The organism is Streptomyces sp. SID5464 (assembly GCF_009862985.1).
In the GTDB taxonomy this organism is placed as follows: Bacteria; Actinomycetota; Actinomycetes; order Streptomycetales; family Streptomycetaceae; genus Streptomyces; species Streptomyces chartreusis_D.
The window spans coordinates 1-56,664 of the sequence record NZ_WWIQ01000049.1; the positions used below are offsets into that span (position 1 = coordinate 1).

General features: G+C 71.5%; 49 protein-coding genes and 1 pseudogene (1 of these 50 only partly in view). 29 read left to right on the forward strand and 21 right to left on the reverse strand.

Features of this window, described 5'->3' with window-relative positions; translation table 11 throughout:
- Positions 1-26 precede the first annotated feature (26 nt).
- From GTY47_RS23100 to GTY47_RS23115, 4 genes are all read right to left on the reverse strand, one after another.
- Complete coding sequence (locus GTY47_RS23100) at positions 27-413, reverse strand: DUF6507 family protein (protein ID WP_029181637.1); 387 nt, start codon at positions 411-413, stop codon at positions 27-29.
- 65 nt (positions 414-478) lie between these two features.
- Positions 479-793 carry a pore-forming ESAT-6 family protein gene (locus GTY47_RS23105; protein WP_010046596.1) on the reverse strand — a complete coding sequence of 105 codons (315 nt, stop codon included), beginning with the start codon at positions 791-793 and terminating at the stop codon, positions 479-481.
- An 80-nt stretch (positions 794-873) separates the two neighbouring features.
- The gene (locus GTY47_RS23110; RefSeq protein ID WP_010046599.1) at positions 874-1,200 is read right to left on the reverse strand and encodes a hypothetical protein; all 327 of its coding nucleotides are present in this window, start codon (positions 1,198-1,200) and stop codon (positions 874-876) included.
- A gap of 172 nt (positions 1,201-1,372) precedes the next feature.
- Positions 1,373-2,551: a PP2C family protein-serine/threonine phosphatase gene (locus GTY47_RS23115; RefSeq protein WP_010046602.1), complete on the reverse strand. Its 1,179-nt coding sequence runs from the start codon at positions 2,549-2,551 to the stop codon at positions 1,373-1,375.
- Positions 2,552-2,713: 162 nt separating this feature from the next.
- Here GTY47_RS23115 and GTY47_RS23120 point away from each other — a divergent pair, with 162 nt between their 5' ends.
- A complete protein-coding gene (locus GTY47_RS23120) occupies positions 2,714-3,970 on the forward strand; it encodes a GNAT family N-acetyltransferase (RefSeq protein ID WP_010046606.1) in 1,257 nt (418 codons plus the stop codon).
- Positions 3,971-4,004: 34 nt separating this feature from the next.
- Here the strand turns inward: GTY47_RS23120 and GTY47_RS23125 are convergent, their stop codons facing one another.
- Together GTY47_RS23125 and GTY47_RS23130 are read right to left on the reverse strand one after the other, a co-directional pair.
- Positions 4,005-4,814, reverse strand: coding sequence for a DNA-formamidopyrimidine glycosylase family protein (locus tag GTY47_RS23125; RefSeq protein ID WP_010046608.1), 810 nt, complete (start codon positions 4,812-4,814; stop codon positions 4,005-4,007).
- A gap of 235 nt (positions 4,815-5,049) precedes the next feature.
- The gene (locus tag GTY47_RS23130) at positions 5,050-5,535 is read right to left on the reverse strand and encodes a ribose-5-phosphate isomerase (protein WP_010046610.1); all 486 of its coding nucleotides are present in this window, start codon (positions 5,533-5,535) and stop codon (positions 5,050-5,052) included.
- 276 nt (positions 5,536-5,811) lie between these two features.
- Here GTY47_RS23130 and GTY47_RS23135 point away from each other — a divergent pair, with 276 nt between their 5' ends.
- Positions 5,812-7,320 (forward strand): amino acid permease, encoded by a 1,509-nt coding sequence (locus GTY47_RS23135; RefSeq protein ID WP_010046612.1) that lies wholly within the window; start codon positions 5,812-5,814, stop codon positions 7,318-7,320.
- Between the two features lie 57 nt (positions 7,321-7,377).
- On the opposite strand, the gene GTY47_RS23140 is transcribed toward GTY47_RS23135, so the two are convergent.
- Positions 7,378-9,387, reverse strand: coding sequence for a protein kinase (locus GTY47_RS23140; protein WP_078602960.1), 2,010 nt, complete (start codon positions 9,385-9,387; stop codon positions 7,378-7,380).
- A 204-nt stretch (positions 9,388-9,591) separates the two neighbouring features.
- Between GTY47_RS23140 and GTY47_RS23145 the strand changes: the two genes are divergently transcribed.
- Positions 9,592-10,317 (forward strand): LPXTG cell wall anchor domain-containing protein, encoded by a 726-nt coding sequence (locus GTY47_RS23145; RefSeq protein WP_029181639.1) that lies wholly within the window; start codon positions 9,592-9,594, stop codon positions 10,315-10,317.
- Between the two features lie 108 nt (positions 10,318-10,425).
- Here the strand turns inward: GTY47_RS23145 and GTY47_RS23150 are convergent, their stop codons facing one another.
- Positions 10,426-11,007, reverse strand: coding sequence for a biotin transporter BioY (locus GTY47_RS23150; protein WP_010046620.1), 582 nt, complete (start codon positions 11,005-11,007; stop codon positions 10,426-10,428).
- A 451-nt stretch (positions 11,008-11,458) separates the two neighbouring features.
- On the opposite strand from GTY47_RS23150, the gene GTY47_RS23155 reads away from it, so the two are divergent.
- The 8 genes and pseudogenes from GTY47_RS23155 to GTY47_RS23190 all read left to right on the forward strand — a co-directional run bounded on the left by GTY47_RS23155 (position 11,459) and on the right by GTY47_RS23190 (position 20,068).
- Positions 11,459-12,658: an ROK family protein gene (locus GTY47_RS23155; protein ID WP_010046621.1), complete on the forward strand. Its 1,200-nt coding sequence runs from the start codon at positions 11,459-11,461 to the stop codon at positions 12,656-12,658.
- A gap of 231 nt (positions 12,659-12,889) precedes the next feature.
- Positions 12,890-13,948 carry an ABC transporter substrate-binding protein gene (locus tag GTY47_RS23160; RefSeq protein WP_010046623.1) on the forward strand — a complete coding sequence of 353 codons (1,059 nt, stop codon included), beginning with the start codon at positions 12,890-12,892 and terminating at the stop codon, positions 13,946-13,948.
- Between the two features lie 5 nt (positions 13,949-13,953).
- Positions 13,954-14,808, forward strand: a complete 855-nt coding sequence (locus GTY47_RS23165) for an ABC transporter permease (protein WP_086012592.1) — start codon at positions 13,954-13,956, stop codon at positions 14,806-14,808.
- Positions 14,784-15,518 (forward strand): ABC transporter ATP-binding protein, encoded by a 735-nt coding sequence (locus GTY47_RS23170; protein WP_010046627.1) that lies wholly within the window; start codon positions 14,784-14,786, stop codon positions 15,516-15,518. The genes GTY47_RS23165 and GTY47_RS23170 overlap by 25 nt, the downstream gene beginning before the upstream one ends.
- Positions 15,515-16,857, forward strand: a pseudogene (locus GTY47_RS23175) (LLM class flavin-dependent oxidoreductase). Before GTY47_RS23170 ends, GTY47_RS23175 begins: the two are co-directional and overlap by 4 nt.
- Before the next feature lie 35 nt (positions 16,858-16,892).
- Positions 16,893-17,786: a TauD/TfdA family dioxygenase gene (locus GTY47_RS23180; protein ID WP_010046628.1), complete on the forward strand. Its 894-nt coding sequence runs from the start codon at positions 16,893-16,895 to the stop codon at positions 17,784-17,786.
- A 121-nt stretch (positions 17,787-17,907) separates the two neighbouring features.
- Complete coding sequence (locus tag GTY47_RS23185) at positions 17,908-19,290, forward strand: amino acid permease (RefSeq protein ID WP_010046630.1); 1,383 nt, start codon at positions 17,908-17,910, stop codon at positions 19,288-19,290.
- Between the two features lie 130 nt (positions 19,291-19,420).
- Complete coding sequence (locus GTY47_RS23190) at positions 19,421-20,068, forward strand: superoxide dismutase (RefSeq protein WP_010046633.1); 648 nt, start codon at positions 19,421-19,423, stop codon at positions 20,066-20,068.
- A 114-nt stretch (positions 20,069-20,182) separates the two neighbouring features.
- Here the strand turns inward: GTY47_RS23190 and GTY47_RS23195 are convergent, their stop codons facing one another.
- From GTY47_RS23195 to GTY47_RS23205, 3 genes are read right to left on the reverse strand one after another with little or no spacing between them, the layout of a single operon-like run.
- Positions 20,183-20,959, reverse strand: a complete 777-nt coding sequence (locus tag GTY47_RS23195) for an SAM-dependent methyltransferase (protein WP_029181640.1) — start codon at positions 20,957-20,959, stop codon at positions 20,183-20,185.
- A 13-nt stretch (positions 20,960-20,972) separates the two neighbouring features.
- Positions 20,973-21,596 carry a histidine phosphatase family protein gene (locus tag GTY47_RS23200; protein WP_010046638.1) on the reverse strand — a complete coding sequence of 208 codons (624 nt, stop codon included), beginning with the start codon at positions 21,594-21,596 and terminating at the stop codon, positions 20,973-20,975.
- Positions 21,593-23,059, reverse strand: a complete 1,467-nt coding sequence (locus GTY47_RS23205) for an FGGY-family carbohydrate kinase (protein WP_010046640.1) — start codon at positions 23,057-23,059, stop codon at positions 21,593-21,595. Before GTY47_RS23205 ends, GTY47_RS23200 begins: the two co-directional genes overlap by 4 nt.
- A gap of 156 nt (positions 23,060-23,215) precedes the next feature.
- Here GTY47_RS23205 and GTY47_RS23210 point away from each other — a divergent pair, with 156 nt between their 5' ends.
- Genes GTY47_RS23210 through GTY47_RS23255 form a run of 10 tightly spaced genes read left to right on the forward strand, consistent with a single transcriptional unit; the run spans position 23,216 to position 33,100 of the window.
- On the forward strand, positions 23,216-24,637 hold the full coding sequence (locus GTY47_RS23210; RefSeq protein ID WP_010046642.1) for a sugar ABC transporter substrate-binding protein: 1,422 nt from the start codon (positions 23,216-23,218) through the stop codon (positions 24,635-24,637).
- Positions 24,638-24,639: 2 nt separating this feature from the next.
- Positions 24,640-25,518: a sugar ABC transporter permease gene (locus GTY47_RS23215; protein WP_010046645.1), complete on the forward strand. Its 879-nt coding sequence runs from the start codon at positions 24,640-24,642 to the stop codon at positions 25,516-25,518.
- A complete protein-coding gene (locus GTY47_RS23220; RefSeq protein WP_029181641.1) occupies positions 25,515-26,339 on the forward strand; it encodes a carbohydrate ABC transporter permease in 825 nt (274 codons plus the stop codon). Before GTY47_RS23215 ends, GTY47_RS23220 begins: the two co-directional genes overlap by 4 nt.
- Positions 26,336-27,424: an ABC transporter ATP-binding protein gene (locus GTY47_RS23225; RefSeq protein ID WP_010046650.1), complete on the forward strand. Its 1,089-nt coding sequence runs from the start codon at positions 26,336-26,338 to the stop codon at positions 27,422-27,424. The genes GTY47_RS23220 and GTY47_RS23225 overlap by 4 nt, the downstream gene beginning before the upstream one ends.
- A complete protein-coding gene (locus tag GTY47_RS23230; RefSeq protein ID WP_029181642.1) occupies positions 27,421-28,251 on the forward strand; it encodes a DeoR/GlpR family DNA-binding transcription regulator in 831 nt (276 codons plus the stop codon). The genes GTY47_RS23225 and GTY47_RS23230 overlap by 4 nt, the downstream gene beginning before the upstream one ends.
- Entirely contained in the window at positions 28,223-29,308 is a 1,086-nt protein-coding gene (locus tag GTY47_RS23235; RefSeq protein WP_010046653.1) for an ABC transporter ATP-binding protein, read from the forward strand. The genes GTY47_RS23230 and GTY47_RS23235 overlap by 29 nt, the downstream gene beginning before the upstream one ends.
- Positions 29,305-30,336 carry a 2-hydroxyacid dehydrogenase gene (locus GTY47_RS23240; RefSeq protein ID WP_010046655.1) on the forward strand — a complete coding sequence of 344 codons (1,032 nt, stop codon included), beginning with the start codon at positions 29,305-29,307 and terminating at the stop codon, positions 30,334-30,336. Before GTY47_RS23235 ends, GTY47_RS23240 begins: the two co-directional genes overlap by 4 nt.
- 31 nt (positions 30,337-30,367) lie before the next feature.
- Positions 30,368-31,792, forward strand: a complete 1,425-nt coding sequence (locus tag GTY47_RS23245) for an FGGY-family carbohydrate kinase (protein ID WP_010046658.1) — start codon at positions 30,368-30,370, stop codon at positions 31,790-31,792.
- 43 nt (positions 31,793-31,835) lie between these two features.
- Positions 31,836-32,879, forward strand: a complete 1,044-nt coding sequence (locus GTY47_RS23250; RefSeq protein ID WP_010046660.1) for a glycerophosphodiester phosphodiesterase family protein — start codon at positions 31,836-31,838, stop codon at positions 32,877-32,879.
- Entirely contained in the window at positions 32,879-33,100 is a 222-nt protein-coding gene (locus tag GTY47_RS23255; RefSeq protein ID WP_010046662.1) for a hypothetical protein, read from the forward strand. Before GTY47_RS23250 ends, GTY47_RS23255 begins: the two co-directional genes overlap by 1 nt.
- Positions 33,101-33,103: 3 nt before the next feature.
- Here the strand turns inward: GTY47_RS23255 and GTY47_RS23260 are convergent, their stop codons facing one another.
- Positions 33,104-33,742, reverse strand: a complete 639-nt coding sequence (locus GTY47_RS23260; protein WP_010046664.1) for a DsbA family protein — start codon at positions 33,740-33,742, stop codon at positions 33,104-33,106.
- A gap of 137 nt (positions 33,743-33,879) precedes the next feature.
- Here GTY47_RS23260 and pepN (GTY47_RS23265) point away from each other — a divergent pair, with 137 nt between their 5' ends.
- Both pepN (GTY47_RS23265) and GTY47_RS23270 read left to right on the forward strand, forming a co-directional pair.
- Positions 33,880-36,459, forward strand: a complete 2,580-nt coding sequence (gene pepN, locus GTY47_RS23265; protein ID WP_010046666.1) for an aminopeptidase N — start codon at positions 33,880-33,882, stop codon at positions 36,457-36,459.
- Between the two features lie 196 nt (positions 36,460-36,655).
- On the forward strand, positions 36,656-37,696 hold the full coding sequence (locus GTY47_RS23270) for a hypothetical protein (protein ID WP_010046668.1): 1,041 nt from the start codon (positions 36,656-36,658) through the stop codon (positions 37,694-37,696).
- 79 nt (positions 37,697-37,775) lie between these two features.
- On the opposite strand, the gene GTY47_RS23275 is transcribed toward GTY47_RS23270, so the two are convergent.
- From GTY47_RS23275 to GTY47_RS23285, 3 genes are all read right to left on the reverse strand, one after another.
- A complete protein-coding gene (locus GTY47_RS23275) occupies positions 37,776-38,918 on the reverse strand; it encodes a serine hydrolase domain-containing protein (RefSeq protein ID WP_010046672.1) in 1,143 nt (380 codons plus the stop codon).
- A 92-nt stretch (positions 38,919-39,010) separates the two neighbouring features.
- On the reverse strand, positions 39,011-40,765 hold the full coding sequence (locus tag GTY47_RS23280; protein ID WP_010046675.1) for a TIGR03767 family metallophosphoesterase: 1,755 nt from the start codon (positions 40,763-40,765) through the stop codon (positions 39,011-39,013).
- 231 nt (positions 40,766-40,996) lie between these two features.
- A complete protein-coding gene (locus tag GTY47_RS23285; RefSeq protein WP_231911176.1) occupies positions 40,997-41,464 on the reverse strand; it encodes an NUDIX hydrolase in 468 nt (155 codons plus the stop codon).
- A gap of 219 nt (positions 41,465-41,683) precedes the next feature.
- Here GTY47_RS23285 and GTY47_RS23290 point away from each other — a divergent pair, with 219 nt between their 5' ends.
- A complete protein-coding gene (locus GTY47_RS23290) occupies positions 41,684-44,995 on the forward strand; it encodes a S8 family serine peptidase (protein WP_010046679.1) in 3,312 nt (1,103 codons plus the stop codon).
- Positions 44,996-45,072: 77 nt separating this feature from the next.
- Here the strand turns inward: GTY47_RS23290 and GTY47_RS23295 are convergent, their stop codons facing one another.
- Together GTY47_RS23295 and GTY47_RS23300 are read right to left on the reverse strand one after the other, a co-directional pair.
- Positions 45,073-45,858, reverse strand: coding sequence for a hypothetical protein (locus tag GTY47_RS23295; protein ID WP_010046680.1), 786 nt, complete (start codon positions 45,856-45,858; stop codon positions 45,073-45,075).
- A gap of 1 nt (position 45,859) precedes the next feature.
- Entirely contained in the window at positions 45,860-46,396 is a 537-nt protein-coding gene (locus GTY47_RS23300; RefSeq protein ID WP_029181643.1) for a sigma-70 family RNA polymerase sigma factor, read from the reverse strand.
- A 340-nt stretch (positions 46,397-46,736) separates the two neighbouring features.
- Between GTY47_RS23300 and GTY47_RS23305 the strand changes: the two genes are divergently transcribed.
- Positions 46,737-47,753 carry an aspartate-semialdehyde dehydrogenase gene (locus GTY47_RS23305; RefSeq protein ID WP_010046685.1) on the forward strand — a complete coding sequence of 339 codons (1,017 nt, stop codon included), beginning with the start codon at positions 46,737-46,739 and terminating at the stop codon, positions 47,751-47,753.
- Here GTY47_RS23305 and GTY47_RS23310 read toward each other — a convergent pair.
- Together GTY47_RS23310 and GTY47_RS23315 are read right to left on the reverse strand one after the other, a co-directional pair.
- Positions 47,750-48,232, reverse strand: coding sequence for a DUF1203 domain-containing protein (locus GTY47_RS23310; protein WP_010046688.1), 483 nt, complete (start codon positions 48,230-48,232; stop codon positions 47,750-47,752). The two genes, GTY47_RS23305 and GTY47_RS23310, sit on opposite strands and share 4 nt — an antisense overlap.
- Before the next feature lie 5 nt (positions 48,233-48,237).
- Positions 48,238-49,497, reverse strand: a complete 1,260-nt coding sequence (locus GTY47_RS23315) for an MFS transporter (protein ID WP_010046691.1) — start codon at positions 49,495-49,497, stop codon at positions 48,238-48,240.
- Between the two features lie 96 nt (positions 49,498-49,593).
- On the opposite strand from GTY47_RS23315, the gene GTY47_RS23320 reads away from it, so the two are divergent.
- From GTY47_RS23320 to GTY47_RS23330, 3 genes are all read left to right on the forward strand, one after another.
- Positions 49,594-50,490 carry a LysR family transcriptional regulator gene (locus GTY47_RS23320; protein ID WP_010046692.1) on the forward strand — a complete coding sequence of 299 codons (897 nt, stop codon included), beginning with the start codon at positions 49,594-49,596 and terminating at the stop codon, positions 50,488-50,490.
- 55 nt (positions 50,491-50,545) lie between these two features.
- Positions 50,546-53,119 carry an aminopeptidase N gene (gene pepN, locus GTY47_RS23325; protein WP_010046694.1) on the forward strand — a complete coding sequence of 858 codons (2,574 nt, stop codon included), beginning with the start codon at positions 50,546-50,548 and terminating at the stop codon, positions 53,117-53,119.
- 315 nt (positions 53,120-53,434) lie between these two features.
- Positions 53,435-53,713, forward strand: coding sequence for an ArsR family transcriptional regulator (locus tag GTY47_RS23330; protein ID WP_324604469.1), 279 nt, complete (start codon positions 53,435-53,437; stop codon positions 53,711-53,713).
- Here the strand turns inward: GTY47_RS23330 and GTY47_RS23335 are convergent.
- Positions 53,685-54,656, reverse strand: coding sequence for an EamA family transporter (locus GTY47_RS23335; protein ID WP_010046699.1), 972 nt, complete (start codon positions 54,654-54,656; stop codon positions 53,685-53,687). The two genes, GTY47_RS23330 and GTY47_RS23335, sit on opposite strands and share 29 nt — an antisense overlap.
- 106 nt (positions 54,657-54,762) lie before the next feature.
- On the opposite strand from GTY47_RS23335, the gene GTY47_RS23340 reads away from it, so the two are divergent.
- The gene (locus tag GTY47_RS23340; protein WP_010046702.1) at positions 54,763-55,281 is read left to right on the forward strand and encodes a MarR family transcriptional regulator; all 519 of its coding nucleotides are present in this window, start codon (positions 54,763-54,765) and stop codon (positions 55,279-55,281) included.
- A 93-nt stretch (positions 55,282-55,374) separates the two neighbouring features.
- On the opposite strand, the gene GTY47_RS23345 is transcribed toward GTY47_RS23340, so the two are convergent.
- Positions 55,375-56,664, reverse strand: partial view of an FAD-dependent monooxygenase gene (locus GTY47_RS23345; protein ID WP_010046704.1) — the 3' portion only. The gene runs 171 nt beyond the window's last position; 1,290 of the gene's 1,461 nt are visible here — the last part of the coding sequence; its start codon lies off the right edge, out of view; the stop codon is at positions 55,375-55,377.

Consider the following 56,664-nt stretch of genomic DNA (forward strand, 5'->3'; position numbering starts at 1 on the left):
GAACTGCGGGATCTTCTCCGGCTGAATCACCGCTTACCGACTCCCGGCAGATCCACCGCAGGCGCCTGCAGCGTCTTGCGCTGGGCCTCGGCCGCCATCTCCTCGTCACCGTTCAGATACGCCGTGGTGGCATCCACCGCGCCCTGCAACGACTTGCCCGCCCGCGCGGCGACGAACTTCAGATCCTTCGTCGCGTGCTCCGCGAACTGCGACAACGCAAGCGCCACCAGACCGCCCTGCGCCTTCTCGCCGCCCTCACCGCCGCCCTCGGCGGAGACGGTGCCCGCACTGGACGCCGCCGACGTCAGATGCTCACCGAACGCCTTCGCGTACTTCTCCAGCTTCGACGCCGCATCACCCGTCGTCTGCAGCACATGCGAAATACCCTGCGGCTTGAGATCCCAGCCGGGCACCGAAAACCCCCGTCACGCACACTCAACGAACCATTTGACAGAACTACAGCGACAGCAGCGGCTGCTCAGCCGATGTTGTCGACCGCCGCCTTCGCACGCTGAATCGTCGACTGCGCCGTGCCGTCGTTCTTCTCCAGCGTCGTCTTCAGCAGATGAATGATGTTCTTCACCTCTTGCGAGGCGTTGTTCCACCGCTGTTCCTTGCCGTGGTACTCATCCGCCACACCGTCCGCCGTGAAGTCGGCCATCGCCGCCTTCACCTGCTTGTCACGCTGGGTGATCAGCGACTCCAGGCGGCCGATCACCCCCTGGATGTTCGTCTGCGCGTCCGCCGACGCACCCGTGTCGTACGACCTGCGGTCCGAACCCGCGCCTGCCATCACACACCACTCCCCGAGAAACCGAACACGACCAGAAACCCACCGGCGAAACGCCGGCGGCGCTCAAACGCCTGCAGCGCTCAGCGGAAACGCGCGGCGTCGAAATTCGCCGCCGACATCTGCTGACGCGCGTTGTCACCCTGCTCCTGGTCACCCGAGGAGAACGCCGAGTCCATCCCGGACTGACCGCCCAGGATCGCCGACAGCGAGGAGTTCAGGTCCGACGCGATCCGATCCGCCCGCGCCTTGAACTGGTCGAACATCACCCGACCAGAACCATTGAACTTGCCCTCCAGCGGCTGCGCCGCCGCCACCAACTGCCGGACCAGACCACCCAGATCGTCCGTCGAACCCCGCGTGTCACGCTGCAGCGTCGACAGCGTCTGAGCCCCCATGTCGAACTTCATCGCCCTGACTCGCCTCCCCCGTATGGGCCAACACGGCGACCACTTCCGGGCCGCCCTCAAGTCTCGTCAATAATCTCTATCAACACGAAAGTTGCCTGCGCAATCGGGGTCCGGTTCAGTCACAGAAGCACCACACAATGATGACCGAACCGTGGGTCGGGCGGTCCGTACGTCAGCGGGCGGAGGCGGCCGTCGAGCCATCCCGGCAGATCAGCAGCAGCGCCCGGTCGTCGTTGACGTCCTTGGCCACCGCCTCGATGAGGTGCCAGGCGGCGCCGTGGAAGCCGCCCGCCACATAACGGTCGGCCTCGCCGGTGAGGCGGTCGATGCCCTCGACGATGTCCCGGTCGGCGGTCTCCACCAGGCCGTCCGTGAACAGCATCAGCACGTCACCCGGGCGGAGCGAGCCCTTCACCGGGTCGAACTGGGCGCCGTCGTACACACCGAGGAGCGGGCCCTCGGCCGCCTTCTCCTCCCAGCGGCCACTGCCCGCGCTGAGCTGGAGGCCGGGCGGGTGGCCGGCGGAGTAGAGCTCGTAGTCGCCGGAGTCCAGGTCGAGGACCAGGTGGATGGAGGTCGCGAAACCCTCGTCCCAGTCCTGGCGGAGCAGATAGCCGTTGGCGGCCGGGAGGAAGGCGTGCGGTGGGAGGGAGCCGAGCAGGCCGCCGAACGCGCCGGACAACAGCAGCGCGCGGGAGCCGGCGTCCATGCCCTTGCCGGAGACGTCGGTGAGGACGACCTCGAGCGTACGGCCGCCGTTGGTGCGCGCCGCCACCACGAAGTCACCCGAGAAGGACTGGCCGCCCGCGGGGCGCAGCGCCATCTCCCGGTGCCAGCCGTCCGGCAGACCGGGCAGCTTGCTCTGCACCCGGATGCGTTCACGCAGGTCGAACAGCATGGTGCCGCCGCGCCGCCAGGGCACACCGACGCGGCTGCGGAACTGGGCCAGCAGCAGCCCGAAGAAACCACAGGCCGCGACCACCAGCACCACACCCGGGGTGACCCTGGAGGGGCCCTCCGTGTAGGGGCCGAGCCGCACCGATTCCACGATCAGCGCCGTGGCGGCCGCCGCGTACAGGCCGAGCAGGCTCGCCGGGCGCAGCAGCAGGCCGCCCACGACGACCGGCAGGACCAGCGCGGCCGGCGAGAACCACACCGAGTTCGCCAGCGTCGCCGCCGCGATCACCGGAACCATCAGGAGCAGACCGGCCAGGGCGATCCAGTCCGAGCCGTCGCCGCGGAAGTAGTCCACGGCGGCTCGGCGCACGCCGACGCGGGCCCGGTGCCACTGCTTCTTCAACCGGGCCGTGAACGTGTCGGCTTCCGCGCGCCGCTCTCGTCCTGCTGCCATTAGTTCGGGACCCTATCCATCGGACCGGCCACTTGGCACGGGAGGTCCCACTTGTCCCCCGTCCGAGGGCCGACTTCACAGTGAACTCCACCATGCGCCGGCCCGTCGCCACCCAGGAGAAATTCCCTCGCCCGTCCCGCGCCGCACTGGTACGCATGGGCCATGACGACTGACACGACCGGCTCCGCGGCGACCCCGCGGGTGCTTCGGCGGGACGACTGGGACACGTGGTACGAGACCCTCATCCGTGCCTTCGGCGGTGTGCCCGAGTCCGCCGAGGAGCGGGAGTTGTGGGACTCGCTGACCGAGTACGACCGTTCGCTCGGTGTCTGGGACGGGGACGACTGCGTGGGGACGGCGGGGGCGTTCTCCTTCCGGCTCACCGTGCCCGGCGGGGCCTCGGTGCCGGCGGCGGGCGTGACGATGGTGAGCGTGGCCGCCACGCACCGCCGGCGCGGTGTCCTGACGTCGATGATGCGGCGGCAGCTGGACGACGTCCGCGCCTGGGGTGAGCCGCTGGCCGTGCTCACGGCCTCCGAGCCGGCGATCTACGGCCGGTTCGGATACGGCAACGCCACCTTTCAGTTGAACGCCGAGATCGACACGGACCGGGTGCGGCTGTCGTCGCTTCCGGCGGGTACGGACGATGTGCGCCTGCGCTACGCCGTTCCCGCCCAAGTCGTCGACGTGTGCGAGGCGGTGTACGCGCGGCTGGTGCCGTCACGGCCGGGGATGCTGGCGCGGCAGCCCGGGTGGGAGCGGGTCGGCGTACTCGATCCGGAGAGCGAGCGGGCGGGGGCGTCGCCGCTTCAGTGCGTCCTCGCCGAGCGGGACGGGGAGACGGTCGGGTACGCGCGGTACCGCATCAAGCCGGGGTGGGAGGACGCCGGGGCCAACGGCACGGTGACTCTGGAGGACTCGGCCGCGCTGGATCCCGCGGCGGACGCGGCGCTGTTGCGGTTCCTGTTCGGTGTGGACCTGACGTCGACGCTGGTGATGCGGAGGCGGCCGGTCGACGACGCGTGGCAGTACATGGTGTCCGACATACGGCGGTGCCGGCCGCGCGTGCGGGATTCGCTGTACGTACGGCTGGTGGACGTCGGGGCCGCTCTGGAGGCGCGGACGTATCAGGCGCCGGTGGATGTGGTGTTCGAGGTGGAGGACGCGTTCTGTCCCTGGAACGCCGGGCGCTGGCGGCTCAGCGGGGATGCGAAGGGGGCGTCCTGTGTGCGTACGGCGGATGCGGCGGATGTCGCGTTGTCCGTACGGGAGTTGGGGGCGGCGTATCTCGGTGGGGTGAGCCTCGGGGCGTTGGGGGCGGCGGGGCGTGTGCGGGAGGTGCGGCGGGGGGCGCTGGCGGAGGCGTCACTGGGGTTCGGCAGCGGGGTGGTGGCGCCGTGGTTGCCGCACAGTTTCTGAGGGTGGGGTCGGTCTTCTGGGGCCGCCGCGGTGGTCAAGGGCGTTGGCAGGTCGGGCACCAGAAGAGGTTGCGGGCGGCGAGGTCGGCGGTGCGGATCTCGCCGCCGCAGAGGTGGCAGGGCTGGTTGGCCCTGCGGTAGACGTACACCTCGCCGCCGTGGTCGTCCACTCGGGGTGGGCGGCCCATCGCCTCCGGGGTGTGTTCCGGGCGGACCGTGTCGATGCGGTTGTTGCGGACGCCCTCGTGCATGAGCTCGACCAGGTCGGTCCAGATCGCGTGCCACTCGGGCGGGGTGATGTCCTTGCCGGGGCGGTACGGGTCGATGCGGTGCCGGAAGAGGACCTCCGCGCGGTAGACGTTTCCCACGCCGGCGATGACCTTCTGGTCCATGAGGAGGGCGGCGATGGTCGTACGACTGCGGGAGATGCGGCGGTACGCGGTGTCCGGGTCGGCGTCGTCGCGGAGGGGGTCGGGGCCCAGGCGGTCGTGTATCGCCTGCTTCTCCGGGGGTGTGATGAGGGCGCAGGTGGTGGGGCCGCGGAGGTCGACGTAGGTGGTGTCGTTCGCGAGGCGGAGGCGGACGGTGTCGGTGGGTGGGGGTGCGGGGGCGGGGGCGAAGGTGACCTTGCCGAAGAGGCCGAGGTGGATGTGGATCCAGTCGGTGGCGTGGAAGCCGAGGAAGAGGTGTTTGCCGTGGGCTTCCGTGTGGGTGAGTTCCGTGCCGGTGAGGAGGGCTGCGGCGTCGGTGAACTTGCCCTGGGGGCTGGTGATCCGGGGGGTCGTGCCGAGGAAGGCGGTGGCGTAGTCGTGGGCCAGTCGGTGGATGGTGTGGCCTTCCGGCACGGGTTTCTCCTGTGATCGTCGCCCTTGCCCACCCGCCCGCCAGAAACAGTTCATCGAGGGGCTCAGTCGAAAAGCCTCGGGGCTCCGCCCCGGACCCCGGCGGGGACTGCGTCCCCTGCACCCCTCGCGGGCTTCGCCCCTGCACCCCGCACGGGGCTGAGTCCTTCGACCCGGCATTCAGGCCCGGGTGAGCTGGACGCTGCTCAGCTCAACCACCTGGCGGAGCGTGAGGGGCCTACTGCTGGGGGTGGTGGGGCGGGATGGGAGGGAGGTCGCCCGTTGACTCGTATGCGTTGAGCATGTCGATTCGGCGGATGTGACGTTCGTCACCGGAGAACGGCGTGTTGAGGAACGTCTCGACGAAAGCCGTCGCCTCGTCCTGCGAGTGCATGCGCGCGCCCACGGCGATGACGTTGGCGTTGTTGTGCTGGCGGCCGAGGGCCGCCGTCTCCTCGCTCCAGGCGAGGGCCGCGCGGACGCCCTTGACCTTGTTCGCGGCGATCTGCTCACCGTTGCCGGAGCCGCCGATGACGATGCCGAGGGCGCCGGTGTCCGCGGCCGTCCGCTCCGCGGCGCGGAGGCAGAACGGCGGGTAGTCGTCCTGGGCGTCGTAGATGTGCGGGCCGCAGTCGACGGGGTCGTGACCCGCCGCCTTCAGCCACTCGACGAGGTGGTTCTTGAGTTCGTAGCCCGCATGGTCCGAGCCGAGGTACACGCGCATGGGTCGAGTGTGACACGGGTGTTTCGGGGAAGGCGCGCGGGGTGGCGCTCATGAAAACTTGGCGTGAGTGTGAGGCGCATTACGGAAGCTCAGGAAAACCTCAAGTAACAATCTGGATTCAAAGGTTCTCCTAATCGTTCGCCTCCGATTCACTGGACCGGCTCGTACACCGCTCGTATGAGCCCCTGTACGCCGCCGTGCCGCGACACACCCCGTTCGTGCAGCTCCGGCGGTCCGTACGGAAAACAGCTCCCCGGCGCAAAGGAAATCCGTTCCATGACCTCGCAGCCGACTCTCAAGACGACAGGACACGAACCCGGAGGGCCCGGCGACCCCGGTGACGGCTCCGGGCTCCAGGCCGGGCTCAAGAGCAGGCATCTGTCGATGATCGCCATCGGTGGCGTCATCGGGGCGGGCCTGTTCGTCGGGTCCAGCTCCGGTATCGCCACCGCCGGGCCCGGCATCCTGCTGTCGTACGCCCTCGTCGGCACGCTCGTCGTGCTGGTGATGCGGATGCTCGGTGAGATGTCGGCCGCCAACCCGACCTCCGGTTCCTTCTCCGCGCACGCCGACCGGGCGCTCGGGTCCTGGGCCGGTTTCTCCATCGGCTGGCTGTACTGGTTCTTCTGGGTGGTCGTGCTGGCGGTCGAGGCGACCGCCGGTGCGGTGATCCTGGAGGGGTGGATACCGGCCGTGCCGCAGTGGGCCTGGGCCCTGATCGTGATGCTGGTGCTCACCGCCACCAACCTCGTCTCCGTCGGGTCGTACGGAGAGTTCGAGTTCTGGTTCGCCGGGATCAAGGTGGTCGCGATCGCCGCGTTCATCGTCATCGGCGGTCTGGCCGTCTTCGGGCTCCTGCCGGGCGTGGACAGTGAGCAGGCCGGGCTGAGCAACCTCACCGAGCACGGGGGCTTCCTGCCCCACGGTGCCGGGGCGATCCTCACCGGTGTGCTGCTCGTCGTCTTCTCCTTCATGGGCAGCGAGATCGCCACCCTGGCCGCCGGCGAGTCCGAGAACCCGCGGCAGGCCGTCACCAAGGCCACCAACAGCATCATCTGGCGCGTCGCCGTCTTCTACCTCGGCTCGATCTTCGTCGTGGTGTCCCTGCTGCCGTGGGACAGCAAGTCCATCACCAAGGACGGCTCGTACGTCGCCGCGCTCGACTCCCTCGGCATTCCGCACGCCGGCCAGATCATGAACTTCATCGTGCTGACCTCGGTGCTGTCCTGTCTCAACTCCGGCCTCTACACCGCTTCCCGCATGGCCTTCTCGCTCGGCCAGCGCGGCGACGCGCCGAAGTCCTTCGCCCGCACGACCGCCAACGGCGTGCCGCGGACGGCGATCCTCGCGTCCGTCGCCTTCGGCTTCGTCGCCGTGTTCTTCAACTACAAGTTCCCGGACTCCGTCTTCCTCTTCCTCGTGAACTCCAGCGGCGCGGTCGCCCTGTTCGTGTGGCTGGTGATCTGCTTCTCCCAGCTGCGGATGCGGAAGATCATCCAGGCCGAGGCGCCGGAGAAGCTCGTCGTGAAGATGTGGCTGTACCCGTACCTGACCTGGGCGACGGCCGCCCTGATCGTGTTCATCCTCGGTTACATGCTCACCGACACCGAACACGACGGACGCGAGACCATGTTGCTGTCGCTGCTCGTCGCGGCGCTCGTCCTCGTCGTCGCCTTCGTGAAGGAGAAGGTCCTCGGGGGACGGCGGGCCGCCGCAGCAGCCGCGCAGGCGGACTCGCAGGCCCAGGCGCAGGACGACCGGCGGGACGAGGTCTCGGCCGGCTGACCGGCCCTTCCGGTGAGGTGCCCCCGTTCAGGGTGAACGGGGGCCCTTTTCCGTTGCCTACAGCACCGTGAAGCTGTCCTTGACCTTCTCGTACGTGCGGAGGGCCTCCGGTTCGATGCCGGAGTCGTACCAGGTGTTGACCTGGTACGACTTGCCGTCCACGTTGAAGCCGAGCAGGCGGGCGTGCCAGTGGACGCCCTTCAGCGTGAACGTGTACTCCCAGACCACCGCCGGGTGGCCGCGGAACGTCGTCTCCTCCAGTCGGACCTTGCGGTAGTCCTCGCCCTGGTGGGCGTTGCGCTCCGAGGTCCGCCACGTCTCCAGCAGGTCACCGCGGGCCAGGGACGACTTGCCGACCAGTTCCTGCGTGCCGTCCGGGGAGGTGTAGTGCACCTCCGCGCCGGTCTTCACGTCGCGCCGCCAGCCGTCGGGCGTCGCCCAGGCGAATCCTCCGGCCTCCCGGTGCGCGCCCGGTGGCAGGCTCTGCGGCCTGGATGTGCCTTCTACGGTGGAGTCGGGGGCGGGGGCTGTGGTGGGTGGGGCGGAGGCCGAGGAGCCTGCGCGGGGGGCGTCGTCGCCCGATGAGCCGGACGACGTCGCCAGCACGATGCCCACGACGGCACCGACCGTCGCGACCGTGGCCGCCGCTGCGGCGAGCATCGTACGGCGGTGGCCGGCGCGGGGGCGGGCCGCGGCCGGTGTGGCGGGGCCGGGGAGTTCGCCCGGTGGCATCGCGGTGGGGGCCGGGGCGGGGCGGGGGCGGCACTCCGTCGCCGCCTGCGCCCGGGTGAGGGAGACGGGGGCCGGGCGGGGAGTGGTCGTGGTGGCGTGGGGCGCAGGGGTGGTGGTGGTGACGGCGGGGGTTGGCCGACCGGCCTTGTCCGGCTGGGTCTTCGCCGTGGGTGTGGGCGCGGGGTGACGGGGGTCCCTTGGAGTTGGCCGCCCGCGCGGCGGGGGTGAGGACGGGGCCGATGTCCGTGGGTCCGGTTCCGGGGCGGGGTTTTCGTCCGGCTCAGGGTGCTTGTGTGGTTCCGGTTTCGGATCGGGCTCGGTTTCCGGCTGTCGGCCCGGCATCGCGGCAGGATCCTGAGCGGGGGCCGAATCCGACACCGGCTCCGCGTCCGACGGCTCCGGGCCCGGGTCCGGGTCCGGGTCCGGCTCCGGCGGCTCCTGCAACTCCCTCGTCCGCTCCCGCCGTTCCGGACCCGCTCCCACCGACACCGTAGGCGTCGGCGCCGGGAACGCGACCGGTTCCAAGGCCGCTTCCAGTTCCTCCAGGCCCGGGCGGACCGCCGGGTCCTTCTCCAGCAGGGACGTCAGGATGTCGCGCAACGGACCGGACGCGGCGGGGAGTTCGGGCTCCTCGTACAGGACCGCGTGCAGGGTCGCCAGCGTGGTGTCGCGGGCGAAGGGGGAACGGCCGCCCAGGGCCGCGCAGAGGGTCGCGCCGAGGGACCAGACGTCGGACGGCGGGCCCTGCGGGCGGCCGGAGATGCGCTCGGGGGCCATGTAGTCGGGCGAGCCGACCAGCATGCCGACCATGGTGAGCGCCTTGGCGTCCTGGATCGCGGCGATGCCGAAGTCCGTGAGGACGACGCGCCACTCGGCGGTGCCGCGTGCCGGTCCGGCCGGCCCGCTCCCGTTCTCCACCAGCACGTTGCCCGGCTTGATGTCCCGGTGCAGTACTCCCCGCGCGTGGACCTGCCGTAGCGCCGCGACCAGTCCGAGCCCGATCCGGGCCGTGTCGCGGGGGCCCAGTGGGCCCTCCTCCGCGAGGATCCGTTCGAGGGAGCGGCCCGCGACCAACTCCATGACGATCCACAGGCGTTCGCCTTCGTCGACCACGTCGTAGACCCGTACGACGTTGGGATGGTCGATCCGGGCCGTGGCCCTGGCCTCGCGCAGGGTGCGTTCGCGGCGCGTCCTGCTGTCCTCCGCGTCGAGGCCGTCGATACGCATTTCCTTGACGGCGACCTGCCGGTCGAGTATTTCATCGGCGGCTCGCCACACCCGCCCCATTCCCCCCTGACCGATACTTTCGACCAGCCGATAGCGCCCCGTCACCAATATCCCTGGAACACCGCCGATGTTCGCATTCCCCGGCAATCCGCTGCACCCCCTCCACGACGCCGCGACCGACTCCAGTGAAACACAACGGTCACACTTCGTGCCGTACCAGGATAGTGCCGGGAAATCTTGTGGTAGCTCTTTCAGTACTGCGAATTCTGGTGCAGTCCAGGGCAGTCCAGGGGGACGCAAAGGGGGGCGAACATGAGTTCTCGTCGCACGGCGGTGGTCGCGGGATCGCTGGTAGCAGCATCCTTCTCGGCGGTGCTGATCCTTTCCGGAACGGCCGGCGCGGAAGACGAAGGGCCCGCGAGCAGCAAGGGGGGAAAGGTCGTTGACGAGGCACCGGCGGGGGTGAAGCTGACCACGCGGCTGCCCGAGAAGATCTCGGTCGACAACGACTCGGAAAGGACAGCGCTTACCGCCACGGTGAAGAACGAGGGAAACCAGGACAGCGGGAAGATCCAGCTATTGGTCGTGGGTTTCGACGGGCTTGTCGTCAAGAACGTCCAGGGGTGTTCCGCGCTGGCCGAGAACAATCTTCCGGAGGGTTCGAACAGCGGTTTCAGCTGCCCCATCGACAATCTCGCGGCCGGTCGGTCGAAGTCGTACGCCGTGGATGCGACGTTCGACCTCGGCAAGACCGGGAAGATCTGCCTGCCGGTGCAGACGAGCGACGGGAAGAAGACCTTCTGGCAGCAGGGGCCGGTGCCGTTCGGCACGAGCAACCCGTCGCCGGACGCCCCGGCCACGCCGCTGCTGCTCGGCACCGACAACGAGCCGGCGGGCCCGGGCGGCAAGGAGCTGCCGAAGACCGGTCCGGCCCGTGATCTGCTGCCGCTGGGAGCGGCCGGTGCGTCGTTGCTCGCGGCGGGCGCGGCCGGGATGTGGTGGTCCCAGCGGCGGCGGCCGGGGGGTCAGGAGGGCTGAATGGGCCCCCTGCCGCGCCGTTGCGCACGCGGAGAGGCCCGCCGGGGACATCGGGTCCCGGCGGGCCTCTCGGTACTGCTCAGATCAGCTCTTGTTCGATGCCTGAGGTCAGCTCTTGTTCGCGAACTTCCAGGCGGTCGGCAGTACGCCCATCGCCAGCGCCGCCTTCAGGGCGTCGCCGATCAGGAACGGCGTGAGGCCGGCCGCGATCGCGGCGGTGGCGGACATGCCGGTGGCGAGGGCCAGGTAGGGCACACCGACGGCGTAGATGATGGCCTCGCCCACGAGCATCGTGCCGGCCATGCGCAGCATCGAGCGGTCGGCGCCACGGCGGGCCAGGGCGCCCACCACGGTGGAGGCCAGGATCATGCCGAGGATGTAGCCGAAGGACGGCGCGACGCCGGAGGTGCCGGACGCGAACCACGGCACGCCGGCGAGGCCGGCCACGGCGTACAGCGCCAGCGCGAGGAAGCCGCGGCCGGCACCGAGGGACGTGCCGACGAGCAGCGCGGCGAAGGTCTGGCCGGTCACCGGCACCGGGGAACCGGGCACGGGCACCGAGACCTGTGCGGCGAGGCCGGTGAGCGCGGCGCCGCCGAGCACGAGGGCCGCGTCCCGGACACGGGAGGCGGGGAGCAGGTCGGCGAGGACCTGTCCGGTGCGGACGGGTGTGGCGGCAGCGGTGCTCATGGGGACTCCGCGAGGGTGAGGGCCGGTCGGGACACCGTGACGCTATCCCAGCGTGCTCGCCCTGATCACCGTCAGTGCTCGACAAAGGCGTGAACCGGCTGTTGGTCGGCTCCGCACAAAGGGTGGGGGCTACACCGAGCACGTCGTGATGCCAGTCACGGTGATGGGGTGGCCTGGGACACGGGAGCCGGTCCGAGGGGCATCTGTGGAGTCCCACCAAAGGCGGCGTGCCCGCCGTCTCGCCCGTCGGTCGCCGTCTGGGCAGTCCGGGACCGTTTTGCTAGCGTCGCAGGCATGGTTGCCCAGGCCCGGTACTTCTCGTCGCGTCGCTACGTCGACCTGCGGCGCCAGGGCACGGCCACCTGTCGCCGCCCGGTGTGAGGCGGGGCGGAGCGGATCCGGCCCGCCGATCGAGACGGCGCAGTGTCGGACCGGCCCCAGGAAGATTCCCATGCCCCGTACCGCGGCTCCCCTTCGGACGTCCCCCATCCCCCGTGTCGCCGACAGCGACCGGCGCCGCACCAGCGCCAGTGTCGTCCTGCGGTCCGTGCTGGAGCACGGACCGGTCGCGCGCAGCACCATCGCCCGGCTGACCGGTCTGTCGCCGGCGTCGGTGACCGACTACTGCGCCCGGTTCACCGAGTTGGGGCTCATCCGCGAGTCCGCCGTGCTCCAACGCTCCAAGGGCGTGGGGCGGCCGCATCTGCCGGTCGATCTGGACGACTCCCGGTTCGTGGTCGGCTCAGTGCACGTGGCGGTGCCGTTCACCACGGTCGCGCTGCTGGATCTGCGCGGGCGGGTGGTGGCCCGGCACGAGGTGAAGCACCAAGGCACCGAGCCGGCGCAGGTGCTGGCCCGGGCCGCGGAAGGGCTGGAGGCGTTGCTCTACGCGGCGCCCGGCACCAGGCCGCTGGGCGTCGGTTTCGCGGCGGGCGGCTGGGTGGACCGGGACTCGGGCACCGTCGCCGAGCATCCGCTGCTGGGCTGGCGCGAGGTGCCGGTGCGGGAGCTGCTCGGTGCGCACACCGGGCTGCCGGTCCATGTGGACGGGCACGCGCGGGCGCTGGTCAACGCGGAGCGCCTGTTCGGCGGGGCACGGGGCAGCCGCAGTGTGCTGCACCTGTTCGCGGGCAACGTGGTCGACGCGGCGTTCGCCACCAACGACGAGGTGCACCACGGGCCGCGCTCCCAGGCCGGGGCCATCGCCCATCTGCCGGTGCCGGGCGGTACGGAGCCCTGCGACTGCGGACGAGTGGGCTGCCTCCAGGCCGAGTTGAGCGAGCGGACCCTGTGCCGGCGGGCCCGTGAGGCGGGGATCGTCGACGGGGTGAACCCGATGCACGTGGTCGGTGCGGCGGCGACCGGTGACCCGGTGGCCGTACGCCTCCTGGTGGAGCGGTCGCGGCGGGCCGGGCGTGCGGTGGGTCTGCTGCTCGATGTGCTCAATCCGGAGCGCGTGGTCGTGACGGAGATCGGGATCATGCACCGGGAGGACTGTCTGGGCGCGTTGCGGGAAGAGCTCGGATCCGACCGTGCCGCGACCGTCACGCCGATCAGTTTCCCGGATTCCGTGCTGGCCGTGGCGGGCGGCGCGGTGGCGCTCGACGTGCTCTATCGAGATCCGCTGGCCGCGTCACCTGAGGCTATTTAATTCAGAAATTCGGAATGTTGACAGGTCCGACCGCCGACCAGGAACATCCTGTTCATGAGCCCGTTCACGAGCTGTCGCACCCTCTGTTGCTGACCCGTTGACGCGCCCCCGGCGCCCGCACACGGAGCGCCTTCTCCTTCCCGTGTGACATTCGCGTGAATTCCCTGCCCGGCTTTCTCCTGGCCGGAATTCCGTGCGCTGTGCCCTCTTCCATACCCAGGGAGTCCTCCCATGCCCTCGCCCACCGTTTCCGGTTTCGACCGGCGTCTGTTCCTGACCTCACTGCTCGGCGTGACGGCCGCGGCGGCCGGACTGAGCGGCTGCGCGGACAGCAGCGCCGCGGCCGGCGAGACGGCCTCCGACGCTCCCCTGGCCACCGAGGTGCCCGCCGGTACGAGCCTGAAGATCGCCTCCTACCAGAACGCACAGCAACTGCAGTTCGAACTGGCCGGGTTCCACGACCTGCCGTTCAAGGTGTCCGACTGGCTGAACATCGGCGCGGGCCCCGACGTCATCAACGCCTTCCGCGCGAAGTCGCTGGAGGTCGCCAACAACGCGGGCATCCCGCCGATCCAGGCGCACTACCAGGGCTTCGACGCGAAGATCGTCGCGATCAACATCACCCGCAAGCCCAACTACCTCTTCGCCACCAAGCCCGGCAGCGACATCCGCGCGGTCGCCGACTTCCAGGGCAAGCGGCTGGCCTTCTCGCAGGGGCAGGCCCAGGGCGTCGTCCTGCTGCGGGCACTGAAGAAGGCCGGGCTGGCGTACGACGACGTGGAGCTGGTGCCGCTGACCAGCAACCAGTTCCTCACGGCCCTGCAGTCCGGCCAGGTGGACGTCGCACCGCTCGCCAACACCCAGGCGCCCGCCTACCTGGCGCAGTACAAGTCCGCCCGCACCATCAAGACGGACGTGGTGGACCTGCTCAACCTGCTGTGGGCGCCGGTCTCGGTGCTGAACGACAAGGCGAAGGCCGCCGCGATCGCCTCGTACATCCCGTACTGGGCGAAGGCCCAGGTGTGGACGTACGAACACCCCGACGAGTGGAACGAGCAGTTCTACGTCGGCACGCAGAACCTGACCCTCGCCCAGGCGAAGGCGGTCACCGCGCTGGCCAACAAGCCGCTGTTCCCGCCGCGCTGGGACGAGGCGATCGAGTGGGAGCAGGAGACCGCCGATCTGCTCGCGGAGGGCGGCTTCGTGAAGAAGTTCGACGTGTCGGGGCTGTTCGACCACCGATTCGAGTCCATCGCGGCGGCGGCCGTACCCGCGGAGTACCGGAGGTGACCGCCGTGACCACGACGACGCACACGACCACGACCGCCGCGGCACCCCTCGCCCCGGTGCAGGAGGCGCACCAGGTGCGCAGGCGCCGGCGGCTGGCCCCCGGAAAGCGGCTGCCCGCCGCCCGGCTCGTCGGGCCCGCCGTCGTCCTCGCGGTGTGGGTCGTCGCCTCCGCCGCCGGACTGCTCGACACGGGCGCGATACCGGCCCCCTGGACGGTGCTGGAGACGGGCACCCGCCTGTGGAGCGCGGGCACGCTGCCGGACGACATCCTGACCTCGCTGCAGCGGGCGGCCGGCGGCTTCGCGATCGGCCTGACCGCGGGGATCCTGCTCGCCCTGGCGTCCGGGCTCACCCGGACCGGCGAGGCGCTGATCGACGGGACGGTCAACCTCAACCGGGCCATCCCGACGCTGGGTCTGATCCCGCTGTTCATCCTCTGGCTGGGCATCGGCGAGACCTTCAAGATCGCCATCATCGCGATCGTCGTCTACATCCCGGTCTACCTCAACACGCATGCCGCGCTGTCCGGCATCGACAGCCGGTTCGTCGAACTGGCCGAGGTGCAGGGCCTGTCCAAGCTCCGGTTCGTCCGGCAGGTCGTCATCCCCGGCGCCCTGCCCGGGTTCTTCGTCGGGCTGCGGCTCGGCGTGACCGGGTCCTGGCTGGGCCTGGTGGTGCTGGAGCAGATCAACGCCACCAGCGGGCTCGGCTACATGATGTTCCAGGCGCAGAACTACGGCCAGACGGACGTCATCCTCGTCGGCCTGGTCGTCTACGGCGTCTTCGGCCTGATCTCCGACAGCGCGGTCCGTCTCATCGAACGGAGGGTGCTGTCATGGCGCCGCACACTGAGCAGCTGACCCGTCCCGCCGTCCAGCTGCGGGGCCTGACCCGGTCGTTCGACGGCCGCACGGTCCTCGACGGCATCGACCTCGATCTGCCCGCCGGGCAGCTGACGGCCCTGCTCGGGCACAGCGGCTCCGGCAAGAGCACGCTGCTGCGGGCGATCGCCGGTCTCGACCACGGCGTCGCAGGCAGCGGGCGGCTCACCGCGCCCGAGCGGGTGTCGGTGGTCTTCCAGGACTCCCGGCTGCTGCCCTGGCGGCGGGTCCTCGACAACGTGCTGCTCGGCGCGGAGGGCAAGGACGCCGGCCGGAAAGGCCGTGAGGCCCTGGAAGAGGTGGGGCTGAAGGGCCGCGAGCGGGCCTGGCCGGGCCAGCTGTCGGGCGGGGAGGCCCAGCGCGCCGCCCTCGCCCGGTCCCTGGTGCGCGAGCCGGAACTGCTGCTCGCCGACGAGCCGTTCGGGGCGCTGGACGCACTCACCCGGATCCGGATGCACGGCCTGCTCAGGGAGCTGTGGGAGCGCCACCGGCCGTCCGTGCTGCTGGTCACCCATGACGTGGACGAGGCGATCGTGCTCGCCGACCGGGTGCTCGTCCTCGACCGGGGCCGGATCGGCCTCGACCTCACCATCGACCGCACGCACCCGCGGTCGTACCGCGACCCCCTGCTCGGCGAGTACCGGGAGCGGCTGCTGGCCGCGCTCGGTGTCACGGAGGACCATCGATGACCCGCGGACAGCTGCACCTCAACGCGTTCCTGATGAACACCGGCCACCACGAGGCGTCGTGGCGGCTGCCGGAGAGCGACCCGTACGCGCACGTGGACCTGGCGCACTACGTGCGGCTCGCCCGGATCGCCGAGCACGGCACCTTCGACTCGCTGTTCCTCGCCGACGGACCGCAGCTGTGGGGCAGCGTGGCCCAGCGGCCCGCCGGGGCACTGGAGCCGATCACACTGCTGACCGCGCTGGCGACGGCCACCGAGCACATCGGCCTGATCGCCACGGCCTCCACCTCGTACAACTCGCCGTACAACCTGGCCCGCAAGTTCGCCACGCTGGACCACCTCAGCGGTGGCCGGGCGGGCTGGAACATCGTCACCACCGCCGGTGCCGAGGCCGCCCGGAACTTCGGTCTGGACGCCGAGCCGGCGCACGCCGAGCGGTACGCGCGGGCCGCCGAGTTCCTCGACGTGGCGCTGAAGCTGTGGGACAGCTGTTGGAGGACGACGCGATCGTCGCCGACAAGGCGGCGGGGGTGTGGGGCGACGACGCGAAGATCCACCCGCCCCGGCACAAGGGCCGCTACTTCAGCGTCGAGGGGGCACTCAACGTGCCCCGCACGCCCCAGGGTTACCCGCTGCTGGTGCAGGCCGGCTCCTCCGGGGACGGCAAGCGGTTCGCCGCGCGGTACGCCGAGGCGGTGTTCACCGCCCAGCAGACCATCGAGGACGCACGGGCCTTCTACGCCGACCTCAAGTCCCGGACGGTCGCGGCCGGGCGGGACGCCGACCACATCAAGGTGCTGCCCGGCATCGTCCCGGTGATCGGCTCGACGGAGGCCGAGGCCCGGGCGAACGAGCGGGTCCTGGAGGACCACATCGTGCCCGCGCACGGCGTGGACCGCCTGGAGCGGCTGCTGCAACTGCCCGCGGGGACGCTGGAGCTGGACGGTCCGCTCCCCGCCGACCTGCCGCCGGAGAGCGCCATCGAGGGCGCCAGGAGCCGCTACACGCTCATCGTCGAGCTGGCCCGGCGTGAGCGGCTCACCGTGCGGCAGCTGATCGGGCGGCTCGGCGGCGGGCGCGGGCACCTCACCTTCGCCGGGACGCCCGAGCAGGTCGCCGACACCATCGAGCTGTGGTTCGGCTCGGGCGCCGCGGACGGCTTCAACATCATGCCCGCGGTGCTGCCGTCCGGCCTGGAGGCCTTCGTCGACCACGTCGTCCCGATCCTGCGCGCCCGCGGCCTGCTCCGCACCGATTACGGCAGCCGCCGCACCCTGCGGGAGCGGTACGGCCTCCCGCGCCCCGCCAACCAGCACGTCCCCGCCCCGGCTCTCGTCTGACCCGTCTCACTCATCCGCCCGGAAGGAACCCCGTCATGACCATCGAGATCCACAAGGTCACCGCGAACATCGGCGCCCGTGTCGAGGGCGTCGACATCACCCGGCCCCTCGACCAGGACACCTACGCCACCCTGCGGGAGGCGCTCAACGCCCACAAGGCGCTCGTCTTCGACGCCGAGGGCCTGGACGACGCCGGTCAGCAGGCCTTCGCCCGCCACTTCGGCGACATCACCACCGCCCATCCGACGGTGTCCGCCGTCGACGGCGCCCCGAACGTCCTGCCCGTCGACAGCGAGCAGGGCCGGGCCGCCAACAACTGGCACACCGACGTCACTTTCATCCTCAACCCGCCGCAGGCCAGCACCCTGCGCAGCATCACGATCCCGCCGTACGGCGGCGAAACGCTGATCGCGAGCTCGGCCGCCGCGTACCGCAACCTGCCCGAGCCGCTGCGCAGCCTCGCCGACACGCTGTGGGCCGAGCACACCAACGACTACGACTACGCCGTCCCGGACGAGGACGTCGACGAGCACCAGGCCGCCCGGCGCGCCCAGTTCACCTCGATCAAGTACCGCACGGTCCACCCGGTGGTCCGCGTCCACCCGCTGACCGGGGAGCGGGGCCTGTTCATCGGCGGCTTCGCGCAGCGGATCGTGGGCCTGTCGGCCGGCGAGTCCCGCAAGATCCTCGACCTGCTCCAGGCGTACGTCACCCGGCCGGAGAACGTCCTGCGCCACCGCTGGTCGCCGAACCAGCTCGTCCTGTTCGACAACCGCATCACCCAGCACTACGCCGTCGACAACTACGACGGCCTGCCGCGCCGACTGCACCGGGTGACGGTCGCCGGGGACATCCCGGTCGGGATCGAGGGCAAGGAGAGCTACGTCGTCGAGGGTGACGCCTCGCACTACACTCCGGTCGCCGCGTAGTCACGCGCAGCGACGCGACCGTCCGGATCGTGGGATGCCTCTCCGTTTCCCCGGGGAGGCATCCGAGACTGGCGGCGTTTTTGCCCTCGCACGCCTCTCACGCATTGGACGAGCCGCGCCCATGCCCAGCAGCAGCACCACGGAGACGTCGCCCAGCAGGGACGACGTCTCCCTCTCCCATGGCCTGAAGCAACGCCACCTGTCGATGATCGCCCTGGGCGGCGTGATCGGCGCCGGTCTGTTCGTCGGTTCCGGCGCGGGCATCGCCGCCGCCGGTCCGTCGATCGTGGTCGCCTACGCCCTCTCCGGTCTCCTCGTGATGCTGGTGATGCGGATGCTCGGCGAGATGTCGGCCGCGTATCCGTCGTCGGGTTCGTTCTCGGCGCACGCGGAGCGGGCGATCGGCCCCTGGGCCGGATTCACCGCCGGATGGTCCTTCTGGGTGCTCCTGTGCACGGCCGTCGGCCTGGAGGGCATCGGCGCCGCGAAGATCGTCAGCGGCTGGCTGCCGGGCACGCCGGAGTGGGCGTGGGTGGCGCTGTTCATGGTCGTCTTCTGCGGCACGAACCTCGCGGCAGTGAAGAACTTCGGCGAGTTCGAGTTCTGGTTCGCGGCCCTGAAGGTCGGCGCGATCACCCTGTTCCTGGCACTCGGCGTCCTGGCGATCCTCGGGATCCTGCCCGGCACGGACTCCCCGGGCGCGGGCAACCTCACCGACTTCCTGCCCAACGGCGGCGAGGGCCTGGTCATCGGCCTGCTCGCGTCGGTCTTCGCCTACGGCGGCCTGGAGACGGTCACCATCGCGGCGGCCGAGTCGGAGAACCCGGTCAAGGGCGTGGCGAGCGCGGTGCGTACGGCGATGTGGCGGATCGCGCTGTTCTACGTCGGCTCGATGGCCGTCATCGTCACCCTGGTCCCCTGGGACTCCAAGGAGGTCGTCGAGAAGGGCCCGTACGTCGCCGCCCTCGACGAACTCGGCATCCCGGGCGCCGGCCAGCTGATGAACGTGGTCGTGCTGGTGGCCCTGCTGTCCGCCATGAACGCCAACATCTACGGCGCCTCCCGCATCGCCTACTCGCTGGTGGACCGCGGCCAGGGCCCGAAGGTGCTGGGCCGGGTCTCGGGCGGGGTCCCGCGGATCGCCGTTCTCGCCTCCTCCGTCTTCGGCTTCCTGTGCGTGCTGCTGAGCTACTGGCGGCCGAACGACGTCTTCTCCTGGCTGCTGAACATGATCGGCGCGGTGATCCTGGTCGTCTGGATCTTCATCGCCGTCTCGCAACTGCGGCTGCGGCGGCGTCTGGAGCGGGAGACGCCGGAGAAGCTGGTCGTGCGGATGTGGGCGTTCCCGTGGCTGACGTGGATCGCGCTGGCGGGCATGGCCGCCGTGTTCGTCCTGATGGCCCGCCAGCCCGACACCCGGGTGCAGTTGTACTCGACGGGCGGGATGACGCTGGCCCTGGCGGCCGTCGGCTACGCCTGGCAGAAGGCGCGCGCCCGAAAGTAGCCCCCGGCACCGAGGCCCCCGCGACACACGCGGGGGCCTTTTGTGTGCCCTGGGCACCCGCCGCCGCCCTCCTGCTGCTAGCGTGCAGTTGCAAGTCACTTGCAACAAGAGGTTCGGAGGGTTCCCCGCCATGCCCGTCTACACGCTGCCCGACCTGCCGTACGACTACTCCGCGCTCGCCCCCGTGATCAGCCCCGAGATCATCGAGCTGCACCACGACAAGCACCACGCGGCCTATGTGAAGGGCGCCAACGACACGCTGGAGCAGCTTGCGGAGGCGCGGGACAAGGAGACCTGGGGGGCGATCAACGGGCTGGAGAAGAACCTGGCCTTCCATCTGTCCGGGCACATCCTGCACAGCATCTACTGGCAGAACATGACCGGCCCGAAGGACGGCGGCGGTGAGCCGCTCGCGCAGGACGGCGTGGGTGAGCTCGCGGACGCGATCACGGAGTCCTTCGGGTCGTTCGCGCGTTTCAAGGCGCAGTTGTCCAAGGCCGCCGCGACCACTCAGGGTTCCGGCTGGGGCGTGCTGGCGTACGAGCCGCTGAGCGGGCGGCTGATCGTCGAGCAGGTCTACGACCACCAGGGCAACGTCGGCCAGGGCTCGACCCCGATCCTGGTCTTCGACGCCTGGGAGCACGCCTTCTACCTCCAGTACCGGAACCAGAAGGTCGACTTCATCGAGGCGATGTGGCAGGTCGTCAACTGGCAGGACGTGGCCCGGCGTTACGAGGCTGCCAAGTCCCGCGCGGACGTACTGCTGCTCGCCCCCTGAGACCCGTGAAGCGTCCTGCCTCGTGATCGTCTTCTCACCCTTCACGGCGGCAGGCGACAGAAGGAAGGCCCCCGCGAGGACATGACTCGCGGGGGCCTTCCGTGCCTCCCGGCGCTACGGCTTGCGCCCCAGGCCGCCGTGCTGGCCGATCGGCTCCGTGGGAGCGCCCGGCTCGGGGTGCCAGAGCGGGACCGGGACCACGCCCGGTGCCACCAGTTCCAGGCCCTCGAAGAAGCCCTCGATCTGCTCGACCGGCCGCAGGAAGTAGGGGACGGCGCCGGTCTCGTTGTAGGCGTCCTGGGCCTGTTCGTAAGCGGGGTCGGTGCCGCGGGAGCCCTCGTTGAGGGAGAGGTAGCTGCCGGAGGGCAGGGGTGCCAGCAGGCGGCGGACGAGGTCGCGGGCCCGGTCGTAGTCGGCGACGTGGCCCAGGATGCCGCTGAGGATCAGCGCGGTGGGACGGGTGAGGTCCAGCGTCCGGCCGGCGGCCTCGATGATGTGCTCCGGCTCGAAGAGGCTGATGGGCTCGTACGCCGTCGCGCCCTCGGGCGTGGAGGTGAGCAGGGCCCGGGCGTGCGCCAGGACCAGCGGGTCGTTGTCGACGTAGACCACGCGCGACTCGGGGGCCAGGCGCTGGGCCACCTCGTGCGTGTTGTCGACGGTCGGCAGGCCGGTGCCGACGTCGAGGAACTGCCGTACGCCGGCCTCCCGGACGAGGTGGCGGATGCTGCGGCCGAGGAAGGCGCGGCTGCCGCGGGCGATGGTGACGATGCCGGGGAAGACGGCGGTGTAGGCGTCGCCTGCCGCCTCGTCCACCGGGTAGTTGTCCTTGCCGCCCAGCCAGTAGTTCCAGATCCGGGCCGAGTGCGGCACCGAGGTGTCGATGTCCGTCATGGGGCCCATGGTGCTACGTCCCGTCCGTCTCGCACGGCACATTGAGTGAGAGGAGTGCGGCGGAACCGTCGGGGTTCATGCGCAGTTCGCTGATCGCCGCGTTCCGCAACCGCGGGAACACCCTGCGGTACTCCCGGGCCGGGATCGACAGCAGGGTGCACAGCACCAGGCGCAGCAGGGTGTTGTGGGCGACGACCAGGACCCGTCCGCCGGGGTGGGCGGCGGCGATGTCCCGCAGGGCACGGGTCCCCCGGGCCGCCGCGGACAGCGGGTCCTCGGCGCCGGGGAAGGAGTGGGCCACCGGGTCGGCGCGGTAGGCCGCGGCCCACTCCGGGTCCTCCGTCTCGAACTCGGCGAGCGTGCGGCCCTCGACCACACCGAAGTCGCATTCGCGCAGGTCCGGTTCGAGCTGTGAGGTGAGGCCCAGGGCACGGCAGGCGGGCTCGGCGGTCGCGACGGCCCGGGACAGCGGGGAGGTCCGGATCGCGTCGACGGGGTGGGCGGCGGCCCAGCGGCCGAGGGCCTCGGCCTGGGCGCGGCCGGTGTCGGTGAGGCCGATGTCGGTGACGCCGGCGTACCGGTTCTCGGCGTGCCAGACGGTCTGCCCGTGGCGGGCCAGCAGGAGGGTGGTGGTCATGACTCCCCAGTGTCCACGTGCAGCCGGGTCAGGGCGTGTTCCGCGACGGGGGCGGGCAGCCAGCCGCGTTCCCGCAGTGCCTCGACGAGGCGGGCGTACGGCTCGGCGAAGGCCGCCGTGCGGTCGGGGCGGGGTTCGAGGACGGTCCGGACGCGGACCATGCGCTCGGTGACGTCCGCGAGCGCGCCCGCGCCCGACGCCCCGTACGCGGCCAGCGCCGCCATTCCCAGGGCCGGTTCCGTCTGTTCAGGGATGCGGGCCGGGCGGCCGAGGATGTCGGCGCGGAGCTGGTTCCAGTACCGGCTGCGCGCGCCGCCGCCGGTGAAGGTGAGCGGGCCGTCGAGGGGGGCGCCGAGGTGGTGCAGGTAGTCCAGGCACAGGCGTTCCGCGAAGCCGACGCCCTGGAGCAGCGCGGCCCAGAGACCGGCGTCGCCCTCGGGTTCGCCGAGGACGAGGGGGGTCGCGTCCGGCGCCCGGAACGGGAACCGCTCCCCCGGTGACACCAGCGGGTACGCGACCGCACGGGACGGCTCGAAGGCCGCGGCCCGCTCGTCCATCGCGGCCGGGTCGGCGTCCGGGAAGTGCGCCGTGAGGGCTCCTGCGCCCACGCTGGACGCCCCGCCGGGCAGCCAGGTGCCGTCGGGGGCGCGGTGGTTGTAGACCACGCCGGTGGGGTCCCGGACCGGGTCGCAGGTCGCTCCCTTCAGCACGAGGGTCGTGCCGAGGACCGAGTTCCAGGAGCCGGGGCGCAGCGCGCCCGAGGCGATCTGGGCCGCGCAGCCGTCCGTCATCCCGGCGAGCACCTTGGTGCCGGCGGGGATGCCGGTGGCGTCGGCGGCGGTCGGGCTGACCTCGCCGAGGTGCGTGCCGGGGCGTACGACGTCCGGCAACAGGCCCGGGGGAACGCCGAGTCGGGCCAGGGCTGCCTCCGGCCACGCCTCGCCGTGCAGGTCGTAGCCGGTCTTGAGGGCGTGGCTGGAGTCCGCCGGGGGCGGTTCGCCGGTCAGCCGGGTGACGACGAGGTCGGGCTGGTGGGCGAGGCGGAGGCCGGGGCCGTACTCCCCCAGCAGCCACAACGCCTTCGGCAACGCCCAGGTGTCCTGGACCGCGAGACCCGCCTCCCGGGCGCGAGCGGCCTCCGCCGCCGCACGGCCGTCGTCGTACATCAGCGCGGGGCTACCCGGGCGGCCCGAGCCGTCCGTCAGCAGGACCGTGCCGGACGTACCGCACACCGCGAGGCCGCCGACCGGCACGCCGGGCGCGGAGCCGAGTGCCGCCCGGGACGCCGTGCACAGCGCCGACCACCACCGCTCGGGGTCCTGCTCGTGCCGCACCCCGTCCCGCCGCCCGCTCAGTGGGGCCGAGCCGCTGCCGAGGACCCTGCCGTCGGCGGTGACGAGCAGCACGCGGACGCTCTGTGTGCCCAGGTCGACGCCGAGCCAGCCCGCACCCTCGTCCGCCATCCGGAACCTCCCACGATGTCGCAGCCGGATCTGTGAACTTCTCACTGTGCCCCGATATTTTCCCGTGCGCGAGGGATTGACGCCCAACTTCAGCCGTTCCACCCTCTGTTAACGAGTCGACTCGACGTGTTAACCAGCCCCCACGTGGAGGTACGGATGGACACGCACGTGCACGACCGGCGGCGCTTCCTCGCGCTCGCCGCCGGGGCTGCCGCGGCCCCGCTGCTCACGGCCTGCGGCACCGGCTTCGGCGGGGACGACAGCAAGAGCGACGGGTCCGCCGCGGACGACGTCACCGGCTCCTTCGACTGGAAGCGGGAGCAGGGCACCACCGTCAAGGCCCTGCTCAACAAGCACCCGTACACGGACGCGTTGATCGCCGACCTGAAGTCCTTCACCGCGAAGACCGGCATCAAGGTCGAGTACGACGTCTTCCCGGAGGACAACTACTTCGACAAGCTCACCGTGGACCTGTCCAGCGGGCGCGCCTCCTACGACGTCTTCATGCTGGGCGCCTACATGGTGTGGCAGTACGGGCCGCCGGGCTGGCTGGAGGACCTCGGGCCCTGGATGCGCAACTCCTCGGCGACGGGCGCCGAGTGGGACCAGGCGGACTTCTTCCCGAACCTGCTCCAGGCCGACCAGTGGTCGCTGAAGGCGGGCGCGCCGCTGGGGCAGGGCGGGCAGTACGCGCTGCCGTGGGGCTGGGAGACGAACGTCGTCGCCTACAACACGGAGGTGTTCGAGAAGCTGGGCCTGAAGCCGGCCGAGACCTTCGAGGAGCTGACCGAACTCGCCGGCACCATCAAGCAGAGGGCGCCGGGCGCGGGCTTCGACGGCATGTACGGGATCGCCGTACGCGGGTCCAGGAGCTGGGCCACCATCCATCCCGGCTTCATGACGATGTACGCCCGCAACGGGCTGACGGACTTCAGGGTCGACGGCGGAAAGCTCACACCCGTCATGAACAGCTCCGATGCCGTCGCCTTCACCGAGGACTGGGCCGGCATGGTCAAGCGGGGCGGGCCGCCGTCCTGGACGTCGTACACCTGGTACCAGTGCTCCAGCGACCTGGGTGCGAAGAAGGCCGGGATGCTGTTCGACGCCGACACGGCCGCCTACTTCCAGGCGGTGAAGGGCGCGAGTCCCGCCTCCGGGAAGATCGCCTTCCACCCGGGGCCCAAGGGACCGGACGGGTCGCTCGCCACCAACATGTGGATCTGGTCGCTCGGGATGAACGCCAAGAGCAAGAAGAAGAGCGCCAGTTGGCTGTTCCTGCAGTGGGCGACCGGCAAGGAGCACCTGCGCAAGGGCGCGATCACGCACAACCACATCGACCCGGTGCGCAAGTCGGTGGCCGACGACGCCGCGTACAAGGACAAGATGCGGCATCTGCCGGGCTTCCTGGAGACCTTCGAGACGGTCGTCGACCAGACGAGGATCCAGTTCACTCCGCAGGCGCAGTTCTTCGACGCGACGACCAGCTGGGCCGCCGCCCTCCAGGAGATCTACGGCGGCAAGGACGCGAAGTCCGTCCTGGACGGGCTGGCGGACGACCTCGCCGACAAGGTGGGTTAGTCATGCGGCTCGCGCTGCGTCCGTACCTCCTGATCGTGCCGGCACTCCTGCTGACCTGCGGGATCCTCTACCCGTTCGGGCTCGGCCTGTACTACACGCTGTTCGACTTCTCGGCGAGCAAACCGCAACCCGACATGGTGCGGTTCGAGAACTACAGAGCCGTCTTCACGCAGGAGGCGTTCTGGAACTCGGCGTGGGTGACGGTGCTGTACGCGGTCGGGGCGGCCCTCGCCGAGACGGTGCTCGGGGTGGCCGTCGCCCTGCTGCTGCACCGCTCGACCCTGGTGGGCCGTGTGCTGGAGAAGATCCTGATCCTGCCGCTGATGATCGCCCCGGTGATCGCGGCGATCATCTGGAAGCTGATGCTCCAGCCCTCGGTGGGCGTGGTCAACCACCTGCTGAGGCCCTTCGGGCTGGGCGGAGTGCAGTGGACCGACACTCCGACGGGCGCCCTGCTGTCGTCGATCGCCGTGGACGTGTGGGTCTACACGCCGTTCGTGGCGATCCTCGCCCTGGCCGGTCTGCGGTCGCTGCCCACCTCCCCCTTCGAGGCGGCGGCCGTGGACGGCGCGGGGTGGTGGTACACCTTCCGGCGGCTGACGCTGCCGATGCTGTGGCCGTACGTGCTGGTGGCGGTGATCTTCCGGTTCATGGACTCGCTGAAGGTGTTCGACATCATCTACGCCCTGACGGAGGGCGGGCCCGGTGACTCGACCGTCGTCCTGCAGATCCGGGCGTACCTGGAAGCGATCCGCTTCCAGCGCTACTCCTTCGGGATCTCCTACACGATCGTGCTGTGGGCCGTGGTGTACCTGGCCGCGATGGTGCTGGTGAAGCACCTGGGGAAGATCCAGCGCCGGGCCGCGGAGGTGACCACGTGAGGAAACGCGTGCTGGGGTGGCTGGCCGACGCCGCCCTCGTCCTCTACTTCGTCTTCGCGCTGTTCCCGATCGCCTGGATGGTGATCCTCTCCCTGAAACCCACCGACCAGCTCTTCAGCACGTACTTCTCCTTCTCCCCGACGCTGGACGGCTACCGGACGGTCCTCGGCGACAGCGAGGGCATCCCGTTCGTGCGGTTCTTCGTCAACAGCCTGGTGGTGTCGGTGGGGGCGGTCGTGCTGTCGCTGGTGGTGGGGCTGCCGGCGGCGTACGCCTCGGCGCGGTGGCGGTTCAAGGGCTCGGAGAACCTGATGTTCACGCTGCTGTCGTTCCGCTTCGCACCTGAACTGACCGTGATCATCCCGCTGTTCGTGCTGTACCAGAAGCTCGGGCTGTTCGACACGTACGTCGGCATGGTGTGGGTGCTGCAACTGGTCACCCTGCCGCTGATCGTGTGGATCATGCGGTCCTACTTCGCCGATCTGACGCCCGAGCTGGAGCAGGCCGCCCTGCTGGACGGCTACACCCGCAAGCAGGCCTTCTTCAAGGTGGCCCTTCCACTGGTCAAGCCGGGCATCGCGGCCGTGTCGCTGCTGGCGTTCATCTTCGCCTGGAACAACTTCGTCTTCCCGCTGATCCTCACCTCCAACGAGGCCCAGACGGTGACCGTGGGCGCGCTGTCCTTCCTCGGCGGTGACCGGCCCAAGTACAACCTGACGGCCGCCGCCGCGCTGGTGTCCGTCGTACCGCCGCTGCTGCTGGCGCTGACGATCCAGCGGTATCTGGTGCGGGGACTTTCGTTCGGGGCGGTGAAGTCTTGATCACGCTGAGCGGGATACGGAAGACGTACGGGAGGACCGTCGCGCTCGACGCGCTCGAACTGGAGGTGCGGGAGGGCGAGTTCTTCTGCCTGCTGGGCCCGTCCGGCGCGGGCAAGACCACGACGCTCAAGACCATCGCCGGACTCGAACAGCCCGACGCGGGCACCGTCGTGCTCGACGGCAAGGACATGCGGGGTGTGGAGCCGTACGACCGGGGCGTGGCGATGTGCTTCGAGAGCTACGCCCTCTACCCGCACCGCTCCGCCTACGACAACCTCGCCTCCCCCCTGCGCTCGCCCCGGCACCGGCTGCCCGCCGCCGAGGCCAGGCAGCGGATCGGCGCGATCGCCGAACTGCTGGGGATCTCGGGGCTGCTGGACCGGCCGGTGGGCCAGCTGTCCAACGGGCAGCGGCAGCGCGTCGCCCTCGGCCGGGTGCTGGTCCGCCCCGCCCGGGCCTTCCTCCTCGACGAGCCGCTCTCCCACCTGGACGCCAAGCTGCGCCAGCAGATGCGGGCCGAGCTGAAGGCGATCGGGGCCGTGCAGCACACCACCACCCTGTACGTCACCCACGACTCCGTCGAGGCGCTGGCGCTCGGCGACCGGATCGGGGTCATCCGGCAGGGGCGGATCGTGCAGACGGGCACGCGGGAGGAGATCTGGTACCGGCCGTACGACACGGAGGTCGCGCGGGCCTTCGGGCGGCCCCGGATCAATCTGCTGCCGGGGGTCGTGACGGAGAGCGGTGTGCGGTCGGACGGCGGGGTGCTGCTGCCGGTCCGGGCGCAGGCCCCGGCGGGCACCGAGGTCCTGGTCGGGCTGCGGCCCCGGGACATCGTCCTGCGCGGCGAGGGGCACGAGCTCACCGGGACCGTGTACGTCACCGAGGTGCTCGGCCGGTCCGTCGAGGTCACCGTCCGGCTCGGGACCGGGGACCAGCGGGTGTCGCTGGTGGCCCCCCGGGCGGACGCGGCGCGCCTTCGTCCGGACGATCCGGTACGGCTCGCGGTCCGGCCTGAGAACCTGCTGCTGTTCGAGGCCGACCGGCCGGAGCGACCGGGACGACGGATAGAGACACAGTCATGAGCAGCAGCAGTGGTGGACAGCAGGGGCCGGCGGCGCGGCAGGCCGCCATGGCCGAGCAGGTGCTGGCCGACGGCTCGGCGACGGCGGCGGAGCTCGCCGAGCGGTTCGGGGTGAGCCTGATGACCATCCACCGGGACCTGGACGAACTCGAACGGCAAGGCATCGTACGGAAGTTCCGGGGCGGGGTGACCGCGCAGCCGTCGGGGGTCTTCGAGTCGAACGTGCAGTACCGGCTGAAGACCATGCGGGCCGAGAAGGCCGCCGTCGCCGAGCACGCGCTGCGCATGGTGGAGCCCGGCATGGCGATCCTGCTGGACGACTCCACGTCCACCCTGGAGATAGCCCGGCGGCTGCGCACGGGCGAGGTCACGCCCCTGACGGTCGTCACCAACTTCCTGGAGGCGATCAACCTCCTGTCCGACCAGCGGGGCATCCACCTGATGGCGCTGGGCGGCGACTACGACCCGCTGCACTCCTCGTTCCTCGGGGTGTCCTGCGTGGAGGCGGTCGAGCAGCTGCGGGTGGACGTGTGCTTCGCGTCCACGTCGGCGGTGCACGGGGGGTACGCCTACCACCAGGAGCAGCACATCGTGTCCGTGAAGCGGGCGATGCTCGACGCGGCGGCACGGAACGTCCTGCTGATCGACCACACCAAGCTCGGCCGGGTCGCCCTGCACCGGGTCGTCCCGCTGTCCCGCTTCGACACGGTCCTCGTGGACGACGGGGCGTCGCCGGAGGCACTGCGGGATCTGGACGAACACAAGGTCCGTTACGAGGTTTGCGGCACGAAGGGCGACCATGACGGGAACGGGACTGGAGCTACGTGAGCTGCGGAAGACCTACCGGTCTCGGGGGCGGCCCTCGGTGGACGCCGTCCGCGGGATCGACCTGAACCTCCGGTCCGGGGAGCTGCTCGGGCTGCTCGGGCCGTCCGGCTGCGGCAAGTCGACGACCCTGCGCATGATCGCCGGGCTGGAGTCCGTCACCGGCGGGGACATCCTCGTCGGCGGGGCGTCGGTGGTCGAGCGGCCGGCGCAGCAGCGGAACATCGGGGTCGCGTTCGAGAACTACGCGCTGTATCCGCCGCTGTCGGTCGCGGAGAACCTGGCGTTCGGGCTGAAGGCCCGGAGGAAGGCCGCACGCGGTGACGTCGACCGCAAGGTGAAGGAGATCGCCGAACGGGTCGGCCTGACCGACCTCCTCGACGCCCGCCCGGCCGCTCTGTCCAGCGGCCAGAAGCAGCGCGTCTCCCTGGCCCGGGCCCTGATCCGCGAACCGGACGTGCTGCTGCTCGACGAGCCGCTGTCCCATCTGGACGCGGCCCAGCGGGACACCACCCGCCGCGAACTCAAGCGCATCCAGAAGGACCTGGGCCACACCACGATCCTGGTCACCCACGACCAGGAGGAGGCCCTCTCCCTCGCCGACCGGATCGCCGTGATGAAGGACGGCGTCATCCAGCAGCTCGGCACCCCCTACGAGATCTACGACAGCCCGGCCAACGTGTTCGTCGCGGACTTCGTCGGCGAGCCCGCGATCACGCTGCTGCCCGGCATCGCCGACGGCGACGGCCGGGCCCGCCTCTCGGACTCGGTGCGGATCGCGCTGCCCGTGCCGGTGGACGAGGGCCGGGAGGTGGTGGTCGGGATCCGCCCGGAGGACGTCCGGCTCACCGCCGAGGACGGCCTGCCCGCCCGGGTCGTCGCCCACGAACCCCTCCTGGAGTCGGGCCTGGCGACCCTCTCCCTCGACGGGGTCGAACGGCACCTGGTCGTCCTCACCGACCCCGAGGTGCGGCTCGCCCACAACGAGCGGGTCGGGGTCACCGCCGACCCCGAGCACACCCATGTCTTCGACGCCGAGACGGGAGACTCCCTGCGATGACTGCCGGAAACAGCGTGCGTGTGGTGGCCGCCGGTGACCACTTCGTCCTGCCGTCGCTGATCACACGGGCGGTGGAACACGAGGTGGAGCGGGCCCGGGTGACGGAACTGGAACTCGGCTGGCCGCTGGAGCCGTTCGGGCCGGTCGCCGAGGTGCAGGAGGCCAGTGACGCCGAGGACGCGATGGTCGAGGCGCTGGCCGGGGCGCAGGTGCTGGTCACCCAGATGGGGCCGGTCACCGAGAAGGTGCTCGCCGCCTGCCCGGATCTGAGGCTGGTCGTGGTCTGCCGGGGCGGGCCGGTGAACGTCAACCTGGAGGCGGCCAAGCAGCGTGACGTGCGGGTGTGCTTCGCGCCGGGCCGCAACGCCGCCGCCACCGCCGAGTTCACCGTCGGCATGATGCTGGCCGCGCTGCGCCGCATCCCCCAGGCCCACGGCCCGCTGGCCCGGCAGGGCAGCTGGGAGGGCGCGACGTACTACACGTACGAGCAGAGCGGTCTGGAGCTGGAGGACCTGCCCGTCGGACTGGTCGGATACGGGGCCGTCGGCAGCCGGGTCGCGCGGGTGCTGTGCGCGTTCGGGGCCCGGGTGATGGTCTACGACCCGTACGTGCACGGCGAGATCCACGGACTGCGCGTGACCTCGCTGGACGAACTCCTGCGCCGCTCCCGGGTGATCACCCTGCACGCCCGGCTCACTCCCGAGACCCGGGGCCTGATCGGCGCCCGGGAGCTGGGGCTGCTGCCGTCCGGCGCGGTGGTGGTGAACGTGGCCCGGGGTCCGCTGCTGGACGAGGCCGCGCTGTGCGACGCGCTGGAGAGCGGGCAGGTGTCGGCGGCGGCGCTCGACACCTACGAGCGGGAGCCGCTGCCCGCTCAGTCGCGGCTTCTCGGGCTGACCGACCGCGTCGTGCTGACCCCGCACCTCGGCGGGGCGTCGCGCGCGGTGGCGGAGAAGGCGGCGCGGATCGCCGCCGAAGAGGTGGGCCGCTGGGTGCGCGGCGAGCCGCTCGCGCACTGCCTGACCTGAGGATCGTGAGAGGACCCTTGAGGGGAGCCGCATGTACGTCGGTATCGATGTGGGCACGTCCATGGTCAAGGCGGCGGCCTTCGACGACACGGGGCGGGAACTGGCCGTGTCCTCCCGCCCGGTGGAGCTGAAACTGCACGGCGGGTTCGTCGAGCAGGACATGGACGAGGTGTACGGGGCGGTCGTCGCCGTGCTCGACGAGGTCACAGGACGGGCCCCGGGGCCGGTCGAGCTCGCCGGGCTCACCGGGCAGGGCGACGGGGTGTGGCTGGTCGACGGGGAGGGACGGCCCGTGCGGGCGGCGGCCTCCTGGATGGACGGGCGGGCGCACGAACTGGTCGACCGGTGGCTGGCCGACGGTACGTTCGAGGAGGTGTTCCGGCGGACGGGCAGCGCGATGTTCCCGGGCTGTCCGGGGCCGCTGCTGGCGTGGCTGGACAGCAACGAACCGGAGGCGCTGGATGCCGCGCAGGCCGCCCTGTACTGCAAGGACATGGTGTTCCAGCGGCTGACGGGGGCGGGCCCGGCGACCGATGTGTCGGACGCCTCGATGCCGTTCCTGGACCCGCGCACCCGGACGTACGACAACCGGGTCGTGGAGCTGCTGGGGCTCACGCACCGGCGCCGTCTGTTGGCCCCCGTCAGCGACCCGGTCGCGACGGCCGAGGCGCGGGGCGAGGGTCTGCCGTCCGGCACCCGGATCGCCAACGGCCCGTACGATCTGCCGGCCTGCGCGCTGGGCGCCGGGGTGACGGCCCCGGGGGACGGTCTGCTGATCGTCGGCACCTGTCTGGCCAGCCTGGTCGCCACGACCGAGCTGGATCTGACGGGCGAGCCCGCGGGCCTGTACATCTCCACCGACCGGCCCGGGCACTGGCTGCGTGCCATGCCCGCGATGGTCGGCACGGCGGCCCTGGACTGGGTGCTGTCGACGACGGGCGTGCGGCACGACGAGGTGGACGCCCTGCTGGCGCAGACCCCGCCGGGTGCGAACGGCGTCCGCGTGCTGCCGTACTTCGCGCCCTCCGGCGAACGCGCCCCCTTCGTCGAGCCACGGCTGCGCGCCGAACTGACCGGCGTCTGTCTGGAGTCGACCCGGGGCGATCTGGTCCGCGCCACCTGCGAGGGCATCGGCTACGCCGCCCGGCACTGCCTGGAGGCGGCGGGCCTCGACGGGAAGCTGGCCGTCTGCGGCGGCGGCACCCGCAGCCCCGCCTGGATGCGGCTGCTCGCCGATGTGCTCGGCCGGCCGCTGCGGGTCGTCGAGGGCGAGGTGGGTGCCCGGGGCGCGGTCCTCGCGGCGGCCGAGCGGTACGGGATGCCGCTGGACGCGCGGGTGTGGACCCGGCCGACGCAGGTCGTCGAGCCGGACCCGGGCCGGGCCGCGTACTACACGAAGGGCTACGAGGAGCACCTGGTCCGGCTCACGCAGGCGCGGGCCCGGGCACGTACGTGAATCCCTCCACGCGTCGATCTCTCCCGGAACGAAGGGGACTTGTATGCAGCTCGGACGGAGATCCCTCCTGCTCGCGGCCGCCGCGGGGACGGCCACGGCCACCACGGCCGTCCCCGCGGCGGCCGAACCCCGCACGGGCCCGCTGGTCATCGGCCACCGCGGCGCGGCCGGCTGGCGCCCCGAGCACACGGCCGCCTCGTACACGTACGCCGTGCAGACGGGCGCCGACTGGATCGAACCGGACCTGGTGCCGACCAAGGACCATGTGCTGGTGGTCCGGCACGAGAACGAGATCTCCCAGACCACCGACGTGGCCCGCCACCCGGAGTTCGCCGGCCGCCGCACGACGAAGACGGTCGACGGCCGGTCCGTGACCGGGTGGTTCACGGAGGACTTCACCCTCGCCGAACTGAAGACGCTGCGGGCGGTGGAGCGGCTGCCGCAGGTCCGCAACCGCAACACGGTCTTCGACGGGCGCGAGGAGGTCATGACCTTCCAGGAGGTCGTCGATCTGGCGCGGAAGCTGTCGAAGCGGCACGGCCGGACGATCGCCGTCTTCCCGGAGACCAAGCACCCGACGTACTTCCGGTCCATCGGCCTGCCGCTGGAGCCGAAGCTGGCGGCCGCGATCCGCCGGGGCCGGCTCGGCCCGCGCGAGTGCGTCGTGCAGTCCTTCGAGCCGACGAGCCTGAAGCGCATGACAGGCCTGGGCGTACCGCTGTGGCAGGCGCTGGGGACGTCGGGCGGTCCGTACGACCTGGCCTCGTCCGGTGATCCGACGACCTACCGGGACATGATGACGCCGGCGGGCCTGGCCCGGATCGCGGAGTACGCGGACTGGATCGGGCCGGACAAGTCGTCGCTCGCCGGCACGTCACTCCTCGCGGACGCCCACGCGGCGGGCCTGCGCGTGGGGCCGTACACCTTCCGGGCGGAGAACCAGTTCCTGCCGGCGGAATTCCGGCGCGGCACCGGAAACACCGATTTCGGGGACGCGTTCGCCGAATACGCGCTGTACTACCGCATGGGGGTCGATGCGGTCGTAACCGACTTCCCGGACTTGGCGGTGATCGCGAGGAGGGGCTGATGTTCTTCAAGGACAAGCACTGCCCGACCTGTGGCGGCAGCGGTACGCAGGTGTTCACGCCGCTCAAACCCGAGGAGAGAAAGGCGCTCGGGACGCACCGCACCGACCTGTGGCGCTGCACCGCCCCGGGCTGCCGGTGGTATCAGCCCTGGGGCCATCAGACCGGCGGGGGCCGGCTCCCGGAGGAACTGCAGAACCCGGGAGCCGACACCTCGGCGTGAGGCTTACAGGTTGGAGAAGTCCGGCCCCTTGGTGCGGGTGCGCTTGATCTCGTAGAAGCCGGGGACCGAGGCCACGGCGAGGGTGCCGTCCCAGAGGCGGGCGGCCTCCTCGCCCTTGGGTGCCGGGGTGACGACCGGGCCGAAGAAGGCGAGCTGCTCGCCGTCGGCGCCGGGCACGGCGATGACCGGGGTGCCTACCTCCTGGCCGACCTTGTCGATGCCCTCCTTGTGGGAGGCGCGCAGCTCGGGCTCGTAGCGGGTGCCGTCCCAGTGCTCCATGAGGGACTCGGGCAGGCCGACGTCCTTCAGGGCGGCGGCGACCGTCTCCTTGCCGGGGCCCTCGCCCTGGTTGTGGATGCGGGTGCCGAGGGCGGTGTAGAGGTCGCCCAGCACCTCGGCGCCGTGCTCCTGCTGTGCCGCGATGACGACCCTAACCGGACCCCACGCCTTGGTCTCGAGCAGCTCGCGGTACTCGGCGGGCAGCTCGTCGAGCTTGTCCTCGTTGAGCACGGCGAGGCTCATGAGGTGCCAGCGGACCTCGATGTCCCGGACCTTCTCCACCTCCAGCACCCAACGGGAGGTCATCCACGCCCAGGGACACAGCGGGTCGAACCAGAAGTCGACGGGGGTCTTGTCCGACATGTCTCTCCTCATGAGGAAACCGTTTTTCCGGCAACGCCACCGCTCGCCCCGGTCATTCCCGGCTGCCTCGCGTCAGGGGCCCGTGGCAGGATCGGTGCTGTTCAGCCGTATCCGACGACGCTTGAGGAGTTCCGCCCGTGCCCGGTGAGAATCTGTCCCGCGACGAGGCCCGGGAGCGGGCCGCCCTGATCGGCGTCGACGGGTACGAGGTGTCCCTCGACCTGCGGTCCGCGGTCGGTGAGGACGCGGGCGACGGGCCCCGCACGTTCCGCTCGGTCACCACGGTCCGCTTCCGCTGCAACGAGCCCGGTGCGAGCAGCTTCGCCGATCTGATCGCGCCGAGTGTGACGTCCATCTCACTCAACGGCCGCGATCTGGACCCCGGCGAGGTCTTCGACGGCTCGCGGATCACACTGGAGGACCTGGCCGCCGACAACGAGCTGGTCGTCGACGCGCAGTGCGCCTACTCCCGCACCGGCGAGGGACTGCACCGCTTCGTCGACCCGGAGGACGGCGAGGTGTACCTGTACACGCAGTACGAGCCGGCCGACTCCCGCCGGGTCTTCGCGGGCTTCGAACAGCCCGACCTGAAGGCGCCGTTCCGCTTCGAGGTGCGGGCGCCGGAGGGCTGGACGGTGTGGAGCAACGGGGTGGGCGAACGGGCCGACGGGGTGTGGCGGTTCGCCGAGACCAAACCGATCTCGACGTACATCACGTGTGTCGTGGCGGGCCCGTACCACTACGTGACGGACACCTACTCCCGTACGTTCGCGGACGGCACGACGCTGGAGATCCCCCTCGGGGCGCTGTGCCGCAAGGGCCTCGCGCCCCACTTCGACTCCGAGGACGTCTTCCTGGTCACCAAGCAGGGCCTGGACTTCTTCCACGACCACTTCGACTACCCGTACCCGTTCGGGAAGTACGACCAGGCGTTCGTGCCCGAGTACAACCTGGGCGCGATGGAGAACCCGGGTCTGGTGACGTTCCGGGAGGAGTTCATCTTCCGGGGCAAGGTGACGCAGGCGTCCTACGAGGGCCGGGCCAACGTCGTCCTGCACGAGATGGCGCACATGTGGTTCGGCGACCTGGTCACCATGGAGTGGTGGGACGACCTGTGGCTGAAGGAGTCGTTCGCGGACTTCATGGGCGAGTTCTCACTGGTCGGCGCGACCCGCTTCGTCAACGGCTGGGTCACCTTCGCCAACCGCCGCAAGTCGTGGGCCTACCGGGCCGACCAGCTGCCCTCCACGCACCCGATCACGGCGGACATCCGCGACCTCCAGGACGCCAAGCTGAACTTCGACGGCATCACGTACGCCAAGGGCGCCTCGGTGCTGAAGCAGCTCGTGGCGTACGTCGGCCAGGACGCGTTCCTGGAGGGCGCCCGGCGCTACTTCAAGCGGCACGCGTACGGCAACACACGCCTCGGCGACCTGCTGTCGGTGCTGGAGGAGACCAGCGGCCGGGACATGAGCGCCTGGGCGCGGTCCTGGCTCCAGACGGCCGGGGTGAACTCACTGACCCCGCAGCTGCTGCTGGACCCGCAGGGCCGCGTCGAGGAGCTGGCGGTGGTGCAGGAGGCGGCCGAGTCCCATCCTGAACTGCGCACGCACCGGGTGGCGGTGGGCCTGTACCGGGCGACGAACGGCGGGGCGGTCGAGCGGTACGCGCGCGCCGAGGTGGACGTCGACGGCCCGCGCACGGTCGTGGCGGACCTGTCCGGCGCCGAGGCGCCCGACCTGGTCCTGGTCAACGACGACGACCTGACGTACTGCAAGATCCGCTTCGACGAGACCTCGCTGGCGACGCTGCGCGAGCACCTGGGATCGGTGACCGATCCGCTGGCGCGCGCCCTGTGCTGGTCGGCGCTGTGGAACATGACGCGGGACGCGCTGCTCCCGGCGAGTGACTTCGTGGACCTGGTGCTGCGGTTCGCAGGAAGCGAGTCCGAGATCGGCGTGGTGCAGATGCTGCACGGGTGGGCCGAGTGGGCGGTCACGCACTATGCGGCGCCCGCCCGGCGGGAGACGACCGCCCGTCTCCTCGCCGAGGGCGCGCGGCGCGAGCTGTACGCGGCCGAGGCCGGCAGCGAGCACCAGCTCGCGTGGGCGCGCTTCTTCGCCCGGACCGCCGCCACCGAGGCCGACTTCGAGCTGCTGGGCGACCTGCTGGCGGGCACGGCGTCGGTCGAGGGCCTCGACCTGGACCAGGAGCTGCGGTGGGTGTTCCTGGAGCCGCTGGCCGCGCACGGGGTGGTGGACGAGAAGGTGCTGGCCGAGGAGCTGGCCCGGGACGACACGGCCTCCGGCAAGCGCCACCAGGTGCGCTGCCTGGCCGCCCGGCCGTCCGAGGCGGTCAAGGCGCAGGCGTGGGCGCAGGTCGTGGAGTCGGACGCGCTGTCCAACGCCATGGTCGAGGCGACCATCGCGGGCTTCTCCCAGGGCTCGCAGCGGGAGTTGCTCGCGCCGTACGCGGAGAAGTACTTCGCGGCGATCGAGCGGGTGTGGGCCGAGCGGTCGATCCAGATCGGGATGCACGTGGTGCAGGGCATGTTCCCCTCGCTCCAGCAGTCCCGGGCGACCCTCGACGCCACGGACGCGTGGCTGGAGGTCCACCGGGAGGCGGCCCCGGCCCTGCGCCGGCTGGTGCTGGAGGCCCGGGACGACCTGGCGCGGGCGCTGCGCGCGCAGGCGTGCGACGAGGGCTCTGACCAGTAGCTTTGGCCTGAGATTTGGGCGTTCCGTCATCGTTACGAGATGAGTGCCCCGCGAGCCGTAACCCCTGGGCCGCACCCGAACGGACCAGGGGCTTTCGGCATCCGAACACCCGTCCTTTAGTGATGGGTTGTCCGTATTTGTCGACGGGCCTGTAACAGCGGTTAAAGGGCGGTCGAAGCACGGGAAATTGCGGGTCATGACCCACAACACCCCGCTCTCGCCCCGCCCCCTGCACGACCTGTCCGGCCGCGGCCGGCTCCGTGTGATGACGGTCGCGCAGCTCCGCTCGCACGGCGTCCCGACGTCCGAGACGAACGAGCAGTGCCGCCCCGGCGGACCCTGGCAGCAGCTCCTCCCTGGCGTCGTCCTGCTCCACCCGGGCCCGCCGACCAGCGAGGAGCGGCTGCACGCGGTGCTGATGTACGCGGCGCGGGAGCGCGGCACGGGTGTCCCCGCCCAGCCCGGCGCGGGGAAGGGGCACGCGTCCGCCTACCCGGAAGCGATGATCACCGGCCTGGCCGCCCTGACGCTGCACGGCTTCTCCTCCACTCCCCCGCTGCCGTCCCTGGACGCGATCGACGTCCTGGTCCCGCGGTTGCGCCGGCTGCGCTCGACGGGCTGTGCGCGCATCGTCCGCGGCACCGCGCTGCCCGCCCCCGAGCAGGTGACGGGCCTGCCGGTGGCCCCGGTCGCCCGCGCGCTGGCCGACGCGGTGGCGGGCCTCTCGGACGCCGGCACCGTGCGCCGGCTGATGACGGAGGCGGTGCGCGGCGCCCACTGCGAGCCCGCGGCGGTGGTGCGGGAACTGAACCAGGCACGGCTGCTGAGCCGCCCGCACGTGGTGGACGCGGTGGAGTCCCTGCTGGCCGAGGGCCGGGTGATCGCGGAGGACCGCCTCTACCGGATGGTGCGCGAGTACGGCCTGCCCGACCCGGTCTGGAACGTGGACCTGCGCCTGCCCGGCGGCCCCTACCTCGGCGGCCTGGACGCGTACTGGCCCGACCAGGCGGTGGCGGTGGAGCTGGACACCCGGGCGCCCCGGCAGGACGACGACGCCCTGTGGTCCGAGTACGCCCGCAAGCGCGAGCACCTGGAGCGCCTCGGCATCACGGTCGTCCACATCACGCCCAGGAAGCTCCGCGACTCCCCGGAGCAGCAGGCGACGGTGGTCCGCACGGCCCTGATGGCCGCGGCCGACCGCGAACCGGCCGCGTATGTCGTGGTGCTGCCCCGGTAATGAGGGACCGGGGCAGCGCCAGGAGGGGAGAGGAGGGGCCGCCGGGTTTTCCGGCGGCCCCTCCTCGTGGGCGGGAGCCCTACTTTCCGCAGAACTCCGCCTCGATGATCGCGTCGGTGCTGCCCGACCAGTCGCCGTTGAAGTTGACGGCCAGGGAGTGCCGGCCGTCCTCCGTCGTCACGGCGTCCGAGTTCCAGCCGAAGATGCCGCCGTCGTGGCCCCAGACGTGGACGCCGCAGCTGAGCTCGCGGTCGACGAGCCCCAGACCGTAGCGGCTGGTCTCCCGGCTGGACGGGACCGTGGTCTTCATCTCCTTCAGCTGCTCGGGCGGGAGCAGCCTGCCGCGGAGCAGGGCCGAGTAGAAGCGGTTCAGGTCGGCCGAGCTGGAGACCATCTGGCCCGAGCCGTAGGCCAGACGCGCGTTCAGTTCCGTGACGTCGTACGTCGGGCCGGTGTCCGTCCTGGCCAGCTTGGAGTAGGCGCGGCTGCTGGGCCGGGGCAGGGTGACCCGGGTGGTGGGGACGGAGGTGGAGGTCAGGTGCAGCGGGGCGATGATCCGCCGGTCGATCTCGTCGCCGTAGTCGTCGTTGCCCGTGACCTTCTCGATCACCCGCGCGGCCAGGAGGTAGTTCGTGTTGGAGTACTCGAACGACGTGCCGGGCGCGAAGTACGGCTCGTTCGCCAGGGCGTGGGCGAGCAGCTCCTCGGGTTCCGCCTCGTCGAACCGGTGCTTCAGGAAGCCGTCCGCGGTCATGTAGGTCCGCTGGAATCGGGCGTCTTCGAGGTAGTCGAAGATGCCGCTGGTGTGGTTCAGGAGCCGGCGGAGGGTGATCTCACGGCCGTCGTGGCCGTTGCCCCGGACAACGCCCGGCAGCCACTTCTCGACAGTGTCGTCCAGCGACAGCCTCCCCTCCGCCTCCAGTTGCAGGACGACGGTGGCGACGAACGTCTTGGAGATGCTGGCGACGCGGTAGCGGTCGCGCGTCGAACGCGGTGTGCCCGTCTCGAGGTTGCCGACCCCGGCGGTGGCCGCCCAGGTGCCGTGCCCCTGCTGCACCCGCACGGTCACGCCCGGGACGCCGTCGGCGACCGCGGCCCGCACCGCCTGCCGGGTCGTGCCGTGGTCGCCGGTGGGCGGGGCCGCGACCGCGGGGCCCGCGAGGGCCGCCGACAGTGCCACGGCCGTCGCCGCCGTCAGGATCGTGCGTGTGCGTCTGTTCATGTCAGGTACCCCCGTCACGTCGAGCGGTGTCAGGGGGTGGGACCCGAGGCGCCGGGCCGGAGTTGACCGGCCCGGGCGGGGTTGGGCGGGAATCAGCCCTTCTTCAGCACCAGCTCGGTGTTGCGGTCCTCCGGGTCGCCGCCGAGGGTCGTGCTCGCGCCGGGGGCGTTGAGGGACAGCTCGCGGTAGAGGGCCGCGAGGCCGGTCTGGGAGAGGTCGGAGAAGTCCGTGCGGTGCGGGGCCGAGGACTCCACCAGCGTGGTGAACAGGGAGACCGTGCCGTCCTTGTTGTCGGTCAGCTCGATGACCCGGGCGAGCTGGGGGAAGTCGACGTGGGAGGCCGTGGAGATCTCCCAGAAGGAGCCGCCGCCGGACAGGGAGTGCGGGGTGATGACGTTCTTGTGGATGTGGCCGTTCACCCAGGCGAGCACGTTGCGGTGGCCGCCGAGGAGGGCGAGGACCTCCTGGCCGTTGTGCCGGCGCTCGTGGGGGCGGGCCGGGTCCGGGCGGGTGTTCGTCATCGTCTTGCTGGTGTGATGGCTGAAGATCACCGCGTGGGAGTCCTTGTTCTCCCGCAGGGTCCGGTCGAGCCACTTCAGCTGGGCCGTGCCGAGCGAGCCCTCGTAGTGGCCGCCCGCGTCGGTGGTGTCCAGGCTGATGCCGATGACGTCGTCGGAGATGCGGAAGGCGTAGTACTGGGTGCCCGCGTCGAGGTTGGCGGAGGAGTAGCCGTGGCCGGCCGGGCCGACGCCGCGGTAGGCCGGGTCCAGGTGCGCCTGGAGGTACTCGGCGGGTGTGAAGGGGGCGCGGCTCTCGTCGGGGGTGACCGAGCGCATGGCGCGGGCGTGGGACTTCAGGAAGTCCTCGTAGCGGACGCCCTCGGGGTCCCGGGCCTTCTTGATGAGGGTCTGGAGCCGCTGGGCCTCGGCCGCGGACACGTCCATCAGCTTCTTGCCGCCGACGGCGAGTTCGGTGAGGTAGGAGTCACCGTGCGAGGCGTAGCAGCCCATCGGCAGGGAGTCGTGGTTACCGACGGTGGAGTACCAGGGCAGGTTGAGGCCGGGGCTTCGCACCTCGCGGATCGCGGCCTCGAGGAAACCGTCGAGGCGGGGGAAACCGGCCTGCTTGTCGGTGTCGCGGACGGCGGCGTCCGGCTGCCAGTACTGCTTGAGGCCGCTGTTCTGGACGCCCTCGTACCGTCGCGGGTCCCCGGAGTTGGGTGAGATGCGCCCGCCGCTCATGACCTTCAGGAACCACTCCAGCTCGGACTTGGCGTTGTTGTCCGTGTTGTCGCCGGTGGTCATGGCGAAGTGCAGCGGGGCGCCGGTGACGGGGGCGCCGCGCAGCGCGTTGATCCGCTCCACGAGCGCGATCGCGCCCTGCACGGTCAGCGCCTCGTGCGGCCGCCAGGCATGGATGTCGGCCGAGCGCAGGTACTCCAGGCGCAGCGGGTGCTGGGCGTCGATGATGTGCAGGTCGGTGAGCTGCACGAACGCCGCGAGCGCGGTACGGCGCCCGGCGCGGCCGGACTTGGGCGCGGCCAGGTCGGAGCGCACGACCCGCTGCCAGCCGGGTCCGTCGCCGAGGCGCCGGTAGCCGGAGCCGCGCGGCGTGGCCACGGACGCCAGGGTCGTGCCCTTGGTGTAGGGGGCCAGCGGCGCGGCCGGTGCCCGGCGGGAAGAGGCGGCGACGGCCTCGGTGGTCTCCTTGGCGGTGGCGGCCTGGCTGTCGCTGGGCCGCAGGGCGTAGCCGACGCCCGCGGACAGGGCGACCGCTCCGGTGGCGGCGAGGACGGAACGACGGTGGATGCCCTGGCCGGAGCCGGCGACTGAGCGTGTGCGCGACATGCGCTTCTCTCCCCGAGTGCGAACGCGTCGGCAGTGGTCGCGGGATGTCCGGCACGCGAACATCCCGCTCGTACTGGATCGTTGGCACCGGGAATGACCTGCGCGTAAACGGGGCGGCAACGCGCAGCGCCGATCACCGTACGTGGATCTTGGACTACCCTGCGCGTCCCCGGCCGCTCCTGGAACGGCCCGGAGCCGGTCACGCGGTGTTCACCTTCCGGGGCAGTGCACCTATTCGGCGTCCTCCAGGACGTCGGCGAGCCGTCCGGTGGCCGGCCGCTCCCGCCACAGGCGCAGTGCGATGTCGACCATCCGCACCCGGACCAGTCCGGGCACCGCGTCCAGGTCCTGCCAGGCGGCGAGGTCGGTGGACCCGCCCACCTCGTTGCGGAGTTCGCCGCCGATGATCCGGCCCTCGTAGACCAACCGGACGCCGTGGTGGTCGACGGCGCGTCCGAAGCCGTCACGGAAGGTGTGGCGGGAGGAGTCCACGCCGAGCAGTCCGGTGACCTCGATGCGGTAGCCGGTCTCCTCCTCGACCTCCCGCCGCACGGTGTCGCAGGGGTCCTCGCCGTGCTCCATGCCGCCGCCGGGCACGACCCACTCGGGGGTGCCGTCGGGAGCCGGGGAGCGGGCGAGCAGGATCTGTCCGTCACGGACGCATATGGCGTAGGCCGCCACCCTCAACTTCTGTCGCACTCCGGGACGTTAACCGATTTCGCCGCCTTCGGGACTCATGCCCGCAAAACGCATCGCGGGTTTTCCCCATACATCCATTTCGATTCGGTCAACCCTCCCCAAAGAACCTCACCTTGCGTAAAGCTGTGCGATCGTCCGGGCCTGCGATCCGGACGGTCGCGACCAGGGCCGATCGGTTCCGGTCGCTCCCGCTCGTTCCTTTACCTACAAGGGATGCCGATGACCAACACCCCCCAGCGTGACCTGATATCGGCCCGGAGACGCGTGGCGCGCGTCGCCGTGGCCGCCGGTCTCGTCGCGGCGCTCTCCGCGGCCGGGCCGGTCCCCCTGGCCTTCGCCGCCGACGAGCCGGGCGCGTCCGCCCCGGCCGACCGCGACGTCAAGTCGGCGCACGACAAGCTCGGTTCGGGCGACGCGGACCTGCTCGCCGAGGCCAAGGCCGACGGCGACAAGACCGTCACGATGATGATCGCCACCGCGCCCGGGCAGACCGAGCAGGTCGCCGGGCAGCTGGACGCGGTCAAGGGCGGCTCGGTGGGCCGGGCCGACGACAAGCTGGGCTACGTCCGCGCCACCGTCCCGACGTCCCGGGCGGACTCGGCCATCGCCGCCGCCGCCAAGCTCTCCTCGGTGCACGGCATCGACCTGCGCGAGGAGATACCGCTGGACGACCCGACGCCGGCCGCGGACGCGGCCAAGGGCGCCAAGGCCGCCGCGGGGACCTATCCGGCGCCGGGGAAGAAGACCCCCGCGGAGAACCCGTACAACCCGTCCTTCGAGACGGGCGCCGTCGACTTCGTCGAGGACAACCCGAAGGCGGACGGCCGCGGCATCACCATCGGCATCCTGGACTCCGGCGTCGACCTGGGCCACCCGGCGCTCCAGAAGACCACGACCGGCGAGCGGAAGATCGTCGACTGGGTGACGGCGACGGACCCGATCGTCGACAACGACAACACCTGGCGCCCGATGGTGACGGCCGTGTCCGGCCCGGCCTTCACGTACCAGGGCCAGTCGTGGAAGGCACCGGCGGGCTCGTACGCCGTCAGCGTCTTCAAGGAGTCGTACACCACCGGCGGCGACGCGGCGGGCGACGCCAACCGCGACGGTGACACCACCGACGCCTGGGGCGTGCTCTACGACGCGGCGGCCGGCACGGTCCGGGTCGACCTGAACAACAACTTCGACTTCGGCGACGACGCCCCGATGAAGCCGTACAAGGACGGCCACCGGATCGGGTACTTCGGCACCGACGACCCGAAGACCGACGTCGCCGAGCGGCAGCCGTTCGTCGTGGAGATCCGCAAGGACGTCCCGATGGACCCGCTGGGCGGCTCCTGGGTCGGGAAGAAGTCCGACTTCGTCAACATCGGTGTCATCGAGTCCGAGCACGGCACGCACGTCGCCGGCATCACCGCCGCGAACGGCCTGTTCGGCGGCAGGATGAACGGTGCGGCTCCGGGCGCCAAGCTGGTCTCGTCACGCGCCTGCACCTGGTCCGGCGGCTGCACCAACGTCGCGCTCACCGAGGGCATGATCGACCTCGTCACCAAGCGCGGCGTCGACATCGTCAACATGTCCATCGGCGGCCTGCCGGCGCTGAACGACGGCAACAACGCGCGCGCCGAGCTGTACACGCGCCTCATCGACGAGTACGGCGTCCAGCTGGTGATCTCCGCGGGCAACTCCGGCCCCGGCACCAACACCATCGGCGACCCGGCCCTGGCCGACAAGGTGATCTCGGTCGGCGCGTCCGTCTCCAAGGAGACCTGGGCCGCCAACTACGGCTCGGCCGTGGAGAAGAAGTACGCGCTGATGCCGTTCTCCTCGCGCGGCCCGCGTGAGGACGGCGGCTTCACCCCGACCCTGGTCGCCCCGGGTGCCGCGATCAACACCATCCAGACCTGGATGCCGGGCGCCCCGGTCGCCGAGGCGGGCTACACCCTGCCGGCCGGCTACGCCATGCTCCAGGGCACCTCGATGGCCTCCCCGCAGGCCGCCGGTGCCGCCGCGCTGCTGCTGTCGGCCGCGAAGCACAAGGGCATCGACCTCTCCCCGGCGACCCTGCGCACGGCCCTCACCTCGACCGCCGACCACATCAAGGGTGTGCAGGCGTACGAGGAGGGCGCGGGCCTGATGAACATCGAGGACGCCTGGGACTCGATCCGCGACGGCGCCACCTCCCACGCGTACACGGTCAAGGCGCCGGTCGACACGGCGATCGACCAGTTCCTGAAGACCCCCGGCTACGGCACGGGCCTGTACGACCGTGAGGGCGGCCTCAAGGCCGGCCAGAAGAAGACGTACGAGGTCACCATCACCCGTACGTCCGGCGCCGACAAGGCGATCCGGCACGAGCTGCACTTCGAGAACAACGCGGGCGGCACGTTCCGGATCGTCGGCTCCGACGAGGTGAAGCTGCCGCTCAACCAGCCCGTCACCGTCAAGGTCCAGGCCGCGCCGAAGTCCGCGGGCATCAAGAGCGCGATCCTGGAGGTCGACGACCCGAGGACCGAGGGCATCGACAAGCAGGTCCTGAACACGGTCGTGGTCGCGGCGCCGCTGAAGTACACGTTCTCCGCGTCGGATTCGGTGCAGCGCAACAGCTCGCGGCACTACTACGTCACCGTCCCCGAGGGCGCGAAGACGCTGGAGGTCGCGCTGGGCGGGCTGAAGGACAAGAGCCAGACCCGGTTCATCGCCATCCACCCGTACGGCGTCCCGTCCGACCCGACGTCGACGATCAACTGCTACCCGAACTACTCCAACCCGGCCAACACCTGCCGCCCCGACCTGCGTTCCTACGCGGACCCGCAGCCGGGCGTGTGGGAGATCGAGGTCGAGTCGCGCCGTACGTCGCCGCTGCTCGACAACCCCTACGAGCTGGACGTCGCCGTGCTCGGCGCGGCCTTCGACCCGGAGACCGTGACCGTGCACGAGGCGAAGGTCGGCACCCCGGCCGCCGCCTCCTGGAAGGTGACGAACGGCTTCGCCGCGATCGACGGCAAGCTGGTGGGCGGTCCGCTCGGCTCGTCGAAGACGACCCGGCCGTCGATCAAGCAGGGTGAGACGCAGACCACCACGGTCGAGGTGCCCGCGGGCGCGAAGTCGCTGGACGTGGCCATCGGCCGCGTCTCGGACGCCGCCGCGGACCTGGACCTCGCGGTCTACGACGCCGCCGGCAAGCAGGTCGGCAGCTCCGCCGACGGCGACTCGGAGGAGTCGGTCTCCGTGCCCTCGCCGGCCGCCGGCACGTACACCGTCAAGGTCGTCGGCTACTCGGTGCCGGCCGGCACGACCGAGTACGACTACCAGGACGTGTTCTTCGCCCCCTCCCTCGGCAGCGTCACCGTCGACGGGTCGACGCCGGTGAAGCTCGGCACGGGCGACTCGGCGACGGTCTCGGGCAGCGTCACCGCCGCGGCGGCCGCGCCCGAGGGGCGTGAGTTCTTCGGCGAGGTCCAGCTGGTCAACGCGCGCGGGACGGCCGCGGGCGTGGGCAGCGTGAAGATCGAGAAGGTCGTGCCGTAGCGGCCCTCAGCGGTCGTACGGCATCGGAGGGCGGGTGTCCCGGCTGGGCGCCCGCCCTCGCTGTTTCCGTCCTCAGGTCACTCGCAGGGAAGGGTCGCCGACTCGGGCAGGGCGGCGGTGATCCAGGCGCGCTGGGGGGCGATCTCCTTCTCGCCGACGCTCCACAGGTCCGGCTGGGCCTGCCCGCGCGTGATCCCGACGAGGACGTGGTCGCCCGGCCGCAGCCGGGGGCCGGCGTCCTCGTCCATGGGGAAGACGATCCGGTCCCGGCCCTTGGCGGGCTTGTAGTAGCGGTCCACGTCGAGGGTGACGCGGTCCTGGCGGGCGCCGGGGACCGGTTCGACCTCCGCGACGGTGCCCTCGGCCACGAGCCGGGCGCAGGCGAGGTAACCGGCGTGGCCGGGCTTGGACTCCGCCTCGCCGCGCGCCGGACCGGCCGCGGTGTCGGCCGTCGACCCGGCCGAGTCCTGCCCCGACCCGTACCCGCCCTGCACGACGAGCCACCCCATGCCCACGACGACGGCGGCGGCCACGGCAGCGGCGAGCCCGCGCAGGACCAGGACGCGGGGCCGGGGCCGGTTCCGCCGCCCGGGCGGATCCCCGTCCGCCCGTGACCGGCCCACGGGCAGCCCCCTCACCGACGGGTCGACGACCGCCTCCGTGTCGCGCGCCAGGGTGTCTCCCAGGAGCTGCAGCTGTGACCGCAGCAACGCCACATCCGCCGCGGCCGCTCGGTGGGCCGTCATGAAGGTCGGGTCCCGGTCGGCGCCCTCCGGGAGTGGTTCGTCGGTGACTGCTGCCATCAGCGCGTCCATGCCGTCGTAACCGGCGTCGCGCCGGTCGTCGTCGTTCCGGGCGGTCACGTCACACCACCTCGTCCTCGTGCAGGCGGGCGCGCAGGGCCCGTACCGCCGTGTGCAGCCTGCTCTTGACCGTGCCCTCCGGGACGCCGAGCTGCTCGGCGATGGACCGGACCGGCAGGTCGGCGTAGAAACGCAGCACGACGACCTGCCGCTGGGCGTCGGGCAGCTCGTCCAGGCCCTGGGCGACGGCGACGGACAGCACGCTGGTGTCCTCGCCGGAGGGATGCGCCGGCTGCCGCAGGGCGGCCAGCCGCTCCCCGAGGCGCTCCTGGCGGCGCTTGGCCCGGTGCCAGTCCATCGCCAGGTTGGACGCGACCACCGCCGCCCACGCCGATACGTCCCGCGGCGCCTCCCGGCCGCTCGCGGCGCGCTCCAGCAGCCGCAGGCGGACCTGCTGCACCCCGTCCGGCAGGTCCGCCTGCGGCACCCCGCCCAGCGCGAGCACCGCCCGCACCCGGCGCTCCTGTGCCGCGTCCAGCGGATCGTCGCCGGTACCGGCGTGCGCCTCCCGGACGCGCCGGGCCCTTCCGCGCAGCAGCACAAGCCACCCCCCTCACCGTGTTTCTCCTACGACGCCGGCACGGCCCGGAACGTTCGGTCTTTTTTTCCGGCAGGGCGACAGAGGCGTACGTCACACTCCCGTGTGGCCGAGAGCAACAGGGGCAGGCGACCTTGCGGCGTATGCCCCCCGGCAAACGAATTTCTCCAGCTCAGCGGGGGTGGGCGCCGGACGTCCGCAACCATGGAACGGGACACGTCGTCCCACTCCCCGGGCAGACCGGGGAAAGAAGTGGACAGGCGGGCCTTGGTCGGCCGCATGATGGAAAAGCCTCGGCCAAGCAACGAGCACGTGAAGAGACGCAGGAGAGGGAGTCGCCGTGAGGGTCGGAATCGTCGGAGCCACCGGACAGGTGGGCACGGTCATGCGCAGGATCCTCACGGACCGGAACTTCCCGGTCACCGAGCTGCGCCTGTTCGCCTCGGCCCGTTCCGCGGGCACGCAGCTGGACGGCGTGACGGTGGAGGACGCGGCGACCGCCGACTACACCGGCCTGGACATCGTGCTGTTCTCCGCGGGCGGTGCCACGTCCAAGGCGCTGGCCGAGAAGGTCGCCTCCCAGGGCGCCGTCGTGATCGACAACTCCTCCGCGTGGCGCAGGCACCCGGAGGTGCCCCTGGTCGTCTCCGAGGTCAACCCGCACGCGATCGCGAACCGCCCCAAGGGCATCATCGCGAACCCGAACTGCACGACCATGGCCGCGATGCCTGTCCTGCGTCCGCTGCACGACGAGGCGGGCCTGGAGGCCCTGGTCGTCGCCACGTACCAGGCGGTCTCCGGCTCCGGCCTCGCGGGCGTCGCCGAGCTGCACGGCCAGACGCAGAAGGTCGTCGCCGAAGCGGACAAGCTGACGCACGACGGCGAGGCGGTCGACTTCCCCGAGCCGGGCGTCTACAAGCGGCCCATCGCCTTCAACGTGCTGCCCCTGGCCGGCAACCTCGTCGACGACGGTCTGAACGAGACCGACGAGGAGCAGAAGCTCCGCAACGAGTCCCGCAAGATCCTGGAGATCCCCGAGCTGAAGGTCTCCGGCACCTGCGTGCGCGTCCCGGTCTTCACCGGCCACTCCCTCCAGGTGCACGCCCGTTTCTCCCGCCCGATCACCCCCGAGCGCGCGACGGAGCTGCTGGCCGACGCCCCGGGCGTCGTCCTCACCGACATCCCGACCCCGCTCCAGGCCGCCGGCAAGGACCCGTCCTACGTCGGCCGCATCCGCCGTGACGAGACGGTGGACAACGGCCTGGCCCTGTTCGTCTCCAGCGACAACCTCCGCAAGGGCGCCGCGCTGAACGCGGTCCAGATCGCGGAGCTGGTGGCGGCGGAGCTGAAGGGCTAGTCCCTGCGCACCTCGTAGAGGAAACACCCGTACTCGACGGCCCGGACGTGGACGAGCGCCACGGCCGGGTCGTCGAACGCTTCCGCGAAGGCCTGCTCGAAGGTCTCCGGCTCCTCGACCAGCCGCCCGCCCAGGATGTGGCCCTCGGCGGAGTACCGGCGGACCGTCCGGTGGGCGTTGGTGAAGGGCAGGGCGGCGCCGGTGTCCGGGCCCGGGCAGTCGTCGGCGTGGACGAAGACCGGGCCCACCTCGTCGTACGCGCCGGGGTCGGCGCCCTTTTCCGCCGCCCAGCGGCGTAGCGGGGCGTAGGAGACCAGGGCGATGCGGTCGCCCGGCTCGCTGCGGCCCAGGCAGCAGCGCAGCGGTGCCCCGCCCTCGGTGTCGGTGAAGGGTGCCGTGGGGCGGCCCGCGTCGTCCGTCGTGCGGAGTTCCTTCAGGACGCGCGGGGCGATGGGTCGTGCGGTGTACGTCGTCGTCATGTTCCTCAGGCTCGCGCGCCCGGGTCCTCCGCACCGGCGGTATCCGGACGTCGTGCTGCTCCCGCCCCGGGCCGCCCGGCCCGTACGACCGCCGGCAGGGCCAGCAGCGCCAGCCCGCCGCCCACGCAGAGCACCGCCGTCGGGCCCAGGGCGTCGGCGACGCGGCCCCCGGTGAAGGCGCCCAGCGCGATCCCCGTGTTGAAGACACCCGCGAAGAGCGCCGACCCGGCCTCGCGGGCCCGCGGCGCGGCGGCCGACAGCCAGTTCTGGGCGGAGACCGAGACGCCCCCGTAGACCAGGCCCCAGACGACGAGCAGCAGCGTCGAGGCGGCGAGTGAGCCCGCCGCCGGGACCATCAGCAGGACGACCGTGCCCAGCCCGGCCGCGATGACCAGCAGGGCCCGGCGTGGGTCGCGGGCCGCCAGCCACCCGCCCGCGAACGTGCCGGCGACTCCGGCCAGGCCGTAGCCGAGGAGGAGGGTGCTGATCGTTCCCGCTCCCAGGCCGGGGACGCGTTCCAGCACGGGACGGACGTAGGTGTACGCCGTGAAGTGGCCGGTGACCAGCAGTGCCGTCGCCAGCAGGCCCCCGGAGACCACCGGCGTGCGCAGCAGGGCCGGGAACGTGCCGAGCCTGACGGGGCGTTCGGGCGGCAGCGGCGGCAGGGCGAGGGCCAGGGCTCCGGCGACGGCCACCGCGAGGACGGCCAGGGCGGCGAACGCCCAGCGCCAGCCCGCGAGTGATCCGAGGAGGGTGCCGGCGGGGACGCCCAGCACCGAGGCCACCGCTATCCCGCTGAAGATCAGCGCGGTCGCCCGGCCCGCCCGGTCCGGCGCCACCAGCCGGGTCCCCAGCCCGGCCGCGATCGCCCACACCCCGCCGATGCACACCCCGACCAGGGCACGGGCGAGCAGGAGGACGGCGATGTGCGGGGCCAGGGCGGACAGCACATTGGCGGCCGCGAGCAGGATGAGCAGCGCGCACAGCACCGTGCGCCGGTCGGCTCGGCGGGCCGCGACCGGCAGCAGGGGGGCGCTCGCCGCGGCGACCAGGCCGGGCAGGGTGACGGCGAGCCCGGCGGTGCCCGCGGAGACGTGCAGGCCGGTGCCGAGCGAGGTGAGCAGGCCGACCGGGAGCATTTCGGTGGTGACGACGGAGAAGGTGGCGGTGGCCAGGGCCAGGACGGCGGGCCAGGGGCGCGCCGTCCTGCCGGTGCCGGTCTCCGGCACGGTGGTCATGGAGGACGGGGAGCTCGTGGAGGGCATGCCTCCACCCTTTGGCGCGGCCCGCCCGGGAACAACAGCGAAGTCCTCACCCTTGCATGAGCGGGACTGATCGATCGGAACGGAGGGGAAACGGCCGTGGCGGGGCTGGAATTGCGTGAGCTGGAGTGCTTCCTGGTGCTGTCCGAGGAGCTGCACTTCGGCCGGACCGGGGAGCGGCTGTACGTCTCGCAGAGCCGGGTGAGCCAGTTGCTGAGCTCGCTGGAGCGCCGGGTGGGCGGCCGTCTGGTGCACCGCACCAGCCGCCGGGTCGCCCTGACGCCGCTCGGCGAGCGGTTCGTGCAGCGGCTGCGTCCGGCTTACGGGGGGCTGCGGGAGGCCGTGGACGACGCGCGGGCCGCCGCGCGGGGTGTCGAGGGCGCCCTGCGGATCGGTTTCCAGGGGACGGCGGACGCCGGGCTGACGGCGGCGGTGCGGGCCTTCAGGTCCGCGCACCCGGAGTGCGTGACGGACGTGGTGGAGATTCCGCTCGCCGATCCCTTCGGCGCCGTGCGCGGGGGCGCGGTGGACGCGGCCGTCGTCCTGCTGCCCGTCGAGGAGCCGGACCTGGTGCTGGGCCCGGTCTTCTCGAAGCGGCCCCAGACGGTCGCGGTCGGCCGGGACCACCCGTTCGCGTCCCTCGCGAAGGTGACCGCGGCTGAGGTCGCGGCGGCCCCGCTGGTCACGGCCGCTCCCCCGGCCCCCGCCTACTGGCGGGCCGCCCACGCCCCGTCCGCCGTGCCCGGACCGGCGGTGACCACCCTCCAGGAGGGCCTGACCCAGGTCGCCGCGGGCCGTGCGGCCATGCTGCTGTGCCGGCCCACGGCCGCGTACCACCGGCGCGAGGACGTGGTGTTCGTACCGGTGGAGGGCGTGCCCGAGTCGGCTCTCGGCCTCGTGTGGCACCGGGACGGGGAGACGGCGGCCGTACGCGAGTTCGCCCGGACCCTCGCCGGGCGAGGGGTATCCCTAGGAGACGCCCCGGTCGTCGCCTGATGCGAAGCTGCCGTGGAAAGATGGCGCAACCCACCCATACCGAGGAGATGACCGCGTGCCTGGCACAAACCTGACCCGCGAGGAGGCGCAGCAGCGGGCGAAGCTGCTCGCCGTTGACTCGTACGAGATCGAACTCGACCTCTCCGGCGCGCAGGAGGGCGGCACCTACCGGTCCGTGACCACGGTGCGCTTCGACGTCACGGAGAACGGGGCGGAGTCGTTCATCGACCTGGTGGCCCCGGCCGTGCACGAGGTGACCCTCAACGGGGACTCCCTCGATCCCGCCGAGGTCTTCGCGGACTCCCGGATCGCCCTGCGCGGCCTGCTGGAGGGCCGCAACATCCTCCGGGTGGTCGCCGACTGCGCGTACACCAACACCGGTGAGGGCCTGCACCGTTTCGTCGACCCGGTCGACGACCAGGCCTACCTCTACACCCAGTTCGAGGTGCCGGACGCCCGCCGGGTGTTCGCCAGCTTCGAGCAGCCGGACCTGAAGGCGACCTTCCAGTTCACCGTGAGGGCGCCGGAGGGCTGGACCGTCATCTCCAACTCGCCCACGCCCGAACCCCAGGACAGCGTCTGGGTGTTCGAGCCGACGCCGCGCATCTCGACGTACATCACGGCGCTCATCGTCGGCCCGTACCACTCGGTGCACAGCGTGTACGAGAAGGACGGCCAGTCCGTCCCGCTCGGCATCTACTGCCGTCCCTCGCTCGCCGAGTACCTCGACTCGGACGCCATCTTCGAGGTGACCCGGCAGGGCTTCGAGTGGTTCCAGGAGAAGTTCGACTACGCGTACCCGTTCAAGAAGTACGACCAGCTGTTCGTGCCGGAGTTCAACGCTGGCGCGATGGAGAACGCGGGCGCGGTCACCATCCGCGACCAGTACGTGTTCCGGTCGAAGGTGACGGACGCGGCGTACGAGGTGCGCGCGGAGACCATCCTGCACGAGCTGGCCCACATGTGGTTCGGCGACCTCGTGACCATGGAGTGGTGGAACGACCTGTGGCTGAACGAGTCGTTCGCCACGTACACCTCCATCGCCTGCCAGGCCGCCGCGCCCGAGTCGCGCTGGCCGCACTCGTGGACGACGTTCGCGAACTCGATGAAGACCTGGGCGTACCGGCAGGACCAGCTGCCCTCCACGCACCCGATCATGGCGGACATCCGCGACCTGGACGACGTACTCGTCAACTTCGACGGCATCACGTACGCCAAGGGCGCCTCCGTGCTGAAGCAGCTCGTCGCCTACGTGGGCGAGGACGAGTTCTTCCGGGGCGTGCAGGCCTACTTCAAGGCCCACGCCTACGGCAACACGCGCCTGTCCGACCTGCTGGGCGCGTTGGAGGAGACCTCCGGCCGCGACCTGAAGACCTGGTCCAAGCAGTGGCTGGAGACGGCGGGCATCAACGTGCTGCGCCCGGAGATCGAGACGGACGCGAACGGTGTCGTCACCTCCTTCGCCATCCGCCAGGAGGCCCCGGCCCTGCCCGCCGGCGCGAAGGGCGAGCCGACGCTGCGCCCGCACCGGATCGCCGTCGGCCTGTACGAACTGGACGACGACAGCGGGAAGCTGGTCCGGGACGAGCGGATCGAGCTGGACGTGGACGGCGAGCTGACCGCCGTACCGCAGCTGGTCGGCAAGCGCCGCCCGGCCGTGGTCCTGCTCAACGACGACGACCTGTCCTACGCGAAGGTCCGCCTGGACGAGCGGTCCCTGGCCTTCGTGACGGAACACCTCGGCGACTTCGAGTCCTCCCTGCCGCGCGCCCTGTGCTGGGCGTCGGCCTGGGACATGACCCGCGACGCCGAGCTGGCGGCCCGCGACTACCTCTCGCTGGTGCTGTCCGGCATCGGCAAGGAGTCCGACATCGGCGTCGTGCAGTCGCTGCACCGCCAGGTGAAGCTGGCGGTCGACCTGTACGCCGACCCGGCCGCCCGCGAGGCGCTGCTGGCCCGCTGGACCGACGCGACGCTGGCCCACCTGCGGGCGGCGGCGCCGGGCAGCGACCACCAGCTGGCGTGGGCGCGCGCGTTCGCCGCGACGGCCCGCACGCCCGAGCAGCTGGACCTGCTGGACGCGCTGCTGGAGGGCTCGCAGACGATCGAGGGCCTGGTCGTCGACACGGAGCTGCGCTGGTCGTTCGTGCAGCGGCTCGCGGCGGTCGGCCGGTTCGACGAGACGGAGATCGCGGGCGAGTACGACCGCGACCGTACGGCCGCCGGTGAGCGCCACGCCGCCACGGCCCGGGCGGCCCGTCCGACCCCGGAGGCCAAGGCGGAGGCGTGGGCGTCGGTCGTCGACTCCGACAAGCTGCCGAACGCCGTGCAGGAGGCGGTCATCGCCGGCTTCGTCCAGACCGACCAGCGCGAGCTGCTCGCCCCGTACACGGACCGCTACTTCGAGGTGGTCAAGGACATCTGGGAGTCCCGCTCCCACGAGATGGCCCAGCAGATCGCCGTCGGCCTCTACCCGACGATCCAGGTCTCCCAGGAGACCCTGGACAAGACGGACGCCTGGCTGGCCTCCGCCGAGCCGAACGCGGCGCTGCGGCGGCTGGTCTCGGAGTCCCGGGCGGGCGTGGAGCGCGCGCTGCGGGCCCAGCGGGCGGACGCGGCGGCGGAGTAGCCGCTCCCGTCGTTACGGCTGTGGGGGCGCCCGGCACTGTGCCGGGCGCCCCCGTTCGTGAGGGCAGCGGGCGGGGCCTTCGACGTCAGAGGCTGATGAAGGGAGAGTGCTCGATGAGCAGGAGCGCGCGCAGGTAGGAGCGGATGCGCGCCAGGCCGCGGAGTCGTGTCGGTACGGGTGCGGGCATGGTTCCCCCAGGAGTAAGGTACGTCTCGTGGCGTACCTCAGGGAAGGTACGCCACGAGACGTACCTTGTCGAGAGGTGAAGTGATGGCGTCGAGCGAACTGCCACACCCGCGTGCCGAGGAGCTGCAAGTGGGACCCATCCTTCTGGCGCTCGCGGACGAGAACCGGCGCCGGGTCGTGGCCGAACTCGCCGCACGGCCGGACGAGGAGCGGCTGTGCGCGTCCTTCGAGCTGCCGGTCGGCAAGTCCAGCCGCACCCATCACTGGCGAGTACTGCGCGAAGCGGGTCTGGTGTACCAGCGCGACGCCGGCAACAGGCTGTACATGCGCCTCCGCAAGGAGGATCTGGACCGCAGGTTCCCCGGCCTGATCCAGGCCGTCATCGCCGCGGACCGGAACCCGCGCTGACGTACGCCTCGGGCCTGCCGCCGCGCCCGGAGGAGGAAGGCCGCACCGCCCCCTCAGGAGCGAGGGGGCGCGGGGCCGCCGCCTTCCGCCGCGGCCCGATCTGCCCCGCCATCGTCGCCCCGAACGCCAGCGCCATGCCCGTCAGTTGCACCGGCGTCAGCGCCTGGCCGAGCGCCGCCCAGCCGACGACGGCCGCGGTCAGCGGGGAGAGCGGGCCGAGGAAGGTCACCTGGGTGGCGGTGAGACGGCCGATGCCGCGGAACCACAGCCAGTACGCGATCGCCGTGTTCGCGACGGCGAGGTAGAGGTAGCCGCCGACCGCCCGGCCGTCCAGCGCGGGCGGCGCGCCCTCGACGAGGAAGGCCAGGGGCGCGATGAGCAGGCCGCCCGCGGTCAGCTGCCAGCCGGTGAGGGCCAGCGGACCGACCCCCTGAGGCCGGCCCCACCGCTGGGTGAGCACCGTGCCGGCCGACATCGACACGGTGGCGGCGAGGGCCGCCAGCAGGCCGAGCGCGTCCAGCGTCCCGGCCGCCCGCAGGACGACGAGACTGACGCCGAACGCCGCCACGGCCCCGGTCAGCAGCGTGCGCCGGGTCGGCCGCTGCCCGAGCAGCAGCGCCGCGAGACCGGCCACGAACAGCGGCCCGGCCGAGCCGACGACCGCCGCCATGCCGCCGGGCAGCCGGTACGCGGAGAGGAACAGCAGCGGGAAGAAGGCGCCGATGTTCAGCGCGCCCAGCGCGGACGCCTTCCACCACCAGGCACCGCGCGGCAGCACCCGGGCGAGGGCGAGCAGCAGCAGACCGGCCGGCAGCGCGCGCATGAGGCCGGTGAACAGGGGGCGGTCGGCCGGGAGGAACTCGGTGGTGACGGCGTAGGTCGTGCCCCAGGAGACGGGGGCGAGCGCGGTGACGGTGATGACAGCCGGGCGGTAGGAGGCCATGGGAGGCACCCTTCGAAGTAGGTCGGTAGAAAGTAGCTTATCTCTAAGCAACTTTCCGTCAAGCTACTTTCTTGCGGGTGACCGAGTGGCGGCGGATACTCCTGCCATGAACGCACAACCCGAGCAGCGCACGGACCCCGTCGACGCGATCATCGGCCAGTGGGCGGCGGTCCGGCCCGATCTCGACACCCGGGCCATGGAGGTCTTCGGCCGGATCCACCGGCTCTCGCGCGCGATGAGCGACCGGGCGGAGAAGGCGTACGCCAGGTTCGGGATCTCGCGCGGGGAGTTCGACGTCCTGGCGACCCTGCGCCGCTCCGGGGAGCCCTACACGCTCTCGCCCCGCCAGCTCTCCGCGACACTGATGCTCACGACCGGAGGCATGACGGGGCGCCTGGACAAGCTGGAGCGCGCGGGCCTGCTGCGCCGCTCCCCCGATCCGCACGACCGGCGCGGCCTGCACGTCACGCTCACCGACAAGGGCCTGGAACTGATCGACGAGGCGGTCGGCGCCGGACTCGCCGTCCAGACGGAGGCGCTGTCCGGCCTCGACGCCGAGCAGGCCGGGCAGCTCTCGGGGCTGCTCAGGGAGCTGCTCCGGACGACGGAGGGCCGGCAGGACTGAGCCCGTGACGCGGCAGGCCGGCGCGGACGCCGGTTCCGGTTTCGGTGCCGGTGACGGTGCCGGTTTCGGTTTCGGTGCCGGCCCGCCGAAGCGCTACCCCACGTGGGCGGCGACGGCCGTCTCGATCGCCCCGGCGTCCGCCGCGTCGGCCGCCCACGCCGCGTACCCGTCGGGCCGCACCAGCACGGTCGTCCGGCGGTCGCTCGCCCAGCGCTCCACGGCCAGCCGGTCCTCACGGCCGGCCCCGGCCTTGTACGGCTCCGGGGTGATCAGCACGAACCGGCCGCCCCGCATCGCCTCGTGGAGGCGACCGCCTCCGGCCAGGGCGACGTCGGGGACGCGGTGGCCGGTGAAGCGGTGGGAGCCGCGGGGAGCGGGGTAGCGGTAACCGATGCCGGTGACCTGGCCGAGCGCCTTGCGGCGGGCCGGGCCGACGGTGTCGAGGAAGGCGGCGAAGGCGGTGCGCAGGGCGATCGTCCAGGGCCGCCCGGCCATGGCGGCGCGCACGATACCGCCGCTGCTGCGCAGCACCGACCTGCCGATGGGGTGGCGTTCGGCCTGGTAGGTGTCGAGGAGCGGGTCGGCCGCGTACCCCTTGACGACGGCAGCCAGCTTCCAGCCCAGGTTCGCCGCGTCCTGGAGGCCGGTGTTCATCCCCTGGGCACCGGCCGGGGTGTGGACGTGCGCGGCGTCCCCGGCGAGGAAGACACGGCCGACCCGGTACGCGGGCGCCTGCCGCTCGTCACTGTGGAAGCGGGACATCCAGCGCGGGTCGTGCATGCCGAAGTCACGGCCGAGCGCGCGCCGGGTGGTCTCCCGGATCTCGTCGAGTCCGACCGGCGCGTCGTCCGGGAGCTCGCGGCCACGGTCCCAGCAGACGACGCGGTGGTAGCCGTCGCCGAACGGGACGAGGAAGGCGAAGGCGTCGCCGACGGCGTCGAAGGTCAGCAATTCCCCGGGCTCCTCGGTCACCCGTACGTCCGCGAGCATGACGGAGCGGATCACCGAACGGCCGGGGAACGGCAGCCCGATCGCGTTCCGCACCGTGCTGCGCATCCCGTCGGCGCCGACGACGTACGCCGCGCGCAGTGCCTTTGAACCGCCGCCGGGCCCGCGGACCGCGACCGTCACGCCCTGTGCGTCCTGCGTCAGCCCGGTCACCTCGGTCTCGTACCGGAACGTGGCCCCGGCTTGAAGCGCCCGCCGTTCCAGGGCCTTCTCCACCTCGTACTGCGGCAGGACGAGGAGGTGGTTGAAGCGGGAGGGAAGCGTGGAGAGGTCGAGGCTGAGGCGGCCGTAGAGGCGGAACCGGCCGAGCCGCCGGCCCACCGCCTCCAGTTCCTCGGCCAGCCCTCGGGCGTCGAGCTGCTCCAGCGTGCGGGC

Coding starts and splice junctions, on each gene's coding strand:
- GTY47_RS23200 (WP_010046638.1), bottom strand. CDS start 21,596: ATGACCACCACCCTCCTGCTGGCCCGCCACGGGCAGACCGTCTGGCAC.
- GTY47_RS23150 (WP_010046620.1), bottom strand. CDS start 11,007: ATGAGCACCGCTGCCGCCACACCCGTCCGCACCGGACAGGTCCTCGCC.
- GTY47_RS23130 (WP_010046610.1), bottom strand. CDS start 5,535: ATGCGCGTGTACCTCGGCTCGGACCATGCGGGCTACGAACTCAAGAAC.
- GTY47_RS23290 (WP_010046679.1), top strand. CDS start 41,684: ATGACCAACACCCCCCAGCGTGACCTGATATCGGCCCGGAGACGCGTG.
- GTY47_RS23190 (WP_010046633.1), top strand. CDS start 19,421: ATGCCCGTCTACACGCTGCCCGACCTGCCGTACGACTACTCCGCGCTC.
- GTY47_RS23255 (WP_010046662.1), top strand. CDS start 32,879: ATGTTCTTCAAGGACAAGCACTGCCCGACCTGTGGCGGCAGCGGTACG.
- GTY47_RS23110 (WP_010046599.1), bottom strand. CDS start 1,200: ATGAAGTTCGACATGGGGGCTCAGACGCTGTCGACGCTGCAGCGTGAC.
- GTY47_RS23250 (WP_010046660.1), top strand. CDS start 31,836: ATGCAGCTCGGACGGAGATCCCTCCTGCTCGCGGCCGCCGCGGGGACG.
- GTY47_RS23235 (WP_010046653.1), top strand. CDS start 28,223: ATGACGGGAACGGGACTGGAGCTACGTGAGCTGCGGAAGACCTACCGG.
- GTY47_RS23195 (WP_029181640.1), bottom strand. CDS start 20,959: ATGACGGACATCGACACCTCGGTGCCGCACTCGGCCCGGATCTGGAAC.
- GTY47_RS23310 (WP_010046688.1), bottom strand. CDS start 48,232: ATGACGACGACGTACACCGCACGACCCATCGCCCCGCGCGTCCTGAAG.
- GTY47_RS23120 (WP_010046606.1), top strand. CDS start 2,714: ATGACGACTGACACGACCGGCTCCGCGGCGACCCCGCGGGTGCTTCGG.
- GTY47_RS23155 (WP_010046621.1), top strand. CDS start 11,459: ATGCCCCGTACCGCGGCTCCCCTTCGGACGTCCCCCATCCCCCGTGTC.
- GTY47_RS23240 (WP_010046655.1), top strand. CDS start 29,305: ATGACTGCCGGAAACAGCGTGCGTGTGGTGGCCGCCGGTGACCACTTC.
- GTY47_RS23135 (WP_010046612.1), top strand. CDS start 5,812: ATGACCTCGCAGCCGACTCTCAAGACGACAGGACACGAACCCGGAGGG.
- GTY47_RS23275 (WP_010046672.1), bottom strand. CDS start 38,918: ATGAACAGACGCACACGCACGATCCTGACGGCGGCGACGGCCGTGGCA.
- GTY47_RS23205 (WP_010046640.1), bottom strand. CDS start 23,059: ATGGCGGACGAGGGTGCGGGCTGGCTCGGCGTCGACCTGGGCACACAG.
- GTY47_RS23115 (WP_010046602.1), bottom strand. CDS start 2,551: ATGGCAGCAGGACGAGAGCGGCGCGCGGAAGCCGACACGTTCACGGCC.
- GTY47_RS23160 (WP_010046623.1), top strand. CDS start 12,890: ATGCCCTCGCCCACCGTTTCCGGTTTCGACCGGCGTCTGTTCCTGACC.
- GTY47_RS23335 (WP_010046699.1), bottom strand. CDS start 54,656: ATGGCCTCCTACCGCCCGGCTGTCATCACCGTCACCGCGCTCGCCCCC.
- GTY47_RS23270 (WP_010046668.1), top strand. CDS start 36,656: ATGACCCACAACACCCCGCTCTCGCCCCGCCCCCTGCACGACCTGTCC.
- GTY47_RS23215 (WP_010046645.1), top strand. CDS start 24,640: ATGCGGCTCGCGCTGCGTCCGTACCTCCTGATCGTGCCGGCACTCCTG.
- GTY47_RS23315 (WP_010046691.1), bottom strand. CDS start 49,497: ATGCCCTCCACGAGCTCCCCGTCCTCCATGACCACCGTGCCGGAGACC.
- GTY47_RS23145 (WP_029181639.1), top strand. CDS start 9,592: ATGAGTTCTCGTCGCACGGCGGTGGTCGCGGGATCGCTGGTAGCAGCA.
- GTY47_RS23180 (WP_010046628.1), top strand. CDS start 16,893: ATGACCATCGAGATCCACAAGGTCACCGCGAACATCGGCGCCCGTGTC.
- GTY47_RS23340 (WP_010046702.1), top strand. CDS start 54,763: ATGAACGCACAACCCGAGCAGCGCACGGACCCCGTCGACGCGATCATC.
- GTY47_RS23245 (WP_010046658.1), top strand. CDS start 30,368: ATGTACGTCGGTATCGATGTGGGCACGTCCATGGTCAAGGCGGCGGCC.
- GTY47_RS23170 (WP_010046627.1), top strand. CDS start 14,784: ATGGCGCCGCACACTGAGCAGCTGACCCGTCCCGCCGTCCAGCTGCGG.
- GTY47_RS23210 (WP_010046642.1), top strand. CDS start 23,216: ATGGACACGCACGTGCACGACCGGCGGCGCTTCCTCGCGCTCGCCGCC.
- GTY47_RS23230 (WP_029181642.1), top strand. CDS start 27,421: ATGAGCAGCAGCAGTGGTGGACAGCAGGGGCCGGCGGCGCGGCAGGCC.
- GTY47_RS23105 (WP_010046596.1), bottom strand. CDS start 793: ATGGCAGGCGCGGGTTCGGACCGCAGGTCGTACGACACGGGTGCGTCG.
- GTY47_RS23260 (WP_010046664.1), bottom strand. CDS start 33,742: ATGTCGGACAAGACCCCCGTCGACTTCTGGTTCGACCCGCTGTGTCCC.
- GTY47_RS23185 (WP_010046630.1), top strand. CDS start 17,908: ATGCCCAGCAGCAGCACCACGGAGACGTCGCCCAGCAGGGACGACGTC.
- GTY47_RS23280 (WP_010046675.1), bottom strand. CDS start 40,765: ATGTCGCGCACACGCTCAGTCGCCGGCTCCGGCCAGGGCATCCACCGT.